Below are 55395 nucleotides of genomic sequence, written 5' to 3' on the forward strand. Positions count from 1 at the left end.
CCTGTACCCATTCCGAACACAGAAGTTAAGCTCTCCAGCGCCGATGGTAGTTGGGGTTCTTCCCCTGCGAGAGTAGGACGCTGCTGGGCAAAAAACACTGCATTTCATTATGCAGTGTTTTTTGTTTTTTAAAAAAGCTGTTTTCCCAAATACATACAAATGAAACAATATTCACGAAAATAGCCTTATCAAAAAAGAAAACCCTTTTTGTTTATAATAATAGAAAACTAATAATGCAAGTTATACATATGATAAATGAAAAGTTTAATTTTCTAAATGTATTACTAAACTATTAAGTATACATAAAAATTTTAGTAAACTAATATTTCTATGTATATATTTATTAGATTAGGAGATGCTAGAAAATGGAGGTGGGGATAATGAATAATCAATCATTAAATACTAAAACTTGTATAGTCTGTGATCAGGAGAAGTCGGAAGGAATTATGTTATATATAGCTTTCGTTTGTTCAGAATGTGAAAAGGAAATTGTCCAAACGGAGCCAGAAGAAGAAAAATACAAATATTATATAGATAAGTTAAAAGTATTAAATCAACTGACTCATAGTTAGTGTCGAACTTTTGTGTTCGACGCTTTTTTTATTTTAAATGTAAATTTACAGTGTTAGTTTTTTAATATAATTGACCAAACTCTATTGTGTGGGATTCTTATATTCGATACGATAAGATAGCCACAACTTTATTGAAGGGGTATCCTAATGAAGAGAATTCAAAACAAAACACCTCTATTTACTGCATTAAAAAATCATATAGATTTACATCCGATTTCCTTTCATGTACCGGGACATAAAAATGGGTCTATCTTCCCTAATAAAGGAAAAGAATTTTTTCAAAACTTATTGAAGCTTGACCAAACAGAAATATCAGGTTTAGATGACTTGCACCAGCCAGAAGAAGCAATAAAAGAAGCACAACAATTAACGGCAGATTTATATGATGCTGACCATAGTTTTTTCTTAGTTGGAGGTAGTACTTTAGGTAACTTATCAATGGTAATGGCAGTCTGTAACGTAGGGGATAAGATTATTGTTCAACGTAATAGTCATAAATCTATTATAAATGCTCTTGAATTAGCTGGTGCGTTACCAATTTTTTTAACTCCTCAGTATGAGGAAAGTACAAATAGGCACAGTTACATATCGTTGGATCTAGTTCATAAAGCCCTGAATGAGCATCCAGATGTAAAAGCAATAGTTTTAACTTATCCTGATTATTTCGGTCATACGTATCCTCTAGAATCGATTATAAAGATAGCTCATCAACACAAAATTCCTGTTTTAGTAGATGAGGCTCATGGTTCACATTTTATGTTAGGCGATCCATTCCCGCCATCTGCGCTAGACTTAGGCGCTGACATTGTGGTCCAATCTGCACATAAAATGTTGCCAGCAATGACAATGGGCTCTATATTACATCTGAAAGGTTCGATAGTTAGTAAGGATAAAGTGGAATATTACTTACAAATGCTGCAATCCAGTAGTCCGTCCTATCCGATAATGGCCTCCTTGGATTTAGCTAGATATTATATTTCTCAATTAACTAAAAAAAATATAGATGAAGTTTTGACTAGTGTATATGAACTAAGGGATATTTTTAAAGAAAGTAAAATTTGGGAAACTTTAGATGTAAAAGCTAAAATTGATGATCCCTTAAAAATCACACTACACATTAACAAAGGTTTATTGACAAGAGATATAGTGAAATTGTTTGAAGAACAAGCGATTTATCCAGAACTATCAACGACAAACCAGATTTTATTTATACATGGGCTATCTCCTTTTCCCGAGGGCGAAAAATTTAGACAAGTAATGGAATCTATTTCGAAAAGGGGTAAAGATTTAAATAACCATGATACAATAGATGTAGATTTATTTCGATTTGAACCTGTAAAAGCATTACCCTATTCGTATGGGGATCTTAATAAAATGGACAAGGAATGGGTGTCTTGGGATCAAGCTCAAGGAAGGCTTGCTGGACAGGCTGTTATTCCTTATCCACCAGGAATACCTTTGTTATTAAAAGGAGAAGAAATAAATTCCTATCATATTGATACTATTTTAAAACTAATAAAACTCGGTCAACATTTTCATTACCAAGGTGTCGCATTAGAAGAAGGCTTAACTGTTTTGAAATGAGTAACCGAAAAAGGGGAATCACCTAAGTGTACGGGACATTTATTACTTTAGAAGGAGTAGAAGGAGCCGGAAAAACAACAATCCTTCATGAGCTACATCAGTACTTATTAGAAAAAGAGCTAGAAACAGTAGTAACGAGAGAGCCAGGTGGAATAGAAATTGCTGAAAAAATACGCAATGTTATTTTAGATCGAAGTCATACAAATATGGATGCAAGAACAGAGGCTTTACTGTATGCTGCTGCAAGGCGTCAACATTTAGTAGAAAAAGTAATACCAAATTTAGAAGCAGGAAAAGTGATTCTTTGTGATCGATTTATTGATAGCAGTCTTGCTTATCAAGGTTTTGCAAGGGATTTGGGAATAGATGAGGTTTTTGAAATTAACAAGTTTGCTATAAAGGAATGTATGCCTCACATTACGTTGCTACTAAATTTAGATCCTAGAATTGGTATGGAGAGAATCTGGAGTAATACAGAGCGAGAACAAAATCGCCTAGATCTTGAAAGCTTATCTTTTCATGAAAAAGTTTATGAGGGCTATCAACTGCTAATAAGACAGTTCCCACAAAGAATTAAAGTAATTGATGCTGACCAGCCTTATGAAAAAGTGTTAAAAGAATGCATAGAAGCATTAGAAAATTATTTTAACACTAAAAATGCTTAAGGCGCATAAACTAGACTAAAGGCTTTTCGCTTTAAAGTGAAAGGCCTTTTTCAAACCTTCTTTACTATCCGGGATTAAAGGTATTTGCCCGATGTCTTTCCTCTTCCAATCCTTCATTCCAAAAGATGCAGATAAGCTTTACCTTTTTTAACGTTAAATGCGAAGATTTTCTAAAATAGAAGATAAGTTGTATAATATATATAGAAATAGCTAGATTGCTATGATAATTTGTTATACAAGCTTACCCTATTTTATAATATAAAATATAAGAATGACAAAGGAGGAAAATCATGAAATTAATACTTGCGGTCGTGCAGGACAAAGATGCAAACCGTTTAGTAGATGCATTGGCTGAGCAAAATTTTCAATCAACAAAACTATCTTCTACAGGCGGTTTCTTAAGAGAGGGAAATACAACCCTAATGATAGGTATTGACGATGACCATGTAGACAAAGCTTTGGATGTTATTAAAAATAATTGTAGTCAAAGAGAGCAGATGGTAGCGCCTATATCACCTATGGGTGGTAATGCAGATTCCTATATCCCAAAACCAGTTAAAATTGAGGTCGGTGGTGCTACAGTATTTGTTCTTCCGATTGATTCTTTTTTTCAGTTTTAATGTGGGGAAAGGCAGAGTGTGAATAGATGAAAATTGGTCAAGAATTACGCTCTCAAGTTGAATCAACTCCAAAAAGCTTCTCAAATCGGTCAAATGGAGTTCAGGAATTTCAATCAATTATGAATAAAGAAGCTGCACAGATGCGGGAATCCGAATTAAACCGCTTATTAGAACAACTAACCCGCCAAGGAGAAAAAGTAGCTCAGTTCCGCTCTTTTCGTGATTTATCCAAATATAAAAATTTAGTAAAAAACTTTATTCAAGAAGCTGTTCAATACGGCTTTGATTTAAAGCAGTCACGTAATTGGAATATGCAGGGACAAAATAGGAAACTTACAATAGTAGAGACAATAGATGAGAAATTAGTAGAACTGACAAATAGTGTTTTAAGCAAAGAAAAAAACTCGATAAATATTCTCGATAAAATTGGTGAAATTAAGGGATTATTAGTGAATCTGTATACGTAGAAGGTAGTGACATAAGGTGAAAACTTGGAGTGAACTGAATACTTTACAACCAATTGTAACCAAAATGCTAACAAATGGTATTGAGAAAGAACGAATTGCTCATGCTTATTTATTTCAAGGATCTCGTGGGACGGGAAAGAAAGAAGCAAGCATTTTGGTGGCGAAGAGTTTCTTTTGTCCGAATCAAACAGAAGTTGAACCGTGTCATGTTTGTCGTGAGTGTAAGAGGATTGATTCCGGAAATCATCCTGACCTCCATTGGGTTAAACCTGATGGAGCATCGATAAAAAAAGAACAGATTGCACATTTACAAAAAGAATTCACATATACGGGATTAGAATCAAATCAAAAGGTTTATATTATTGAACATGCTGATCGTATGACTACAAATGCCTCCAATCAGTTATTAAAATTTTTAGAAGAACCAAGCAAAAATACAGTAGCCATTTTACTTACAGAAAATAATCAATCTATTTTAAATACCATTAGGTCTAGATGTCAGATAATGTCGTTTAAGCCACTAAATCCTATTGCTCTACAGCAAAAACTAGTGGAAAATGGAGTTACAGAGGCAACTGCTAGACTTACCTCTTATTTAACAAATAATGTTAGTGAAGCAATAGAGCTTAGCCACGATGGATGGTTTGCTAAATCAAGGGAAATAGTGATAAAATTAATAGAAGTGCTTCACGAACAAAAAGATGAAGCATTTCTTTTTCTTCATAATCAATGGTTAAATCATTTTCAAGACCGTGAGCAAACTCAACTAGGTTTAGACTTACTTCTAATATGGTATAAGGATTTTATTTATTATCATATTGAAAGGCAAGAAGCAATTATATTTATGAATGAAATAGATAGATTTGAGAAATACACGTATACCCTTTCTCAAAAATTTGCAACGAAAGCAATAAAAAATATATTAGAAGCAAAAAGTAAACTCATGGCAAATGTTAATCCTACACTTGTTATCGAGGATTTAGTGCTTCATTTACAGAGGTGATTTTATGGTTGAAGTTGTTGGAGTTCGCTTTAAACAGGCAGGCAAAATATACTACTTCGACCCAGGAATGATTCAACTGACGACAGAGGACTATGTAATCGTTGAAACGGTACGTGGTGTTGAATTCGGGAAAGTTGTCATTGCTCATAAGCAGGTTGATGAAGAGGATATCGTGCTACCTCTTAAGAAAGTACTTCGGATTGCTGATGAAAAGGATAAAGTGACGATTACTGAAAATAAGGATAAGTCACAAGAGGCATTTGATGTATGCGAAGAAAAAATTTATAAGCATGAACTAGATATGAAACTAGTTGATGTAGAATATACATTTGATCGTAACAAAGTCATTTTTTATTTTACTGCAGATGGACGAGTTGATTTCCGCGATCTTGTAAAGGATCTGGCAGCAGTATTTAAAACGAGAATAGAGTTAAGACAAATTGGAGTTAGAGATGAAGCAAAAATGCTTGGCGGTATAGGCCCTTGTGGAAGAATGCTTTGTTGTTCAACATTCTTAGGTGATTTTGAACCAGTATCGATTAAAATGGCGAAGGATCAAAACCTATCCCTTAACCCAGCAAAAATATCTGGCTTATGTGGTCGCTTAATGTGTTGCTTGAAATATGAGAATGATGACTATGAGGAAGCAAAAAAAGTACTTCCTGATATTGGACAAAGTATTACTACATCTTACGGGCCTGGAAAAGTAGTCGGTTTAAACATTTTGGAACGTGTTGTACAAATTGAAATTCCAGATGGTGAACGTAAGGTAGAATATACTTTAGACGAACTGATTGAAGAGGGAGTCATATCACAGCAAGCCACAGAGTAATGAGGTGGAGATGAGCGTGAATAAAAAGGAACTGTTTGAAAGGTTTACTTATTTAGAAAAACAAATTGGTGAGTTATATGCACAATTTGGGGAATTGAAAGGGAATTTAGTCCAGCTAATAGAGGAAAACCATCATCTTTCAGTAGAAAATCATCACCTTCGTAAGCGACTTGACTCAGAGACAAAAGAGCAAGATGGTCAAGATAACGAATTATTACATCCAGAAGCTAAAGCTACAGCTGTTGGTGAAGGATATGACAACTTAGCACGGATTTATGAAGAGGGTTTCCACATTTGTAATGTCCATTTTGGTAGTCCTCGGGATGAAGAAGATTGTTTGTTTTGTTTGTTATTTTTAAATAAGCAACAAAAATAGAAAGTTAAAAACCCCTTGTCTCATTCATTTAGACAAGGGATTTTTATTTCAAAAGATTACCTAATAAAAAGAATAATTTTTGATGTAGTGAACACGATTAGTATAAGTTAACAAATAGAAAGGAAAAGAAGCTTATGGTTATGCTAAAAGAAGATGAACGGTTAGACTACCTTCTAGCTGAAAATATGAGAATAATTCAAAGTCCAACTGTATTTTCCTTTTCATTAGATGCAGTTCTACTAGCAAATTTTACGTATGTACCAATTAAAAAGGGGAAAATTTTAGATTTATGTTCTGGTAACGGCGTTATCCCACTTCTTTTATCAAAAAGGTCCCAGGCGCATATTACTGGGGTGGAAATACAGGAAAGACTATATGATATGGCCATAAGAAGTGTCTCTATTAACAATTTGGAAGATCAAATATCTATGGTACAAGATGATTTGAAAAACATGCCAAAATTTTTAACAAACAGGAATTTTGATGTGGTAACATGCAACCCACCGTATTTCCCGACACCAAATAAGGATGAAATAAATGAAAATGAACATTTAGCCATTGCTAGACATGAAATTTTTTGTACGTTAGAGGACGTCGTTTATACGTGTGCTAAACTAGTACGTCCAGGTGGAAAGGTATCTATGGTCCATAGACCTGGGCGATTAGTAGATATTCTCACCTTATTTCGTAAATATCGATTAGAACCGAAAAGAGTACAATTTGTGTATCCTAAGCAAGGAAGGGAAGCAAATACCTTATTAATTGAAGGTATTCGTGATGGGAAAGCAGATTTGAAAATTCTTCCACCCCTTTATGTTTATAAGGAAGATAATGAGTATACAAAAGAAGTAAGAGAAATTATATATGGCAAATAGAAATAGAAAGGCATGATATTTATGCAAATTCAAAAAAGCTTTGAAAATGAAGAAAAAGGAAAATTATATATTGTACCAACACCAATAGGCAACCTCGAAGACATTACGTTCCGAGCATTAAATATTTTAAAGGAAGTTGATGTTATTGCGGCTGAAGATACGAGGCAAACCAAGAAGCTGTTAAATCACTTTGAAATTACAACACCAACTATAAGCTACCATGAACATAATAAGAGTACAATGGGTGAAAAATTACTATCCCAATTAGAAGCTGGAAAGAAGTTGGCGTTAGTAAGTGATGCTGGGATGCCAGTCATTTCAGATCCAGGATTTGATTTAATTCAAAAAGCTTATGAAAAGGTTGATATTATTGTCCTGCCGGGTGCAAATGCAGCTTTATGTGCGTTAGTAGGTTCGGGATTACCAGCAGAACAGTTCTATTTCTATGGTTTTTTACCAAGAAAGAAGAAGGAATTAAAATTAACTCTACAAGAGCTACAGTACATAAAAGCAACATTGATATTTTATGAATCTCCCCATCGTATTAAGGAAACGATAAAGGGAATAGCAGATACACTAGGAGCGGAAAGAAGAATTGCTATTGGTCGGGAGCTAACGAAAAGATATGAAGAGTATATTCGTGGGTCTGCCAAAGAGGTGAGTGACTGGTTACAAACAGAGGAAGCAGAAATTAGAGGAGAATTTTGTATCATTTTAGAAGGAAGTAGCGTAGAGAAAGTGAATGAAGAAGAGTGGTTTGATGAAATGTCGATTTTGGAGCATATCGAATACTATGTAGAAGAAAAGGGATTATCAAACAAGGAAGCAATCAAACAGGTAGCATTAGACCGAAAATTACCGAAAAGAGAGGTTTATAATGTTTACCATAAATAAAATAAGGTTGTCCTCTAAGACAACCTTTTCCTCGAATAAAACTTGGTACTTCAAAGCATTGTATATATTATTCTATGCTGTTTTTGATTTCGTCTAGAAGCTGTTGTGCGCCTTCTTTACTTAACACAAGTTTACCATTCGCTAGTGTTAGGTTATCGTTAGACACTTCACCAGTAATATGACAGGTCATATTTGGTTTGTACTTCTTAAGGACTATGCGATCATCGTCTACATATATCTCTAATGCGTCCTTTTCTTTAATGTCTAACGTACGTCGTAATTCAATTGGTATTACGACACGCCCCAACTCGTCTACTTTGCGGACAATCCCTGTAGATTTCATATTCAATTTTTCCCCTCTCGATCATTTTTATCTTTGTCTATTTCGGCATGTTTCGACATAAATACTATCATTTGTTGCCAATGATTGTCAATTAGTTTGCACCATTTATGCCTGGAAAAAGCAACAATTTTATCAGTTTATTCCCCAAATAATCGTAGAGTAAACCCTTTATATAATACGATGGAAAATGAATAAATAGGGGGGTCCTTTATTTGTAAAAGGTAAAAAGTACTTGTGCACTTTTTATACATTTTTACAATTTGAAAGTTGGTTTGATTAGTATACTGGATTTGGAATCTATAATGCCTTGTTTTAAACTTTAAGCACTTTATTTCGACGAAGAATTGAGTAGTCAAAAGATAGAGGTTTTCCTGATGTGCTGGTATTTAGCAAAGATTTTCTATTATAAAGACGTTTTCCAACGAACATTTATGGAAATCATTTTAATAAATAGTTAAAATAGAAAGAGGATTTAAAAGCAGACAGATTAATTTATATTGCTGTTAGTATAATTAAGGAGGTTCATTATGCCCAACGAAAATAAAACTTTTTATATTACGACTCCTATTTATTATCCAAGTGGAAATTTACATATTGGTCACGCTTATACAACGGTTGCAGGTGATGCAATGGCACGTTACAAGCGTTTACGTGGATATGATGTCATGTATTTAACAGGAACGGATGAACATGGACAAAAGATTCAGCGAAAGGCAGAGGAACAAGGAGTAACACCAATACAATACGTAGATGAAATAGTGAGTGGGATTAAGAATTTGTGGGAAAAACTAGATATTTCGCATGATGACTTTATCCGAACGACTGAAGATCGTCATAAAGATGTTGTAGAGAAGATTTTTGCCCGTTTACTTGAAAAGGGCGATATTTATTTAGATGAGTATGAAGGTCACTATTGTACTCCTTGTGAATCCTTTTTTACCGAACGTCAGTTAGAAGAGGGAAATTGTCCTGACTGTGGACGTCCTGTGGAGAAGGTGAAAGAGGAGTCTTATTTCTTCAAAATGAGTAAATATGTAGATCGATTATTAGCTTATTATGAAGAGAACCCTAATTTTATTCAGCCTGAAAGTCGAAAAAATGAAATGGTTAATAACTTTATTAAACCAGGGTTAGAAGACCTTGCAGTATCTAGAACGACATTTAATTGGGGAGTCAGAGTGCCAGGTGATCCCAAACACGTTATATATGTTTGGATTGATGCATTAAGTAATTATATAACTGCTTTAGGGTACAATTCCTCTGATGATAGTCTGTACAAAAAGTATTGGCCAGCAGACGTACACCTTGTTGGGAAAGAGATTGTTCGATTTCATACGATTTATTGGCCCATTATGTTAATGGCATTGGATTTGCCTTTACCTAAAAAGGTGTTTGCACATGGTTGGCTTTTGATGAAAGATGGAAAGATGTCAAAGTCAAAGGGGAATGTGGTAGATCCTGTTGATTTAATTAATCGTTATGGATTGGATGCTTTACGTTATTATCTATTACGAGAAGTTCCTTTTGGTTCTGATGGTGTCTTTACTCCTGAAGGGTTTGTAGAGCGTTCTAATTATGATTTGGCAAACGATTTAGGTAACTTGTTAAATCGAACTGTGGCGATGGCTGATAAGTATTTTGACGGTAAAATTCCGCCTCTTCGTCAAGGTGAAGACCAATTTGATCAGCAGTTACAACAACTTGCAAATGAAACCCGTCATAAGGTAGAAGAATCAATGGAAAATATGCAATTTTCAGTTGCATTGACGAGTCTATGGCAGTTTGTTAGTCGTACAAATAAATACATTGATGAAACGAAGCCTTGGGTGTTGGCAAAAGAGGAAAGTAATAGAGATCGATTAGGTAATGTAATGGCTCATTTGGCAGAATCTTTACGACACATATCCATTATGCTTCAACCATTTTTAACAAGTACGCCAGAGAAGGTTTTTACACAGCTTGGAATTCAAGAAGAAAACTTGAAAAACTGGGATAGCTTAAATGAATTTGGACTCATGAAGGAAGGAACACTTGTTCAAAAAGGAAATCCAATTTTCCCTCGTCTAGATGTAGACGACGAGGTTAAGGCGATTAAAGATATGATGAGTAAACCAGGGGAAAAGGAAGAGGAACAAAAAGAAGAAGAACAGTCGGATGAAATAACCATAGATGACTTTATGAAGCTTGACCTTAAAGTCGCAGAGGTTATTCATGCTGAAAAAATGAAAAAAGCAGATAAATTACTGCGTATTCAATTGGACTTAGGTACGGAGAAAAGACAGGTTGTATCTGGAATAGCAAAACATTATTCGCCTGAAGAACTAGTTGGTAAAAAGGTTATTTGTGTAACGAATTTAAAACCTGTGAAGTTAAGAGGAGAATTGTCTCAAGGAATGATCTTAGCTGGGGAAGATGAAAACGGTAAGCTTGCATTAGCTACAGTTGAGCAGGATTTACCGAATGGAACAAAAGTTAAATAAAATAAATACAGTGCCAGGACTCCCGAATAATTTATTTTTAAGGGGACCTGGCCTTTATTCTATTTGTTGAAAGGATGAATTAGGTGTTATTTGATACACATGTCCATTTAAATGCAGATCAATTTATGGAAGACCGTGATGAGGTTATTAAACGTGCACAAGAAGCTGGTGTAACGTATATGGTTGTAGTAGGTTTTGATCGTAAAACAATCCCATTAGCGATTGAAATTGCGGAGTCATATGATTTTATCTATGCTGCTGTTGGGTGGCATCCAGTTGATGCAATTGATATGAAAGAGGAAGATTTATTATGGATAGAAGAATTGTCTTCACACCCTAAGGTTGTAGCAATTGGGGAAATGGGATTAGATTATCATTGGGATAAATCACCTCAAGATATTCAAAAAGAAGTTTTTAGAAAGCAGATAGCTTTAGCGAAAAAGGTTAATCTACCAATTATTATACATAATCGGGAAGCGGCAGAAGACATCGTGACTATTTTACAAGAGGAAAACGCAAGTGAAGTCGGTGGAATTTTACATTGCTTCAGTAGTACTCCGGAGATTGCAAAAAAATGCTTAGATATGAATTTTCATATTTCCTTAGGAGGGCCAGTTACTTTTAAAAATGCGAAAGAGCCGAAAGAAGTAGCGAAGATAGTCCCGATGAACAGACTACTTATAGAAACGGATTGTCCCTTCCTTGCACCACATCCTTATAGAGGAAAAAGAAATGAACCTGCATTTGTAAAGCTAGTAGCAGACCAAATTGCAGAATTGAAAGACGTATCAGTAGAAGAAATCAGCAAAAAAACAACGGAAAATGCATTGGAATTATTTAGGATAAAACGCTAATTTTTTGTAACAAAACATCAGTTAATATTACAATTGGATTAAAAAAAGCCCAAAAGGGTTTAAAAAAATACAAAAAACCAATAATATGAGATAGAGTCAAGCAGTTTGTAGGCTTGTTCAAAACTAGCTTCATGTCAATAGAGTTGACATGATTGCGCGTAGTCTATATAATACACTGCGTGCAAAGGAGGCAAAGACAAATGAATAAACATCCATTTTCTAACTTAGCTTTACGTGTAAAAAACACCAAAAAGCTATTAGTTTTGGTAATGAGCACCATTGTGTTTTTTGCCTCACTTGGGATTCTAATCTATGAAACAACGAAAGCAGATGTCGTTCTAGTCAATAATGGCGTAGAGCAGTCTGTTCGCACCCATGCTAATACTGTTGACGAACTCCTAAGTGAACTGGATGTAGAAGCAGAGGATTACGACGAAGTTCTACCTAATAGAACGGATGCTATTACATCAGGAATGACAATCACTTATACATCAGCGCAAAAAATAAAAGTTACAGTTGAAAACGAATCTACTGAATATTATACAACAGCAAAAACAATCGGTGACTTTTTAAAAGAAAAAAATATTGAAGTCCATGCAGAAGATATGCTAACACCAACCGTAACAACAGAAATTAGTGAAGGTTTGGAAATTTCAGTAAATAAAGCCTACGAAGTTACGGTTAATGATGGTGGCGAGGAACAAAAGGTTTGGACGACAGCAGATACCATTGACGAATTTCTTTCAAGTCAAAATATTGAACTAAATGAACTAGATAAACTTGAACCAAGCCTAGATGAGGTAATTGCACAAGGTACTTCGGTTACGATTACAAGAATTGAAAAAGTAGAAGATGTCATTAAAGAATCCGTTGATTATGCTACTGTTACAAAAAACGATAGTTCCTTACCGAGTGGACAGAAAAAAGTAGTTCAAGCAGGTAAAGAAGGTACTGTAGTAAAAAGATACGAAGTAACGTTAGAAAACGGAAAAGAAGTCGATAGAAAACTTATTGAGGAAAAAGTGGAGCAAGAAAGCCAAAATCAAATTGTTGCACTAGGAACAAAGCCAGCACAACCAGCACCTACTGTTTCCAGAAGCGGTGATGGTGAGGTAGTAAAAGAGCTTTACATGAGTGCAACGGCTTACACAGCATACTGTACAGGGTGCTCAGGCATCACGAGTACGGGTATTAATTTAAAAGCTAATCCTAATGCTAAAGTAATAGCAGTAGATCCAAGTGTTATCCCGTTAGGATCTAAGGTGTGGGTAGAAGGTTACGGATATGCAATTGCCGGAGATACTGGTGGGAAAATAGTCGGAAATCGTATAGACGTTTTTTATCCAACTAAGGCTCAAGCATATAGCTTTGGGAGAAAGCAAGTACGAGTTAAAGTTTATAAATAACCTTAAGCAGAGGGAAACCCTCTGCTTTTTTGCTGCTTAGGAAATTATAAAATTGTGGACTTTTGGATAAGTTGGCTGCACGGGGGAGCCACGTCTAGCTCCAGCACCTACACCCTCGGGACATAAGTCAATCCCTTCTGTGGCATAAACCTCCACGGCAGGTCTTGTCTTATGCCTGTCGGGTGTGAACAAGGCGCTTGCGCTTTTGTTCCTGTTATGGAATGAAAAGTTTAATGGAAGAGGATGTTTGAATTACTTTATATAAGGAAACAAATCGTAAATAATAGAAGTAAAAACAAGTAGCATTTTCATATGGGGGAAATCATATTGTACATAAAAGAAATTATTGTAGTGGAAGGTAAAGATGATACGGTAGCTGTCAAAAATGCAGTTCTTGCGGATACGATTGAAACAAATGGATCAGCTATTAATAAATCAACCCTCAAACAAATTAGGCATGCTCAACAAAAAAGAGGAGTTATTATCTTTACTGATCCTGATTATCCAGGACAACGTATTCGTAGTATTATTGATCAGGAAGTACCGGGATGCAAGCATGCATTTTTATCAAAAAAGGAAGCTATAGGAAAAAAGGGACTTGGTATTGAACATGCTTCCCCAGAAGCGATAAAAACAGCTTTGCAAAAAGTGTACGAGTTAACGGTAGAGCCCGATCCTATATTTACGAAAAGTGATTTAATTCAGTTTGGATTAGTCGGCAATAATAAAGCAAAAGACAGACGCAAAAAACTAGGGGACAAGCTGAACATTGGGTTTGCTAATGCAAAACAACTTGAAAAAAGGTTAAATATGTTCCAAGTGCCAAAAGAGGTTTTTGTAGCGACGATGAAAGAGATTTTTCAGGAGGAACAATAAATGGATAGAGAAAAAGCAATAGCGACACCAATCAAAACGAAAGAAATTTTACAGAAATATGGCTTTTCATTTAAAAAAAGTTTAGGACAAAATTTCATTATTGATGCAAATATTTTAAAGAATATTGTAAATAAGGCTGGAGTAGAAGCATCTAATGGAGTCATAGAAATTGGCCCAGGAATTGGTGCCTTAACGGAACATTTGGCCCAGCATGCAGAGAAAGTAGTAGCATTTGAAATAGATCAACGTTTACTTCCGGTATTAGGAGATACACTTGGTTCGTATCAAAATATAGAAATTATCCACCAAGATATATTAAAAGCGAATTTACCTGAAGTAATTGAGAAATATTTTGCAAATGGTCAACCCATTAAAGTAGTTGCAAATCTGCCCTATTATATTACAACCCCAATCTTAATGAAGTTATTAATGGATAGAATACCTGTTGAAAATATAACTGTCATGATTCAAAAGGAAGTAGCCGAACGGATGGCTGCCAAACCGAATACAAAGGAGTATGGATCACTATCTATTGCCGTACAATATTACACAGAGCCAAGTATTGTGATGAGTGTTCCAAAGACTGTTTTTATGCCACAACCAAATGTAGATTCTTCTGTTTTACAACTGAAAATGCGAGAAAATCCGCAGGTTTTTGTCGAAAATGAAGAATTCTTTTTTGAGCTTGTACAAGCATGCTTTGGGCAAAGACGAAAAACGTTGAATAATAATCTGAGTAGGCACTTTAAAGAAAAGTTAACAAAGGAACAGATAACATCCACTTTAGATAAAATAAATATAGAAGGAATGCGAAGAGGTGAATCGCTATCCATCGAAGAATTTGCTAGTATGGCAAACGAATTTTATCAAGGATTAAACAAACCTTGCATTTAACAATTTTAAATGGTTATTTGTGTAACATATTTCCTCTCCTTGCAATACGCTATTGTAGTAGTGTGTATTGAGGAGGAAATTAGATGGAATGGCAAAAAGGGGACATTGTGTCTAGAATTTCTCATAATCATGATTTATTATTTCGGATTCAATCCGTGAAAGATGATTATGCCATTTTATTTGGAGAAGACTATCGTTTAGAAGCAGATGCATATACAGATGATTTAGTAAGAGTAGAAAAAAATGAAATTCAAGAACGAAAACAAGTTGAAAAGAAAAAAGAAGACTATTCTTTTCGTTTATTTAGGCAAGATTATCAGCTGATGAGAAAGAAGAGAAATTACGAAGCTTCCTCAGGTTATAACAGTGATGTTAAACATTTTCAAATACCACCAAGGGTGCTCCATGTGGATGGCGACCCAATGTTTTTAAAGAAGTGCATTAATTTATATAATCGCTTAGGTTTACAAGTTCATGGTCTTCATTTAAATGAAAAAGAAATGCCAGAAAAAATATACGGTCTCTTAGAAAAGATTAAACCCGATATTTTAGTTATTACTGGTCATGATTCTTTCTCAAAAAATAAAGGGAGAAAAGGTGACATAAGAGCCTACCGACATTCAAAATATTTTGCGGAAACTGTCAGAGAAGCACGTAGATATGCGCCTAGTCTTGATCAATTAGTTATTTTTGCAGGTGCCTGCCAATCACATTTTGAATCATTGATCCGTGCAGGAGCTAATTTTGCTAGCTCCCCTTCTAGAATTAATATACATGCTTTAGACCCTGTATATATTGCTGCTAAAGTAGGTTATACCTCTTTTATGGATAATATAAAGCTGTGGGATGTATTAAGGAATACGCTAACAGGTGAAAAAGGTATAGGAGGAGTAGAAACTAGAGGATTATTCCGCACGGGCATGCCTTTCCCTGATGAGGACGATCAAGAAATGAATGAAGCTAGTTTCCGTCCATGGTAAAATGGGCGGAATTTAATTTTTATGAATTTTTTTCAAGAATTAAGGAAAAATAAGATGGATTAAAATATTATGCGTTGACATACTTAACAATTAGCTGATATAATGTTTAGTTTTATTTGACTTTTTTAGCTACTTGTGATATCTTATTACTAGTGAGGTGGAGTGAAGTGCCAAAAACATTAGCAGAAATTAAGCAAGCCTTAGATGGACGTATAGGTAAACGGTTAACGTTGAAAGCTAACGGAGGCCGAAGAAAAACAATTAAGAGAAGCGGTATACTTGCTGAAACGTATCCTGCTGTATTCATCGTAGAACTCGACCAAGACGAACATTCGTTTGAGCGAGTATCATACAGCTATGCTGATGTATTAACTGAAACTGTTGAATTAACCTTTTTTGAAGACATGAGCAAAATGGCCTGAGGAAGCAGTAAACATTGTTTACTGCTTTTTTTTATGTCTAATTCCATTTTTTATATAGTGTATTTAATGTGTAGTTGGCAAATAATAAGCATGTCGTAAAAACATCTCGAAAGGGGCGGTTGTCTTTGAGTAGACGAAGAGGCATAATGTCGGAAGAGTTTAAAGAAGAGCTTGCGAAAGAGTTAGGTTTTTACGACACCGTTCAAAAAGAAGGATGGGGCGGTATAAGAGCGAGAGATGCAGGAAACATGGTAAAGAGAGCTATAGAAATAGCCGAGAGCCAGCTAGCTAATAATAAGGGCAGATCTTAATGATCTGCTCTTTTTTATGTCTTCATAATTGGATTTTTAACAGTTGTAGGATTGCTTAATATTGTTATTAGTTGTGCACAGTCGATAGAAACTGCGACGTAACTAAAGCAGGCATTCCTATTTGAAGCTACTGCTATCAGACCGCTTCGGCAGTATACTTCGCTTTCCGCGGGCACGGCCTCAGCCTCCTCGCGGAATACCGTCGCTGCGGGGTCTTCAGACACGTGCTGGCCCGCAGGAGTCTTCGTATTCTGCCTACGCTGATGGATACTTTTGATTCAAAAATAGTGAAAGCCGATAAAGCCAATAAAGCCAATGTATAAGAATTTCTAATCATTTAGGTTACCCCTAGAAATATAGCGTGGGTATTTTACAACACCGCTCTAACCAACTAGTACTTGAATGGAGATAAGTAAGAGAGCACACGTTTAGCGAAGGAAATACACGTAGACTCCTGCGGGACAGCGAAGACGTTGAGACCCCACAGCGAGCGTTTTTTGCGAGTGAGGAGGCTCAGCGCGAGCCCGCGGAAAGCGTAGTGTATTTCCGTAGCGGCAGGAATTCACACACATGTAGTTACGTCGCAGTTTAAGGAAAAGGTAATATGTTCGAAAATAGCCATTATGAAAAAACTTTTTACTTTTGTGCTCTTTATATGCTTAAGATGTTTTTCTTCGTGTAAAACTAGGATTAGTAAGTCCTTGAAAACCTCGCCAATTTTTCATCACTTATGTTACAATTTGTAAGACAATCGGGAAAGTGAAGGTGAGAGGATGCTTTTAGAAAAGGCTCCGGCAAAGATAAATTTAACACTAGATGTTTTACATAAACGTGATGATGGATATCACGAGGTTGAAATGATTATGACAACTGTTGATTTATATGACCAAATACAGTTAACGGAATTAGAGCAGGATGAAATTGTTATTAAATCGGAAAAGCGATTTGTACCTGATGACCGTAGGAATTTAGCTTTTCAAGCAGCAGAAAAGTTAAAAGAAAAATTCCAAATTAAAAAAGGAGTTTTGATTACGATAAGAAAGCAGATTCCTGTTGCAGCGGGCCTAGCAGGAGGAAGTAGTGATGCTGCAGCTGTTTTGCGCGGTTTGAATAAACTTTGGGGTTTGCATCTTTCCTTTGAACAATTAGCGGAAATAGGGACAGAAATTGGATCTGATGTAGCTTTTTGTATATATGGTGGTACAGCACTTGCAACTGGACGGGGAGAACGAATTGAAAAGCTTCCTGCGCCGCCTACCTGTTGGGTTATTTTAGCGAAACCATCTATCGGTGTGTCAACCAAAGCTGTATATGGAAAGTTAAATACTGCCAATATTGTGCATCCTCATACTAGTGATATGGTTTCTGCCATTAAGGAAGGTAATTACGAGAAGATGTGTAAAAATCTTGGTAATGCTTTAGAGCAAGTGACATTAGAAATGCACACGGAAGTAAGGCAGATCAAAAATCAAATGTTAAGTGCTGGTGCAGATAATGTACTAATGAGCGGAAGTGGCCCCACTGTATTTGGTTTAACACAAAAGCAGTCAAGGGCAGATCGAATTTATAATAGTTTACGGGGATTTTGTGAAGAAGTATATGTCGTAAGAATGTTAGGAAAACAAATATCAGTTGATTAAATCCGTATAAAAATGTTATATTATCTTATAATATTCGGATTTAGAGGTGGACTATGAAAAGAAGCGAAAGAATTGTCGCCATAACAAACTATTTTTTGGAACATCCATTTGAATTAATATCTTTACCTTATTTCTCTGAAACATATGTTGCTGCAAAATCTTCTATTAGTGAGGATTTAGATATTATTGATCATATGTTCCAACAAGAAGGTATAGGCAAGCTGCAAACAGTAGCAGGTGCAGCTGGAGGAGTTCAATATTTACCTTTTTACTCAAAAGAGAATAGTGATGTTTTTATTAATCAATTATGTGAAAAGTTAAATGATCCAGAAAGAATTCTCCCGGGTGGTTACTTGTATATGAGTGATTTACTTGGTGATCCCGAAACCATTCGTAATATAGGGAAAATATTTGCTACAGCATTTGCGGATAAGGGAATAGAGTATATTGTAACCGTTGCAACAAAAGGCATTCCTCTTGCTTACGCTACAGCTAATATTTTAAATGTACCAGTTGTTATTGTGCGAAGAGACCCTAAAGTTACAGAAGGCTCCACTGTTAGTATCAATTATGTTTCCGGTTCTTCTAAGAAAATCCAAACAATGGTCCTTGCTAAACGAAGCCTACCGGAGGGATCTACTGTTTGTATTATTGATGACTTTATGAAAGCTGGTGGCACAATAAATGGGATGAAAAGCCTTCTGAAGGAATTTCAAGCTCATGTCGCAGGGATTGGTGTTTTAGCTGAAGCAGAGGATGAAGATGAAGAAAGAATGATTGACGAATACGTTTCCCTCATCAAAATTCATGAGGTTAACCTAAGCGAAAGAAAAATAGATGCAAAGAAAGGTAACTACTTTCAATAATTTATTAAACTAAATTTTTTTTAAAAAGCGTATTCGTATGAAAACGCTTTTTTATTTTTAGCTATATTTTTTATTTTGCTACTTTTTCCCACTTATTTTTAAAAGTTTTTTAAAAATTTAGAAGGATTTTTTGTCTATATGTGGAATTATGGTAAATAAGTTCTAAGGGGAAAAGGTGGTGAGACATAATGGAAGTGACTGACGTGAGATTACGCCGCGTAAATACAGATGGAAGAATGCGTGCAATTGCATCAATTACCTTGGACCAAGAGTTCGTAGTTCATGACATCCGTGTTATTGACGGGAATAATGGTTTGTTTGTTGCGATGCCTAGCAAGCGTACTCCTGATGGTGAATTCCGTGATATTGCACACCCTATTAATTCGAACACTCGTGCAAAAATTCAGGAAGCAGTTTTAGCTGAATACCATCGTGCAGGCGAAGAGGAAGTTGAATATGAAGAAGCTGGAGCTTCTTAAATAGTAAGAAAACAAACCGGAGTCTAATCATTATTTTGATTAGGCTTCTTTTTTATGTTTACACAATTCTCTGCTATAATATGACGAGGTAGGATAAAATGAGTATAGGAAAAATGATATAAAATGAACGTACGGACGGAGGGTTTAGGAAATGGCAAATCGTTTTGCAATTGTGTTAGCTGCTGGGCAGGGAACGAGAATGAAATCATCACTATATAAAGTGCTTCACCCTGTATGCGGTAAACCAATGGTTCAGCACGTTGTGGACCAACTTAATGATTTACATTTAAGTAAAGTAATTACTGTAGTAGGTCATGGTGCTGAAAAGGTCAAGGACCATTTAGGTGAGCGTTCTGAATTTGTTTTGCAAGAAGAGCAATTAGGAACAGGCCATGCTGTTATGAAGGCAGAACCGTTATTACGTAATTTAGAGGGAACAACACTTGTAGTCTGCGGTGATACCCCATTGTTAACAGCTAAAACATTGGAATCTTTAGTGTTAAAACATGAGGAGGAAAATGCTAAAGTTAGTGTATTAACAGCACAATTAGAAGACCCAACCGGGTACGGCCGTGTAGTGCGGAACAGTTCTGATGAAGTTGAAAAAATTGTGGAACATAAGGATGCAAATCCTGAAGAGTTAACAATTGGAGAAATTAACACAGGTACATACTGTTTTGATAATAGAGCTCTATTTGAAGCACTTCAACATGTATCAAATGATAACTCACAGGGAGAATATTACTTACCTGATGTTATAGAAATTTTAAAGGTGAAAAACGAAAAAATAGTTGCTTATAAAACTAATGATTTTGAAGAAACCATTGGTGTGAACGATAGAGTCGCCTTAGCGCAAGCAGAAAAAAGTATGAGAGAAAGGGTCAATTTTCAGCATATGAAAAATGGCGTGACGTTAATTGATCCAGATAACACATATATCGGCATGGACGTCCAAATTGAACAGGATGTAGTGATCTATCCAGGTTGTAACCTTTATGGTGAAACAATAATAAAGAGTCATGCGGTTATTGGTCCAAATACCGAAATCAAAGACTGTGAAATTGGAGAAGGAACAACAGTAAGACAAAGTGTAGCACATGAAAGTAAAATAGGCGCAAATGTACAGGTAGGACCTTATGCGCATATTAGACCGGCTTCTGATATCGGCAACGATGTGAAAGTAGGAAACTTTGTAGAAATTAAGAAATCTACTTTTGGTGATGGAAGCAAAGCATCTCATCTAAGTTATATTGGAGATGCAGACGTAGGTAAAGATGTGAACATTGGCTGTGGGACAATTACCGTCAATTATGATGGTTTGAACAAGTATAAAACAATTATAGAAGATGATTCATTTATAGGGTGTAATTCTAACTTAGTAGCACCAGTTACGATTAAAAAAGGTGCATATGTAGCAGCTGGTTCAACCATTACGAAAGATGTTCCCGAAAAATCTTTATCTATTGCTCGTTCTCGTCAAACAAATAAAGAAGGTTACGTAGACCGACTGAAAAATATGAAGAAAAAATAATGGAGGTTTAGGAAAAATGCCTAATCAATACAAGGACCGATTACTAAAAGTATTTACGTTGAATTCAAACAGAACATTAGCAAAAGAGATTGCTGAACAAATCGGAACAGATCTAGGGAAGTGTTCGGTAACAACTTTTAGTGATGGAGAGCTTCAAATAAACATAGAAGAAAGTGTGCGTGGTTGTGATGTATATGTTATTCAGTCTACTTGCCAACCAGTTAACGAACATTTAATGGAACTCCTTATTATGATAGATGCTTTAAAGAGAGCGTCTGCCCGTAGCATTAATATTGTTATCCCTTATTATGGTTATGCTCGTCAGGATCGTAAGGCAAGAGCAAGGGAACCAATCACTGCTAAGCTTGTAGCTGATCTACTACAAACAGCAGGTGCATCTAGAGTCATATCTCTAGATCTGCATGCTCCACAAATTCAAGGGTTCTTTGATATCCCAATTGATAATCTTATGGGTGTACCGATTCTCTCTGATTATTTCAATGGAAAAGCTATGGACGATATTGTTGTAGTGTCTCCTGATCATGGGGGAGTTACTCGAGCACGTAAAATGGCAGATTACCTCAAAGCTCCTATTGCTATTATTGATAAACGTCGACCTCGTCCGAACGTTGCTGAGGTGATGAATATTGTAGGGAACATTGAGGGGAAAACAGCGATTATTATTGATGATATTATTGATACAGCAGGAACGATAACTCTAGCTGCAAATGCATTAATTGAAAATGGTGCCAATGAAGTTTATGCATGTTGTACACATCCTGTACTTTCAGGTCCAGCAATTGAAAGAATTGAAAACTCAAAAATTAAAGAACTAGTTATTACTAACACGATTCCTTTATTAGACAATAAAAAAATAGATAAAATTACACAGCTTTCTGTAGGACCATTAATTGGTGAAGCAATTAAACGTGTTCACGAACTTAAGTCTGTAAGTGTTTTATTTGATTAATTTTCAAAAAAAGGTTTAATAACACTGCATTAAGGGGAATAAATAGGTGTGTCTTATAATTTTTGGAGGGTGATTGTTCTATGGCAGCAACAATTAAAGCAAATGGAAGAGATGATTTACGTCGATCTGCAACAAGAGAATTACGTATTGAAGGCTCTATACCAGCTGTAGTTTATGGTAATGGCAAAACGCCAATAACAATAGCAGTTGACAGCATGGAACTACTCAAAATGGTCAGGGACCATGGTAAGAACGCTGTTTTTTCCCTTGATATTGAAGGTCAGGGCACAGTAAATGCTATGCTTTACGACTATCAGGCAGATCCTTTAAAAGGCGAGCTTGTTCATGCTGATTTCTATCAAGTGGACATGTCTTCTAATGTAGATGTGGAAGTAGCCATTCATCTAGAAGGAGATGCTACTGAAAAAGGCAGTGTTGTACAACAAACACTTCATCAATTAAATGTTCGTGCAAAACCGAATGCTATTCCTGAAAACATTAGTGTAAATATAGAAGAATTAGGAATCGGTGATAGTGTAACAGTAGGTGATTTAAAGGGAAGTAGCAATTATGAAATTTTAGATGACGATGATACAACCATTGTTACGATACTTCCTCCTCAAAATGAAAAAGCTGACGAGGAAGAAGAAGCTACTGAATCTGAAGAAACACCAACAGAAACAACAGACGACGAAGAGAAAGAATAAAAATAACGTAGCCGCTTGATGGCTACGTTTTTTCTTGCGTATAAAGAAAGTCTAGCACTTCACTCCAACCGATAAGCTGAAAAATACTTCCTTTATATTTGTAATTAGTCCTATTTTGTTTTTTGGACTAAATTCGATACAATAGTACCAGTAAAGAAATGCAGGATGAAAGTGGGAAACAAATAATGAAATGTATAGTAGGATTGGGCAACCCAGGTCCAAAGTATGAACACACTAGGCATAACATTGGATTTATGGTTATTGATTATTTATTAAAAAGAAATAATTGGAGCTTAAATAAAGAAAAATTCAATGCTCAATATACAATTGAACATATTAATGGTGAAAAAGTAATTCTAGTAAAACCAATGACTTATATGAATTTATCTGGAGAGGCTGTTCGCTCCTTTGCGGAATTTTATGATATACCTGTTGAAGATATTGCTGTTATTTACGATGATTTAGATTTACCTCCTGGGAAAATCCGTCTTCGTCAAAAAGGTGGACATGGTGGCCATAATGGTATTAGAAATATCATCGACCAACTTCAAGAAAAAAACTTCAACCGCATTCGTATAGGTATTGGTCGTGCTGAGCCGGTTGTTAACTATGTTCTAGGTTCCTTTACAAGTGAAGAAAAGCCTAGTATAGAAGAGAGTATACACTCAGCTGCGGAAGCGTGTGAAATGTGGCTGGATAAACCTTTTTTAGAAGTCATGAATAAATATAATTCCTAATAGATTGTATAGTATAAGAAATATCCTCCTCGGAAAAACTAGTAAGGAAGTTTTTTATGGAGGAGGCTTGCTAATGTCCATCAAATACAGTTGTCGTCATTGTGGTAATAAAATTGGACAGATTGAACACAAAGAAATTGAAGAAGAAAAATTAGGTTTAAATGAATTGTCTAACGAAGAGCGCTATGAAATGATTAATTATCAAAATAATGGTGATGTCGAAGTGAAAACTATATGTGAACATTGTGAAGAGACGCTTAATCAAAATCCTTCATATCATGAGCTAGATACATTTATACAGTAGGATAGCTTAGTATAAGCTTTGGTGTATGACCACCAAAGCATTTTTGCACTTATTTTTATTTTTTATGGTAGTTAAGGGGGGAGTAATAAATTGCAAGGGTTAAAGAACTATATAAAAGAGCAAGACGACGTACAAACAATTTTAACAGGTTTTAATTCCGGGATGAAAGAACAGTTGGCTGCGGGATTATCTGGCTCTGCCAGAAGTGTTCTCATCTCTATTTTAGAAGAGTCCTTGGAAAGACCATTGCTCCTAATAACACATCATCTTAGTCAAGCGCAAAAACTCTATGATGATTTAGTTGATCTTAGTTCTTCAGAAAACGTCTATTTATATCCGGTTAATGAATTAATGGCTTCAGAAATAGCTATAGCTAGTCCGGAGCTGTTAAGTCAACGAATTGAGGCTTTAAGTCAATGGCGTAAAAAGAAAAAAGGAGTCTTTATTGCTCCCGTTGCTGCCTGCAAAAGAATGCTACCCTCTGTAGAGCAATGGGAAAAAGCACAGTTATTCTTTCGGGTAGGAGAATCCATTCCACTAGAGGACTATACACAATCATTAATTCAGTTAGGTTATAGACGGGAAGATATGATAACGTCTCCTGGAGAATTTAGCATACGCGGTGGAATTATTGATATTTACCCATTAACATCAGAGCATCCAATTCGAATAGAATTATTTGATAACGAAGTAGATTCCATTAGACATTTTGATTCTGATACCCAAAGATCCTTTTCGGAAAAGTTTGAGGAGATAACGATAGGGCCCGCTAATGAAATGATTTTAACCGATGAGGATTTCACAAGAGGGCACCAAAGGCTAGAACAAGTATTAAAACACTCCTTAAAAAAAATGAAGAACGGGAGTGCGAAAGAGGAGTTAATCGAAAATATTGAGTACGACCTTGAACGGTTAAGAAATGGTGAGCGCTATAAAGAAATGTATAAATACATATCTTTATTTTATGAAAAGCCTGCTAGTTTAGTAGATTATTTACCGAGTAATGGTTTAGTTGTTATCGATGAAATGAGTAGGGTTGAAGAAACGGCAGGTAAGTTAGACCATGAGGAAGCGGAATGGTATAGAAGTCTTCTTGAACAAAATAGAGTAGTACGAGATTTACCTATGTCGTTTGACTGGCATGCTTTACAAAATAAGCTACAGCATACACAACGACTTTATTTATCCGTTTTCCTACGTCATATTCCCAATACCCATCCAGAAAATTTAGTGAATTTTTCTTGTAGACAAATGCAACAGTTTCATGGACAGATGAATTTGCTTAAAAATGAGCTTCAACGTTGGGAAAAGGGTAACTTTTCTGTGATTATTGTTGCACCTAACCAGAAAAGAGTGGAAAAAGTTCAATCCGTGTTAGAAGACTATGAAATGAATGCTATCGAGGCTAGTCCTGATCGTGCTTTACCGATATCTACTCCTATTATTATAGAAGGTCAAATAAGTGGTGGTTTTGAGCTACCGCTCTTTCGTGTTGCTGTCATTACAGAACAGGAATTATTTAAAAAACAAAGCACGAGACCAAAAAGAAAACAAAAGGTATCAAATGCAGAAAGAATAAAAAGCTATCAAGAATTAAAAGTGGGTGACTATGTCGTCCATACAAACCACGGGATAGGTAAATATATCGGTATTGAAACACTGGAACTTAACGGTATTCATAAAGATTATATGCTCATTAAATATTCTGGTGATGACAAGCTCTTTGTTCCGATTGACCAAATTGATCTAGTACAGAAGTATGTCGGGTCAGAAGGTAAGGAACCAAAGTTATATAAACTTGGGGGCACAGAATGGAAAAAAGTGAAAAAACGGGTTCAGGCATCTGTAGAGGATATTGCGGATGATTTAATTAAATTATATGCAGAAAGAGAAGCTGCAAAAGGTTATGCGTTTTCTCCAGATTCAGATTTGCAAAGAGAATTTGAAGCAGCCTTTTCTTATCAGGAAACGGAAGATCAACTCCGTTGCATTGAAGAAATTAAAAACGATATGGTAAGAGAACGTCCAATGGACCGTTTATTATGTGGGGATGTCGGGTATGGAAAAACAGAGGTTGCTATTCGTGCAGCATTTAAAGCTGTTTTAGACAATAAGCAGGTAGCGCTTCTTGTCCCAACAACCATTTTAGCCCAACAGCATTTTGAAACGTTTCAAGAAAGGTTTCAAGATTTTGGTTTGAATATCGGTTTATTAAGTCGATTCCGATCACGTAAACAACAAAATAAAACGCTAGAAGATTTAGAAAAAGGGTTAGTTGATATTGTTATTGGGACACACCGTATATTATCCAAGGATGTAAAGTATAAAGACTTAGGCCTGCTAATTATTGATGAAGAACAACGATTTGGTGTGAAGCATAAAGAAAAAATTAAGCAGCTTAAAACAAATGTTGACGTCTTAACATTAACGGCAACGCCAATACCTAGAACGCTTCACATGTCTATGCTAGGTGTAAGGGATCTTTCGGTTATTGAGACACCACCTGAAAACCGATTCCCAATTCAAACATACGTTATCGAATATAATCCTAGCTTTATTCGTGAGGCAATTGAGCGGGAAATGTCTAGGGGAGGACAAGTGTTTTTCCTTTATAACCGTGTTGATAATATTGAAAGAATAGCTGATGAAATTGACTCCTTAGTAGAAGATGCAAGGGTCACGTATGCCCATGGGCAGATGAATGAATCCCAGTTAGAAAATGTTATGCTTGATTTTTTAGAAGGTCACTATGATGTGTTAGTTAGTACGACAATTATTGAAACAGGTGTTGATATTCCAAATGTGAACACGTTAATCGTATATGATGCGGATAAAATGGGCTTAAGCCAACTTTATCAATTAAGAGGACGTGTTGGGAGGTCAAATCGTGTTGCTTATGCCTATTTCACCCATCAACAAGATAAAGTGCTAACAGAGGTGGCAGAAAAAAGATTACAAGCAATTAAGGAATTTACGGAGTTAGGTTCTGGGTTTAAAATTGCTATGCGAGATTTATCGATAAGAGGAACAGGAAATTTATTAGGAGCAGAACAGCATGGCTTTATTGATTCTGTTGGATTTGATATGTATTCCCAAATGCTAAGTGAAACAATTGAAGCGAAAAAACAAGGGAAAACATATGAAGAAATTAAACCGTTTGAAGTGGAAATAAGTTTAGATATGGATGCCTATATCCCATCAGCTTATATTTCGGATGAAAAACAAAAAATTGATATGTATAAACGTTTTCAAACAATCGATAAATTGGAAGATGTTTTTGATTTGCAGGATGAATTAATGGATCGTTTTGGAGAGTTCCCGGAAGAAGTGGAAAACTTGATTCAAATTTCCAAAATCAAACTCTATGCAAAAAAAGAACGTATTGAATCCATTTTTGAGCAAAAAATGAAAATAGAACTATTAATGGAGGGAGAAGAAAGTTTAAGGGTAGATGGAGCCAAGCTATTTGAAATGGCGAATGAATATGGTCATCTAATTCAATTGGGAACAGAGAAAACGCAACTAAAAATTGTATTTGCATTTGATCGTTCAAACCATCCAAGGAGATATGAAATTGTAGAAGAGTTTGTATCAAAGTTGCATAATGCGAAATAATAATAATATCCCGTTGACCCTTAAATTCCTTTCAAAGTAGTATTTTTCCTATACCAGGAAATATATTACCGTAAAAGTTAAGCATTTCTTCAAACTGAAAAATAATACTTAAATGTATAGTTTGAGTAAGTTGTTGGATACTAACTTTACTAGATGGTGGCAAAACAAAAAAGAAATAAGTCACCTGGCGTAATTACATCAAAGAAAGTGAGGATTTTTAGCTATGAAAGCAACAGGCATTGTTCGTCGCATCGATGATTTGGGCAGAGTTGTGGTACCAAAAGAGATAAGAAGAACGTTGCGTATTCGCGAAGGCGATCCTCTAGAAATTTTTGTTGATCGTGAAGGAGAGGTAATCCTTAAAAAGTACTCACCTATTAATGAATTAGGTGACTTTGCAAAAGAGTATGCAGAAGCACTATTTGACACATTAGGACATACTGTACTAATTTCAGACCGTGATGAGTTTATTGCAGTTGCAGGCGGTTCTAAAAAAGAATACTTAAATAAAAAAATTGGTACACCTATAGAAAAAAATATGGAAGATCGAAGTGTAACAATAGAAAAAACAGAACAAAATATTGAGTTTGTTGAAGGACAAGAAGAAACAGCTGCATCTTATGTTTTTGCTCCAATTATAGCAAATGGCGATCCGGTAGGTTGTGTTGTGATGTTCTCAAAAGAACAACCATTAGGTGACACAGAGCAAAAAGCAGCAGAAACAGCTGCAGGATTTTTAGCAAGACAAATGGACTAAGTAAGTATACAAAGGCTACCTCATTGTTGAGGTAGCCTTTTTCATCGCTTAGGAAATTTTGAACTTGTGATAAGTTTGTTACAAGGGGTAGCCACGTCTAGATCCAGCACCTACCCCCTTGGGACTATATCAATCCTCTTTTGTGGCAAAATACGCTACGGTAGTCTTGGCTTATGCCTGTCGGGGGTGAGCAAGGCCCTTGCGCTTTTGTTCTTTTCCTGTCCAGTCCATACATCACTGAAACAGGCACTTCGGCTTTTCAATATGCTATAATGTTCGATATTGGTTGTAAAGGACGGACTATATGAGTGATAAAGTGCTATGGAAAGGTGCATTACTTTTAACGGCAGCTGGAGTTTTTGGCAAAATATTAAGTGCGGGTTATCGTGTACCGTTTCAGAATATGGTTGGGGATGAAGGTTTTTATATTTATCAACAAATTTACCCTTTTATAACTATTGCTTGGTTATTGTCCATATACGGTTTTCCAGCAGCTATTTCCAAGCTAGTTATAGAATTAGAAGGACAAAAAAGTCAGCAACAACAAATCACCTTTCATTTACCTATATTTGTTTTTTTATTCATGATAAATTTTCTATTGTTTGTATGTTTATATGTTGGAGCGGAACAAATTGCCAGAGGGATGGGTGATGTAAAGCTACAAGAGCCAATCCAATATGCTTCTTTTCTTTTTTTAATTATTCCTTTTACTTCTTTTATAAGAGGTGGGTTCCAAAGCACAGGAAATATGCGGCCTACAGCTTTTTCACAAACAGCGGAGCAATTGGTACGTGTTTTTTTTATTCTTTTATTTACTTATTTATTTGTGAAACAAGGAAAGAATTTATATGAGATAGGAAGTGGCGCTGCTTTTGCCTCTTCTATTGGTGTGTTCGTTGGGATTATCATTCTGGTTATATATATTTTTTATTTTACAAAACGTAAGCAAGCTATTCGTTTCAGTTATCACTTAATATCCTATAGAAAAATGGCGAAAGTTTTGTTACAAACAACAGTAATTATGAGTTTGAATTATATGTTGTTAGTTTTTTTACAGTTAGTAGATAATTTCACGATGATTTCCACGTTACAGCAATACGGTTTATCACTTGAGGATGCTAAGGTGGAAAAAGGTATCTTTGATAGAGGTCAGCCACTTGTCCAGTTAGGGGTAGTATTTGGTTCTTCCCTAGCATTAGCTTTAGTGCCATCTGTAGCAAAAATGAATAGCGCTAACTATCAACAAACAATTTACCGTGTCCTGAAGTTAACGATATTATTTTCTTTAGGTGCAACTGTTGGATTAATAGCTATTTTTCCATCTGTTAATATTGTGTTATTTGAAACGTCATTAGGTAACGAAGCTTTACGTATTTTCTCCGTACTAATTGTGATTGTTTCTTTAACGTTAACGTTGTCTACATACTTACAAGGATTAGGATTTGTAAAAAGACAAGCGCTTTTGTTCGGTATAACTCTTATGGTCAAGTGGATTTTAAATCAGTTACTCATCCCTTACTTTGGTATTACTGGAAGTGCTATAGCATCGGTTATAAGTGTCGTCTTTTTAGTTGTTAGTTTTTTTGTTGTTTTGAAAAAACAAATTCCTATTCCATTACGTCGTTTATTACCATGGAAATCAACTATACTTTCGATAATGATAATGCTCGCTGTTGTTACTATTCTACATTCCTTTTTTGACTATTGGTTTGTATTAAACGATCGATTAGATTATTGGATTGTCACGTTATTTTCTTGTTTATTTGGTGCATTAGCATTTTTTTATACACTGCTAGTAACAAAAGCATTTTCAGAAGAAGAATTAAAGCAAATACCATTTGGTGAGCAACTGTTGCGCATTTTATATAGGAGGAAAGATAAATGACAAATAAAAACATTACCGTCATAGGATTAGGAGCAGGAAACTTAGAGCAAATGTCTTTGGGGGTATATAATCAACTTACTCAGGAAAAGGGTAAAATTTTTGTCAGAACTCTAGACCACCCTGTTATGCCATCGTTAATAGAACGAGGTGTCACATTTTTTTCTTTTGATTCCGTTTATGAAAACCATGATGATTTTGAAGCGGTATATGAAGAAATAGTGGACGCTTTGTTAGTAGAGGCAACAAATAAGGATATTGTATACGCAGTTCCGGGCCATCCGATGTTAGCAGAACGGACAGTTAAATTATTGTTAGAAAAAGAGAAGGAAGACGCCAACCTGCATATTACATTAAAAGGCGGTCAAAGCTATCTTGATAGTATGTTTTCGGCATTGAAAATTGATCCAATAGAGGGATTTCAGTTTATAGATGCAACTTCATTTGATCGTTTTCATTTACAATATGGAAATCATCTCATCTTTTCACAGGTTTATGACCAGATGATTGCTTCTGAGGTTAAATTAGCCTTATTAGAAGATTTACCTCACGATTTTCTCGTTTATATCGTAAATGCTGCAGGTACGGAAGAGGAATGGGTTAAGGAAGTACCTTTATTTGAACTAGATCGTACAATTTCAATAAGTAATTTGATGAGTATTTATGTTCCTCCGGTTGATAAAAAATATCGAACCCATCAGTTCACCTCATTAAGAGAAGTTATTGCGGAATTAAGAGGACCTAACGGATGCCCATGGGATCAAAAACAGACTCATGATTCTTTAAGGCCTTATTTAATTGAAGAAGCTTATGAGGTTATAGAAGCAATCAATGAAAAAGATGATACTCAATTAGCAGATGAGCTAGGGGATGTACTTTTACAAATTATGCTTCACAGCCAGATAGGTGAAGAAGCTGGTTATTTCACAGTAGATGATGTAATTCGAAATATTACAGAAAAAATGATAAGAAGACATCCACATGTTTTTCAGAAAACATCTGTTACAGGGGAAGAAGACGTACTGACGAATTGGGAGGAAATAAAGAAAAAGGAAAAGGGAAACAAAGGGAATAAACAATCCCTATTAGAGGGGATTGAAAAATCATTACCTGCTTTATTATATGCAAAAGAGCTGCAAGCAAAAGCGGCAAAGGTTGGTTTTGATTGGAATAATCCCGAGCCGATGTGGGAAAAAGTGACCGAGGAAATAAAGGAATTTAAAGAAGTAATCGAGAATAGTAACTTACAAGCGCAGGAGGAAGAATTTGGAGATATTTTATTTTCCCTTATCAACATAGCCAGATTCTATCGTATAGATCCTGAATTAGCCCTTTTTCGAACTAATAAGAAGTTTCAGTCTCGCTTTCAATATATGGAGCATAAAATCAAAGCTAATGGGAATGAATTATTAAATATGACGCTAAAAGAAATGGATCATTATTGGGAACTAGCAAAGAAAGCGGAAAAAGAGAGGGAGCAATGATGAGATTAGATAAATTTTTGAAAATATCACGCTTAATCAAAAGAAGAACCCTTGCAAAAGAAGTAGCAGATCAAGGGAGAATTTTAGTCAATGGTAATCCTGCAAAAGCATCTAGCAAAATTTCAGCGGGTGATGAACTTGCTATAAGGTTTGGGCAAAAATTGCTGACCGTAAAGGTTAATGATTTAAGAGAAACGGTAAAAAAAGACGAAGCTTCTATGCTTTATACTATTATAAAAGAGGAATCTATTCAGCAAAACTAGTAAATCTATTGTAAGATGTTTCGTTTTTTTAAAATTCTAGGTTCTAGTCTTGTCCTTTTTATCATAAATTTTTAATGATAAAGGAGGGGCGATTCTATGAATTATGAACCAAATTTGTATCAGTCAGGGCGTACTCAGCAGGAACATCAAGTTAAGGTTGTTAACCGAAGAGAATTGGAAATTACAGGTGTAAAAGACGTTGATAGTTTTGATAATGAAGAATTTTTGCTTCAAACTTCTATGGGTTATCTCGTTGTTCGTGGTGAAAACTTGCACATGAAAAACCTTGATGTAGGAGAAGGATTGGTGTCTATTAAGGGGCGTGTTTATGAACTATCTTATATAGATGATCATCAAGGAGAAAAAGCTAAAGGATTCTTTAGCAAGCTGTTTAAATGAGTCTAACACTTCAATTTATTACGATGACAGCTATGGTAGGCAGCGGCATCTATTTAGGAATGGCTATAGATACCTTTAACAGATTTTATCGCAAAAAGAAGCGCAATGGTTTCATTCGTTATACAAATGAAATTTTATTCTGGATATTACAGGGGCTTATCCTTTTCTATATTTTATATTTAGTCAACCAAGGTGAATTACGTTTATATGTTTGGCTAGCTGTAATATTTGGTTTTGCGTTTTATCAATCTGTTTTTAGGGTATGGTATTTAAAATCATTGGAGCATATTATCCAGTGGGCCGTTGCTACCATCCGGTTTTGCCGGAACTTGTTTGAAAGGCTAATCATCGCCCCGATTAAATGGCTGTTAAAACTTGTGACTTATCTCCTTACCTTGTTTTGGGCATTTATTATCTGGTTAATTTTAATTCCGTGGAAAATTTTTCAGAAACCACTATTGTACTTTTGGTCCTTAATAAAAAAGTTAATTCCTAAAAACACGAAAAAATACTTACTTTCTTTCCACCATTTTTGTAGTAAAATATATAATACTATTAATAATTGGACAAGATCACTTTTTTCAAAAAGGAGGTAATTCGACGATGAATCCAGATCGCAATAGAGTAACGAAATTAGATTCTAATTATGTAAGAAAATATGATGCATTTCTGGAAAGACAGAAGAAGCGAAAGAAACGTGTCTATCGTCGATTAACGCTTTTTGTAATTATTGTTTTAAGTGTTTTTGGCTATTTAGTTACATACCATATTAAGCAAAGAGCACTATACGAAGAAAAAAAGGATCATTATGAACAGTTAAAAGTAGATATGAGTAACTTAAAGGAAGAAGAACAAGATTTAAGGGAAGAGATTAGTTTATTAAAAGATACGGATTATGTCCTGCAAATTGCTCGAAAAGATTACTTTCTTTCAAAAGAAGGAGAAATTATTTTCAAATTACCAGATGATAGGTCGTCTTATTGACACGTTTTTTCATGCTTTTATATAATATATAGAAAGAACACTTTTAAAAATTCTAAGGAGGAGCATTTTTTTTATGTCAGTTGAAGTAGGCAGCAAGTTGCAAGGCAAGGTAACGGGCATCACAAATTTTGGTGCTTTTGTAGAATTACCAGAAGGTTCTACAGGGCTTGTTCATATTAGTGAGGTCGCAGATAAATATGTCAAGGACATTAACGAACATTTAAAGGTTGGAGACGAAGTAGAAGTGAAAGTCATTAATGTTAATGACGGAAAGATAGGTCTCTCCATTAAAAAGGCTAAAGAAAATGTTACTAGCCAAAGCCAAAGTCATAATAAAAAACGCAACAGCAACCCGAAGAGACGCAGTGAATCATTTGAAGCGAAAATGAACCGCTTCCTTAAAGATAGTGAAGATCGCTTAGCTTCTTTAAGGAAAAATACTGAATCCAAGCGTGGCGGTCGTGGTGCTAAGAAAGGATAACTTGCTGTCTATTTTACGTAAGTAAAAATGTAAAATCTAAAGAATCGATATAAACGGTAACCCCCTGGCAATATTTTTTGCTGGGGGTTCTTTATTTGCTTGATTGAAAGTCACTTTGCAGAAAAAGTTATCGGAATAGTTTTTTGGGGTACTAAATCCAGTCGTTTAGTTATCGCGACCCGTGTTAATAGAATACCGAATAGAACAAATAGTAAATAGAGTATTGCCATCCCATATCCACCTATTCCTTGACCAATAATGATTCCTAGTGCTCCAAACATTTTTCCAATTTGGAATACGAATCCATTAAATGCCATGTATGCTCCCCGACGAGAATCATCTACAATATCTGCTAAAATGGATTGTCTAGTTGGAACATATAGTAATTCCCCGATAGAAAGTATTAAGGTTGCAATCACCAAATGGGTAATACTATTAGAAAAAGCTAGTATAGCAAAACCAATACCAAATAGAATAAAACCAGCATACATAATTGGTTGCTCCGGTTTGTTTCTGATCCATTTTGAAACAAGAGCAGTGAAAAATACGATTATAATCGTATTTTCAACTGTGAGTAAACTTAATAATTTAACACCATCAATAGTCATGTCTATATTCCAAATAGAGAGCATTTTTGGAACCATTTCCTCTTCTAATCGTACAGCAATAAAATTATTACGTTGAAATTCAAGGGATAGTATCGCAATTCCACCTAGTGTAAATAACATAAATGGAATATCTTTTATAACGGTTTGATAGCTTTTCATTAACGGTTTTACACCGTATTCCTTTTTTGTTTTCGAACTAGATGTATATGTTTCCTGTATTAAAGTAGCTGTCATCCAAAGCGTAATAATAGACATAATGAAAAGACCAATTAACAATTCAAATAAATGAGACTTATAGAACCATCCACCAACTATTAAGCCAATCATGATGGATAGGTTGACTGCCCAATAGTTAATAGAATACATGAAAGCACGGGTTTCTTTTGTACTCACATCAATTAGCATTGCTTCAGCAGCTGGGTTCACAAACCCCGACGATATACCAATGATGATCATTGTTAAAAACGTAATCCAAGGAGAGGTTAATAGAGGTGAATTTGCTAAAACCATTGCAGCAAAAGCAAATAGCTTCATCCATTCTCCTAGTACCATCATTCTTTTTCTGCCTAAAATATCCGCTAGGTATCCCCCGTATAAACTTGCAATAAACTGAACAATTACATTTACCATTAATAATATACCGGCGAGAGTAGCATTCAAGTGATAGGTAAAATAAATAGCCATAAAGGGAAAAATCATCGAGCCAATTACCCTACTCAAAAAGGATGTATAAATACGGATTCTTATATTGGGGTGTAAGCTTTTTAACATTTTTCTATCTCCTTTCCCATCACTTATTTTGCATTATTCTAAAAGGGGTAAAAAGGGTATAATTAAATAAAAAATGTCCCCTTTTAGGAGAAGTGATATGAGAGAAGATTTATCTTATTTTGAGATGCGAGCACAATTTTTTTCGAAAGAACAAAATCAACGTGTGGCGTTTAAAATGGCAGACTTAGAAAAAATATGGTTCTGTACGAAAAAGAACGTGAAAAGAAAGCTGAAAAAATATGAATTGGCTGGAAAGCTTTCATATGAACCAGGACAAGGTCGAGGAGTCCATTCTGTGTTAAAATTTGTTCATCCATTTCAAGAAGAAGTGGAGGAGTTTATTAAATCTTCCGTTGAAAGAGAACACTTGGAACAAATAGTGCACTTGTTACAGCTGCCGATACCAAAGCAGTGGATTACTAGTTTTTCGGAAGAGGTAAAAAGCTTATTTGGCTTTCAATCCCCTCACGAAAATAAGGATGTACTAAGAACACTTATTGCTAGAAACCTGACAACCTTAGATCCCTTATACAGTTCCGTTACTTTTGAATGCCATATTATTAACCAATTAGGGGATACGCTTGTAACGTATAATCAAAAGGAAGATAGAATAGAGCCGCACTTAGCCCATCACTGGCGGGAAGATAATGACTATAAGATATGGACATTCTATTTGAGGAAGGGCATTAAATTCCATCACCAAAAGCATTTGACTAGTAAGGATGTTAAATATACCTTCGATCGTTTTAATGAAAAATATTCACCCCATAAATGGCTAACAGCTGATGTAATGGAAGTAGAAATAATGTCTCCGTTTAGTGTTCGATTTCATTTGAAGGAAAGTAATCCATTTTTCCTAAGATATATAAGCTCGGTAAACTTAGTTATATTACCTTGTGATATGATATTTGACGAACACAAATGGATTGGAACTGGTCCATTTAAATTAAAAGAAAGAACAGATAATAAGCTAATTATTGAGGCAAATAATGATTACTTTTTGGAAAGACCATTATTAGATGAAATACAATTTTGGAGAGTTCCTATTGAATCTGCAGGAAAGAGTACGTTCGAAATACTTACGGAAACCAATCCCATTAAACCTATTAAAAAACAAGATATAGAGGTGGGATTCCGGTTTTTAGCTTTTAATTTCAATAGATCTTCTGTGGTGGATAACCTCCTGTTTCGAAAGGCAATTTATCATTTGCTAGATATGGAAAAAATGTGGGGTGATCTAAATCGAAAAAATTTAGTTCCATCAACGAGTTATTTTCCTTGGAAATCAACAACACCTGTTAAAGATAACGATAAAGTGGAAGAATATCTAAAAGGTTCCGATTATAAGGGGGAAATATTAAGCTTATATGCCTTAAACTATCCTGCTGCTATAGAAGAAGCAAGATGGTTCAGTCAGGTGGCGAAAGAAAAAGGAATTAACTTGGAAATTAAGTTGTTCGACTTAGAAGGGTTATTTGCTAAGTCGATTGAAGAAGATGCACATATGATTTTATTAGGAGATGTGTCTTCAATCGATTACCAACTCTCCTTTTTAGGTGCATTTTATAACGAATCCTTACTTTTTCGACGCTTCTTTAATGAAGAACAATGGAGTTTAATTGATAAAAAATTAAAGTTAATTAAAAAAGCATCAACAAATGAGGACAGAGAAAGGATTATGGAATTAGTTGAACAGTTTCTTTATGAACAAAGAATGATAGTTTTCCTCCATCATCCTATTCGAACGAGGCTCTTCAATCCAATGATTAAAGATATTGAAGTGGCGTCATTTGCCCAAATTAATTTTCAAAAACTATGGGTAGAACCAGAAGAAAAAGACTCTTAACAGGGTCTTTTTTGATTGCTCGGGACATAAGTAACTCCCTTCTGTGGTAAAAAACCACCCCGGCAGGCCTTGTCTTATGCCTACCGGGGATGAGCAAGGCCTTGCGCTTTTGTTATGCAGCAAAAAACCCACACCTATATTGGTGTGGGTTTTGTATGACCCGTACGGGATTCGAACCCGTGTTACCGCCGTGAAAGGGCGGTGTCTTAACCGCTTGACCAACGGGCCACAGTAAATATGGTAGCGGCGGAGGGGATCGAACCCACGACCTCACGGGTATGAACCGTACGCTCTCGCCAGCTGAGCTACGCCGCCAAATATTCTTAAGACACAAGAAATATAGTACAACACGAACAATTTAGTGTCAACACTTTTTTGTTTTACTGCCCACAGTGTGAGAGCCGTTTTGGTTGATTCGGTAAAGGATACTATTTGTTCCATATAAAAAACCCTCTATTCAATAAAAAAACGAGGGATTGTGACAGGCTATTTTTAATTCTAACTAAATTATTTTTTTTATTGTAGAAATGCCTATTGATTTTCAGAAATCCGTCGAAGGTTTTTTTGAGGTTGTCCTCCTGTTTTGACAAAAAATCCAGATTATATATGGTTGAATATGTTACATAGAAGGAGTGATCGTATGATTGAATCCGTTACAAGGACCCAATCAAGAACTTCATATAAAAAAGCACTATACTCTCTATCAAAATGGAGGAAGAAGACTGGAGATACGGTTAAGAAAAAGTTTATTGACCAAGGGTGGACCCTTTTTATTGCGGGGTTCTTATTAGGCAGAGCTGTTATCCTTACATCAGTTTCCCCTTTTGCAGTTGCCTTTTTTGCCTCTATTTGGATGCTGCGTCGGAATATTTCTTTTAAGACAGCTTTAGCCGTTTTATTAGGTGGATTAACAGTTAGCATCAGTCATTCTTTATTTTTAACAGGTACCATATTAGTTTTTTGTTTGTTAGCAGCATTATTTAAAAAAGTTTCTGCTCAACAAAAAATGGTTCCTTTATATGTGTTTTTAGCTTGTATTATTGCAAGAATCACTGGTTTTTTTATTCAAGGTAGCATAGAAACGTATCAATGGGTCTTTACAATTGTAGAAGCAGGGTTAAGTGTTGTCCTTGTTCTTATCTTTATTCAAAGTGTTCCAATAATATCACCAAGAAAATTTAAAAAAGACTTAAAAAATGAAGAAATTGTTTGCATGATGATTCTCTTGGCGTCTATTTTAACTGGAACAATCGGTTGGATAGTTATGGATGCTTCTATGGAACAAATTTTTTCAAGATATCTTGTTTTAATTCTTGCTTATATTGCTGGAGCAGCAATTGGTTCTACAGTAGGTGTCGTAACAGGCCTTGTTTTAAGCTTGGCTGATGTAGCTAGCTTATATCAAATGAGTCTACTTGCATTTGCTGGTTTGCTAGGGGGCTTATTAAAAGACGGTAAAAAAGTAGGTGTTGGTTTAGGACTTTTTGTCGCTACATTATTAATAGGCATTTATGGGGAATCGAACGGTAATCAATTTGCTCCCACATTAATTGAAACTGGGTTCGCTATTATCTTGTTTTTTCTAACGCCAGAAAATTGGATTCGCAAAATGGCCCGATACATACCTGGTACGAACGAACACAAATCTGAACAAGAGCAGTATTTGCAAAAGGTTAGGGATGTTACAGCAAATCGTGTTGAACAATTTTCCGATATGTTTCAGGCACTATCGAAGAGCTTTTCAAAAATTGATAGTGCAACACTTGATAAAAAGGAAACGAAAGAAACAGATTATTTTTTAAGTAATGTTACGGAGAAGACCTGCCAATCCTGTTTTAAAAAGGAAAGCTGCTGGGTCAACCAATTCGACAAAACATATAATTATATGACGGAAATGATGAGTGAAATGGAGGAGGGCACATTAAACAATAGAAGAAAACTAGTGAGGGATTTCGAAAATCATTGTGTGAAATCAAATAAAGTAATGGATACGATGAAGGATGAGTTATCGTTTTTCCAAGCTAATCAACGCCTGAAAAGACAAGTGCAAGAGAGTCGGAAATTTGTTGCTGAACAGTTAAAGGGTGTTTCCGATGTAATGGAGAACTTTGCAAAAGAAATAATGAAAGAACGACAAATTCATGAGCAGCAAGAAGGGGAAATTGTTCATGCCTTAAACGAAATGGGCTTTGAAATAGAAAAATTAGATATTTATAGCTTAGAAGCAGGTAGTGTAGATATTGAAATGAATTTAACCTTTTATGATTATCATGGCGAAGCGGCGAAAGTCATTGCACCAGTTCTATCGGAAATACTCCAAGAAACGGTTATTGTTGATCATGAAGAGGTATCCCCATTTCCGAACGGATATGGATATTTCTCCTTTAAGTCAGCCCGTCAATACAATATAGAAACGGGTGTTTCTCATGCTGCGAAGGGTGGGGGTTTTGTTTCTGGAGATAGTTATTTAACGATGGAACTAGGAAGCGGCAGGTACGCATTAGCTATTAGTGATGGAATGGGTAATGGGGAAAGAGCTTATTTGGAAAGTATGGAGACGTTGAGGTTATTACAACAAATACTTCAATCCGGTATTGATGAGAAGGTAGCGATTAAATCTATTAATTCTATTTTATCATTGCGAACAACAGATGAAATTTTCTCAACATTAGATCTAGCTGTAATAGATTTGCATCATGCTGGAGTTAAATTTTTGAAAATTGGATCGACCCCAAGCTTTATTAAAAGGTCCTCCGATATTGTAAAGGTGGAAGCTAGTAATTTGCCAATGGGCATTATTCAAGAGTTCGATGTAGACGTAGTGAGTGAGCAACTAAAAACCGGTGATATTCTCATTATGATGAGTGATGGCATTTTTGAAGGACCTAAACATATTGAAAATGTAGATATGTGGTTAAAACGAAAAATTAAAGAGATGGAAACAACTGACCCTCAAGAAATAGCTGATCTAATTCTAGAAGAGGTTGTCCGCACGAAGTCTGGTGAGATAGATGATGATATGACAGTGTTAGTTGCGAAAATAGAAGATAATATACCGGAATGGGCATCTTTTCCGATCCATAAGGCGCAATAATCTATTATTGTGCCATCTTTTTTACTAGGGACTTATAATACGTTTCTATCTTCAAACTTTTCAGAAATAAAAAAGTATAAGTTTAGTTAATTGAGGCAATGATGGTACTAGTAAAAAAGAGGAGGGGTACTCTTGAAAAAAGGTACACTTAAACAAATTCTATTAATTACGGATGGTTGCTCTAACCAAGGGGAAGATCCTGCAGCTGTAAGTGCTTTAGCAATGCAACAGGGAATAAGTGTTAATGTTATTGGGGTTTTAGATGATGATCAGTCTGAACAGCCAGAAGGTTTGCAAGAGGTGGAGGAAATTGCATCTGCAGGTGGAGGAGTTAGTAGAATCGTTTATGCGAAAGCACTTTCTCAGACGGTTCAAATGGTTACTAGACAAGCAATGACTCAAACGCTGCAAGGTGTTGTCAATAAAGAACTACAAGAAATATTAGGTTCCGAGAAATCAATGGAAGATTTGCCTCCTGAAAAAAGAGGCGAGGTAATGGAAGTGGTGGAGGATTTAGGGGAAACAAGTAATCTAGAGGTTCTTGTATTAGTAGATACGAGTGCTAGTATGAGTAACAAATTACCGACAGTAAAGGAGTCACTAGAAGATTTATCCCTTAGCCTAAATGCTAGAACAGGCAATAATACCTTTTCTATCTATACATTTCCTGGGAAAAAGCAGCACGTAAAAGAAGTAATGTCTTGGAATCCAGACTTAAGTAATATATCCTCTGTGTTTCCTAAATTAACTAGTGGAGGTATTACACCAACAGGTCCAGCGCTTCGTGAAGTTATATATAAATTCAATTCTACACCTCGTATAGAAGGATGGGGTTCTACTGATGAGGCCATCTACGAAGAGTCTAATTACTAATTTAAAGCCTGGCACAAAAATAAAAGGTAAATGGCACCAACATACGTATCAAATTGTAAAGAAACTTGGTAACGGAGCAATTGGCGAGGTTTATTTAGCTTTATGTAACCAAAAGTATGTGGCGCTAAAAATAAGTGATATGCCATCATCGATTACAACCGAAGTTAATGTATTAAAGGCATTCGGAAAGGTCCAAGGAACACGCCTTGGGCCTTCTTTGTTAGATGTGGATGATTGGGTTCCTTTTCGAAGCCATTCCTATTCATTTTATGTCATGGAATATATGAGAGGCCATGAGTTGAATACCTTTTTAAGACATAAAGGCCCTGAATGGTTAGGTATATTAATGATACAACTATTAGATGATCTAGATCATTTGCATCGAGAGGGTTGGGTTTTTGGTGATTTAAAGCCCGAGAATTTAATCGTAACGAACTCACCGCCCCGCTTAAGGTGGATAGACGTAGGTGGTACGACAAAAATTGGTAGGGCAGTCAAAGAGTATACCGAATTTTATGATCGCGGGTATTGGGGGCTAGGAAGTAGAAAAGCGGATCCTAAATATGATTTATTTGCTGTTGCCATGGTAATGATTCAAGTTTATTATCCACAACGATTTGAAAAAGGGCAGCACCCTACTAAAACACTTAAATATAAAATAATCCAACAACCTGCACTTAAAAAGTATGCTACTTGTTTGGATAAAGCTTTATTAGGGAAATATACCTCCAGTAAGGAAATGAAAGCAGATATTTCAAAAATATTACTTGCTAGAGTGCAAAGTCCAGCTACTAAAATGAAACATAGTGGAGATGTAAAACGTAGTAAGCAACACGCTAGTGGAAACGGTTCTCCAACTAGATGGTTAGAATCACTTGGTATAGCTATGGTTACTGTCATGTTATTTGTTATTTTTCTTATATTAAATATGTTTTAGTATGTAGCGAGATTCTTTGCAGTTCTACAAATAGAAGTGGTAGGATAAATGATAAAGATATTTCCTAGAACGGAGTGACAAGTGTGATCGGGGATAGGGTTCTCACCTTTAGTAAAAAAAATAAGTTGTTTGCTCAAGGAGATGTTGTTCTAATAGCTGTTTCTGGAGGACCAGATTCATCCGCCCTTCTCCGTTTTTTTGCAAATATTAGAGATCGTTTTCAATTAAAGCTAGTTGCTTTATCTGTTGATCATCTATTGAGAGGGGAGGATTCAAAGCAGGATGTAGAGTACGTAAAAAAATTATGTGAAGAGTGGGATATTGATTTTTTTAGTGCAGCTGTCGATGTCCCTAAGTATAAGAAGGAAAAGAACATGGGAACGCAGCTAGCAGCTAGGGAACTTAGGTACTCCTTTTTTGCAGAAAAAATGAAAGAGTATGATACACCCCTTTTGGCAATGGGTCATCATGGTGATGATCAAGTAGAGACGATGTTTATGCAGCTGATGCGAGGATCAAAACCTAAAGGTATTCCCGTTAAAAGAGAGTTTTCAAACGGAAACATTATTCGACCCTTTTTGTGTTTAACGAAAGAAGAAATAAAAGCCTATTGTGATACATATCATATAAAACCGCGGTATGATGCCTCTAATGAGGAATCGGTATATACACGGAACGCTTTTCGTTTAAAGGTAATACCATTCCTAAAAAGCTATAATCCGATTATTCATGAAAATTTGCAATTAATTAGCCAAACAGTACAAGAAGAGGAAGCCTTTCTATTTGAACAGGCTGAAAATGTTAGAAAAGAAGTTGTTACATACATAAACAATCCTATAGAGGCTCACGTTAATATTAGCCAATTACGCTTGTACCCTCGTCCTTTACAAAGGAGAACCTTTCATCTAATATTGAATTATCTGTACAAAAATCAAAAAACCGATATAACTTCTCGGCATATAGAAAGTATCCTTTCCTTACTTTTATCTGAAAAACCAAACGCTTCGGTTCATTTGCCGAATCAATTAGTAGCTTTTCGATCGTATGAAACATTGTCGTTCACTTTTGAGAAGGACAAACCTCCATTTGATTTTTGTTCCATCAATCCGGGGGAAACGATCAAGTTACCAGATGGAAAATTGTTAAAGGTCGAAATAATAAATCAATCAACAAAACCAGATGAAAATAGCCTTAAAGAATTTGTTTGCAGTGCAACAAACATTTCTTTACCGCTAATTATTCGACCTAGAAGTAAAGGTGATAAGCTTAGTGTACGAGGGTTAGGTGGCCATAAAAAAGTAAAAGACATATTTATTGACCAAAAAATTCCGAAACATATGCGTGAACAGTGGCCAATTGTTACAGACTATGAAGGTCGGATTTTGTGGGTAATTGGTTTAAAAAAAGGTGAGGTTCAACCCTTTCCTTCTTCTAATAAATGGCTTCGGTTAATTGTAGAAGAAAATTGAGTACATATAGGAGGAGCATTCATGCATAACGACATTAAAGAGGTTTTAATCACAGAAGAAGAAATTCAAAAGCAGGTTAAGAAGATTGCCGAAAAGCTAACAGAAGAATATAAGGATAGCTTTCCTCTTGCTATTGGTGTATTAAAAGGTGCACTACCGTTTATGGCTGATTTGCTAAAAAGAGTTGAAATTTATTTGGAAATGGACTTTATGGATGTCTCTAGCTATGAAGGTGGTATGAAGTCAACAGGGGAAGTCAAAATAATTAAAGATTTAAACACAAAAGTGGAAGGAAGAGACGTACTAATTATTGAAGATATTATAGATAGTGGGCTAACGTTAAGTTATTTAGTGGACCTATTTAAATATCGTAAAGCTAAGTCGATTAAGATTGTCACGCTATTAGACAAACCAACTGGAAGACAAGCTGACGTCCAAGCAGATATTGTAGGATTTGAAGTTCCGGATGAATTTGTTGTCGGTTATGGGCTTGATTATCAAGAAAAATATCGCAATTTACCTTACATTGGCGTGTTAAAACCTGAAGTTTATTCTTAAAAACAATGCAATTTGTATGCATTATTTTTAATTTGTTTGTTTAAACATTTTAGTAAGGGTAATTATTTGAGTAACCCCTTTTTAATATGGTACTATTTACTATAGTTTTTTCGCTTGGGAGGAGGTAGGAAATGAACCGGGTATTTCGCAACACGATATTTTATCTAATTATATTTCTAGTCGTTATTGGTATTGTTGGTGTATTCAAAGGACCAAACACAGAAACACAAGATCTTACGTATAAGCAGTTTAGAGAGGCTTTAGATAATGGTCAAATTACGGAGTTGACTATTCAATATACAAACCAAGCCTATGCGTTAACAGGTGAAATGACTGCCGATGATGGTACTACACCATTTGCGTCGGAGGCTCCAAACAATGAGCAAAGTATAAGTGAAATTGAGAGTATTGCAAGAGGACAAAATATCCAGTTTGATGTTACGGCAGCTGAAGAGCCGAGTGGATGGGTTCGATTCTTTACTTCGATCATACCCTTTATTATCTTATTTATCTTGTTCTTCTTCCTGTTAAACCAAATGCAGGGTGGCGGCAGCCGAGTTATGAACTTTGGTAAAAGTAAAGCCAAACTTTATAGCGAAGAAAAGAAGAATGTACGATTTAAAGATGTGGCTGGTGCTGATGAAGAGAAACAAGAACTTGTGGAGGTTGTTGATTTCTTAAAAGATCCCCGCAAATTTTCTCAATTGGGGGCACGAATTCCTAAGGGTGTTTTACTTGTTGGGCCTCCAGGTACTGGTAAAACATTACTAGCAAGAGCTGTTGCCGGTGAAGCGGGAGTTCCTTTCTTCTCCATCAGTGGTTCTGATTTCGTTGAAATGTTTGTTGGTGTCGGTGCATCACGTGTTCGTGACTTGTTCGAAAACGCTAAGAAAAACTCACCATGTATTATTTTCATTGATGAAATTGATGCGGTAGGTCGTCAGCGTGGAGCGGGTCTTGGTGGTGGACATGATGAACGTGAACAAACACTAAACCAATTACTTGTTGAAATGGATGGATTTGGAGCAAATGAAGGAATAATCATTATTGCTGCAACCAACCGACCAGATATTCTAGATCCAGCATTATTACGCCCTGGTCGTTTTGACCGTCAAATCACGGTAAATCGTCCAGATGTTAAAGGACGTGAAGAAGTATTAGCTGTTCATGCCAAGAACAAGCCACTTGCTGATTCTGTTGATTTGAAAACAATTGCAATGAGAACACCTGGCTTTTCAGGTGCTGACCTTGAAAACCTTTTAAATGAGGCTGCATTAGTTGCTGCTCGTTCTGATAAAACGAAGGTCACGATGGAAGATGTTGATGAAGCCATTGACCGTGTTATTGCAGGTCCTGCCAAAAAGAGTAGGGTAATTTCGAAAAAAGAAAGAAATATTGTTGCTTTCCATGAAAGTGGTCATACCGTTATTGGAATGGTCTTGGATGAAGCAGATATGGTGCATAAAGTAACAATAGTTCCTCGTGGTCAAGCTGGTGGTTACGCTGTTATGCTTCCGAAAGAGGACCGTTATTTCATGACTGCTCCAGAATTGCTTGATAAGATTACCGGTCTATTAGGTGGGCGCGTGGCCGAGGAAGTAACTTTCGGTGAAGTAAGTACTGGCGCACACAATGACTTCCAACGTGCAACTGCTATTGCTAGAAGCATGGTTACAGAGTACGGAATGAGTGAAAAGCTTGGACCGTTACAATTTGGAAGCAGTTCAGGTGGTCAAGTATTTTTAGGTCGTGACATTCAGAAAGAACAAAACTATAGTGATCGAATCGCTTATGAAATTGACCAAGAGATTCAACGTATAATCAAAGAATGTTACCAACGTGCTAAGACAATTTTAACGGAAAACAAAGATAAGCTTGAATTAATAGCAAATACATTGCTTGATGTTGAAACACTTGATGCAGCACAAATTAAGTCTCTATTTGAAAAAGGTGTCTTACCAGAACCTAAAGAAGTTCCTGCAGAGGAACCTAAAGGTATAGAAGAAGTAAAAGAAGATACCAAGAAAGAAGAAACTTCTGACTTGAAGGTAAACATCAAATCGAGAAAAGAAGAGCAAGAACCAGAAGAGAACACGAAAGATTCTAATGATGATTCCGAAGATAAAAAATAAGGTTATTAAAAGAGCTTCGTCTATTGTGACGAAGCTCTTTCTTTTCCTATTATTTATCAAATGACAAAACGACGCGTCCGTTAATTTCTCCGTTTATCATACGATCAAATACCGTATTTATATTTTCTAAAGGTTGTACCTCGATTATTGTTTTTACTTTACCTTCAGATGCAAATTGCAGTGCTTCCACTAAATCTAGTCTCGTTCCAACAATAGAGCCAATAATTTTAATACCATTTAAAACCGTATCAAAAATTGGAACAGGCATTTCTTCAGGAGGCAAGCCCACTAATACACAAGTTCCTCCCCTTCTGATAGCGCTATATGCAGATTGAAACGCGGGCTTAGATACAGCTGTAACAACTGTTGCATGTACCCCTCCTACTTTTTCTTTTATAAATTCTGCAGCATCTTCTTTGAGTGGGTTAACCGTTAAATCAGCACCTAGTTCTTTAGCTAGTGTAAGTTTATCATCGCCTAAATCTACAGCTACTACGTGTAGCCCCATTGCTTTTGCATATTGCACAGCAACATGCCCTAAACCACCAACACCATAAATGGCAACCCATTCACCAGGTTTTGCGTTTGACACCTTTAACGCTTTATATGTTGTTACACCTGCACAAAAGATAGGTGCAGCTTCTTCAAAAGTTAAATTGTCGGGAACTTTGACAACATAGTTAGCTGCAGCTTTACAATATTCTGCATATCCCCCATCAACAGAGTATCCAGCATTTTGTTGACTTTCACATAGTGTTTCTTGACCGCTCAAACAATAGTCACAATGTCCACAAGCTGAATATAACCAAGGGATACCTACTCGATCACCAACTTTTAAATGAGTAACTCCTGGACCAACTTCATCAATAATGCCTACTCCTTCATGACCAGGTATTAGTGGAAGCTTTGGCTTTACTGGCCAGTCACCGTGGGCAGCGTGTAAATCTGTATGACATACACCACATGCCTTAATATGAACGAGAACTTCTCCGTGGGAAAGAATAGGTTTTTCCACTTCTTGAATACGTAAAGATTCTTTAAAGTTATGAACTACTGCAGCTTTCATGTTGCAAACCTCCTTAGGGTTTTGGTGTTTTTACACTTAAATAGTAATATAAAAAGAAGAGTGTCAGATTATGAACTCATGAATTTTATGTGACATGTATATACAAATAGGAGAGGAAGTTTTTTACTGTGATTACATTTCCATTTCGCGAAATAGGAATGAATTATGGTATGATATTGTTCGTTACATAAGAGTAGATTTCATAGGCTAAACGTGATATTTGTTATAGTTGTAGGGAATACAAATATAAGGAAGTTAAATACGACAACTATATTGGACAGCCTTTATTTTAGGTGTTTCTAATTCAATGTAGGTATAAAGATAGATGTGACGATGAAGGGATGGATAAAATGAAAGATTATTTAATAAGAGGTACAGCATTTGACGGAACTGTCCGTGGATTTGCAGTTCAATCTACGGAAACGGTAAATGAGGCTTGTAAAAGACAAGATACTTGGGCAACTGCATCTGCTGCTTTAGGAAGAACAGTTACAATTTCAGCAATGATGGGTGCGATGTTAAAAGGTGATGATAAATTAACGGTAAAGGTAGAAGGTAATGGGCCGATAGGTGCAATCGTTGCGGATAGTAATGCCAAAGGTGAAGTGAGAGGATACGTTAAAAATCCCCATGTAGACTTTGATTTAAATGATAAAGGGAAGTTGGATGTTAGGCGTGCTGTTGGAACGGAAGGGTTTATAAGTGTTGTGAAAGACCTTGGCTTAAGAGAACCCTTTACTGGACAAGTCCCGATTATTTCAGGGGAAATTAGTGAAGACTTTACGTACTACTTTGTTAATTCAGAGCAGGTGCCTTCAGCAGTAGGAGCAGGGGTACTAGTAAATCCTGACTTATCAATACTTGCTGCAGGTGGATTCATCCTTCAAGTTATGCCAGGTGCAACGGATGAAACGGTATCTCTATTAGAGGAGCGTATTCAAAAAATACCTTCTATATCAAGTATGATTAGAGATGGGATGTCGCCGGAAGAAATACTTGGCACTATTTTAGAGGGTGGAAACATGAAGGTTTTAGGAAAGTTACCAATTGTTTTTTCCTGCCAATGCTCAAGAGAAAGAATAGAGAATGCCATTTCAGGTTTAGGAAACGAGGAAATTCAGAGTATGATTGACGAGGATGAAGGTGCTACCGCATCTTGTCACTTTTGTAATGAAACGTATACATTTAGTGCTGAAGACTTAGAGCAACTAAAAGGGAAATAGATAAAGAGGTGGAGAAATTGTCAAAAAGGCTTTTGTGGGGAATGATTACTTTATTACTTGTAACAAATATTGCTTCCATTATTTTACTTACAAACAAATCCGACAGTTCTATCGGTGAACTAGATGGTGAAAAACTACCAAAAGAGGTTGCTGTTATTGGTGATAAAACGATTACCGCTGAAATGTGGATGGAGCAACTACAGAAAGAGCAAGGGAAAGACTTTTTAAAAAACCTAATTAATCACGAAGTAGTCTTTCAATTAGCTGATCAGCATAACATAACAGTAGGAGAGAAGTGGATGGAAAGAGAGCTTTCCATTATGGAGACAACAGCTGGTGTAATGAGTGCAGAAGAAAGACAAGCAAACAGAGATAAATGGAAAAAGACGTTGCAATATCAAATCTTTCTTGATGAGTTACTAACAAGAGACGTCGTACTTGATGAGTCAGAAATGCAAAAACAATTTAATGAAGACACGGAACAATATAATTTTGCAAAGTCCTATCAACTTTCTCACATTGTCGTCTCGGATGCGGCAACAGCTGATAAAGTAGTAAACGAACTAGAAGGTGGGGCATCTTTTTCTATTTTGGCGAGGGAATACTCCATTGACCACTACACAAAGGCGCAAGGTGGTTATCTAGGGTATTTTTCTGAGGATAACTCATACCTACAAAATGTTTACTTTGATATGGCGAAGGAGTTAGAGCCGGGCACATACAGCATTCCTTTCCAGACCGGGGATGGAACAGTAATCTTATACCTTCATCATATATTGCCAGAATTATCGCTTCAGTATGAGGATGTAAAAAATCATTTAAAAAGGGAAGCTGCAAAGGATTATATTACTTATGAACAATCCCCTGAATTATTATGGGATGAAATTGGGGTAGAGTGGATTTACGATAAGTAAAAATCTAAAGAAAAAAATATATCCAATAGTGTGAAATGTTTGACAAATAGAATAAACTTTCATAAAGTAATATTAAAGTTTATAAAACCAATACAATTACTCGGATATAAAATGAAGGGGTGTTGAAAAAATGACAGTTTTTAATAATATTGTTGACGCAATTGGAAACACACCAATTGTAAAACTAAACAATTCAGCAGATGAAAACAGTGCTGATATTTATCTGAAACTTGAGTATATGAACCCGGGAAGTTCTGTGAAAGACCGTATTGCAAAAGCAATGGTAGAAGATGCCGAAGAAAAAGGCCTAATCAAACCAGGTGACACAATTGTTGAACCAACTAGTGGGAATACAGGAATCGGGCTTGCAATGGTTGCAGCTGCTAAAGGGTATAAAGCACTATTAGTTATGCCAGATACAATGAGCCAAGAGCGCAGAAACCTTCTTCGTGCTTATGGCGCTGAGTTGGTCCTTACTCCAGGGGCAGACGGGATGAAAGGTGCCATCAGCAAGGCGGAAGAGTTACAAAAGGAAAACGGATATTTTATGCCTCAACAATTTAATAATGAAGCAAATCCAATTGTACATGAAAAAACTACTGGTCCAGAAATTGTGAAGCAAATGGGTGATCAACTAGATGCCTTTATTTCAGGTATTGGTACTGGCGGAACAATTACTGGTGCAGGAAAGGTACTAAAAAACCATTACGATAACATAACTATTTATGCTGTTGAGCCTGAGAACTCTCCAGTTCTATCGGGTGGAAAACCAGGACCTCATAAAATTCAAGGTATTGGGGCAGGGTTTGTGCCATCTATCTTAAATACAGAAGTTTATGATGAAGTTATTACCGTATCAAATGAAAATGCGTTTGAGACGGCTAGAGAAGTTGCAAAATCGGAGGGTGTTCTTGGAGGAATTTCATCGGGTGCGGCAATTTATGCGGCTAGGCAGGTAGCGAAGAAGCTTGGAAAAGGTAAAAAAGTACTTGCTATTATTCCGAGTAACGGTGAACGTTATCTAACAACTGCTCTTTATAATTTTGAAGATTAATCTAGATTTCAAAGGCTAAACATAGAAGGGTTGGACCTATAACAGTTTAAATATAAAGCAAAATGCTTTATATTTGTTACTGAGGGTCCAGCCCTTTATTATTTGGCGGATTATTAAGAATGAGAAGAGGATTCAATATGGCTGAGTTTATCAATATGGGAAAATATAGATATGATTTAAGCAAACATACATTAATTATGGGGATTTTAAATGTGACACCAGACTCCTTTTCGGATGGCGGTAAGTTTAATGAACTCGATCATGCTCTCATCCGCGCAACTAGAATGCAAGAGCAAGGTGCTCATATTATTGATGTAGGTGGAGAGTCAACAAGGCCTGGCCATGAGCCTGTAACAGCTGAGGAAGAATTGGCCCGTGTTGTTCCAATTATTCGTGCGCTACAAGGGGAATTAAATGTACCTATATCAGTTGATACGTATAAAGCAGAGGTTGCGGAACAGGCTGTTAATGCTGGTGCTTCTTTAATTAATGATGTATGGGGTGCGAAAAAGGATCCTCAGATTGCTGACGTTGCTGCTCAACATAATGTTCCTCTTATCCTTATGCATAATAGGGACAATAAAGATTATCATGATTTAATTACGGATATGAAAAAGGATTTAGAGTCGAGTATAGAAATAGCAATAAAGGCAGGCGTAAAAAGCGAAAATATCATTCTAGACCCAGGCATAGGCTTTGCTAAAAGTATGGAAGATAACTTAGTTGTTATGCGCCATTTAGATGAATTAACTTCTTTGGGTTTTCCTATCTTACTTGGGACGTCACGTAAGTCATTTATTGAATACGTATTGAATCTGCCAGTAAACGAAAGAATGGAAGGAACTGGTGCGACTGTATGCCTGGGTATTGAACGGGGTGCAAATATAGTCAGAGTACATGATGTAAAAGAAATGGCACGGATGGCGAAGATGATGGATGCCATGCTCGGCAAAGGAGTGAGATAATGGACAAAATACATATAAACGAAATGAGTTTTTATGGATATCACGGATTATTTCCGGAAGAAAACAAATTGGGACAACGCTTTATTGTCGATGTTACTCTCTATTTAAATCTACAAAAAGCAGGAACATCTGATGACATGAACGATAGCGTTAATTATGGTGATGTTTATGAATTAACGAAAGAAATTGTGGAAGGCAAGGCAAAAAAACTGATTGAAGCAGTCGGGGAAAAAGTCGCCCAAGCATTATTAAATCGATTTTCTATATTAGAGGCAGTAAAAGTAAAAGTAACAAAACCAGGTGCGCCGATTCCTGGTTACTACAAAGATGTAGCAATAGATATTTTCCGGGAGAAGAAAGATGAATAAAGCTTATATCGCTTTAGGATCAAACATAGAGCCTAGAGAACAATATTTGGGTGATGCGATAAAAAAATTAAATGAACACCATTTAATTAACGTAACAGAAAAATCAAGTATTTATGAAACTGAGCCAGTAGGCTATGAAGATCAACAATCTTTTTTAAACATGGTTGTTCAATTAGAAACGAGTTTAGAACCTTTTGAGCTACTATATTATTGTCAACAAATAGAAAGCAATTTAGGTAGGAAGCGAGTTGTGAGGTGGGGACCGAGAACGGTAGACCTTGACATAATAGTGTATAATCAAGAGAATATTGACACAGAGAAACTCAAAATTCCGCATCCTAGAATGTTAGAGCGGGCTTTTGTTCTTGTTCCTCTTGAAGAATTGGCTAGCAGCTTGAAAGTGAATGGATTACCCGTTCACATTCATTTAAGTAGATTGAACAATAAAGATCGCAAAGGGGTAACAAAATGGAATCAGCTAACTGGGGAGTGAGAATCCGCGCATTCCGAAAATTAAAAGGGTATACACAAGTTGAATTTGCAAAGTCCATTGGTTATTCTGTATCAGTGTTAGGAGAAGTAGAGAGAGGTGCTCGGAAACCAGATAAAACATTTTTATCTAGAGTTTCTACGGTGCTTGATATATCATTAGATGAGTTATCGCCACCCAAGTAAAATCACAGGAGGTACAACTATGTTTAAAATAGGTAACATCGAAATCCCAAACCGTGTTGTACTTGCTCCGATGGCAGGTGTTTGCAACTCGGCCTTTCGACTTACCGTTAAAGAATTCGGTGCAGGATTAGTTTGTGCTGAAATGGTCAGTGATAAAGGGATTGTAAGTAAAAACGAAAGAACATTGAACATGTTATATATAGATGAAGAAGAAAAACCAATGAGCCTACAAATATTTGGTGGAGAGAAAGAAACCTTAATAGAAGCAGCTCGGTTTGTAGATAAAAATACGAATGCCGATATTATTGATATTAATATGGGTTGCCCGGTACCAAAAATCACAAAATGTGATGCTGGATCCAAATGGCTTTTAGATCCAAATAAAATACACGAAATGGTATCTGCTGTTGTTCATGCAGTTGATAAACCGGTAACCGTTAAAATGCGAACAGGCTGGGACGAGCACCATATATATGCGGTTGAAAACGCGAAGGCGATTGAGGCGGCTGGGGCAAAAGCACTTGCGATTCATGGGCGTACAAGAGCTCAAATGTACGAAGGAGTCGCTGATTGGGAAATTGTAAAACGAGTAAAAGAGGCAATCAAAATACCTGTCATAGGTAATGGTGACATAGAAACGCCACAAGATGCAAAGCGTCGTCTTGAAGAAACCGGTGTAGATGCAGTTATGATTGGGCGAGCTGCCCTAGGAAATCCTTGGATCATCTATCGTACAGTTAAATACTTGGAATCAGGGATATTAATTGATGAGCCAGGTCCAAAAGAAAAAATTGAAGTGTGTAAACTTCATATGGAACGCTTAATTAAATTAAAAGGTGAATATACAGCTATTATGGAAATGCGTAAGCATGCAGCATGGTACTTGAAAGGCATAAAGGGTAATGGTAAAGTAAGAAAACGTATAAATGAGTGTGAAACAAAAGAAAGTTTACTTATGATCTTAGAAGACTATACTAATGAATTAGAAGCATTGGTTAAAGTTTCGTAATATCTGGCACCTATATTAACGGCCTAATTTTTTTATATTTGAAGTCGTACTGCCAGTTAATAGCTGGCAGTTTCTTATTTCATTTTAGGTGTATAACGGAGTTTAAGTTATGAGAACTAAGTAATTAGGTAAATGCTTTTGGGCACTAATCAGGTTTTCTATATATTTAACTAGGTAGTAATAACACGGTCTTTCCATAAGGGGAGGACTTTACATACTAGGAGCAAGTGACAACTGTAGCGATATATAATGATGAAATGGAGTGAAGCATAGTGACCGAAGAATTAAATGATTTAATGCGCACTAGGTTGGAGAAATTGGAAAACTACCTTCAAAAGGGGATTAATCCATTCGGAGACAAATTTAAACGTACCCATTTGTCTAGTGAATTAGTGACTGAGTACGATCAATTTACGAAAGAGGAATTAGAGGAAAAGAAAATTCCTGCAACTATAGCTGGAAGAATTATGACAAAACGCGGAAAAGGGAAAGCTGGTTTCGCACATATTCAAGATTTAAAAGGGCAAGTACAAATCTATGTTCGTAAAGATGCTATAGGTGAAGATGCGTATGATATTTTTAATACTGCTGACCTTGGAGATATTGTAGGTGTATCAGGGACTGTTTTCAAAACAAATGTAGGAGAACTATCTGTAAAAGCTACCGAGTTTCATTTATTAACAAAATCATTAAGACCACTTCCTGAAAAGTTCCATGGTCTTAAAGACGTAGAACAACGATACCGTCAACGTTATCTAGACTTAATTATGAGTCCTGAAAGCCGAGACACATTCGTGATGCGAAGTAAAATTATTCAGTCTATGCGTCGTTATTTAGATGATCAAGGATACTTAGAGGTAGAAACTCCAATGATGCATTCTATCGCTGGCGGTGCCTCTGCTCGTCCGTTTGTTACCCACCATAATGCATTAGATATGGAATTATATATGCGAATTGCAATTGAATTACACTTAAAAAGATTGATTGTGGGTGGATTAGAAAAAGTATATGAAATTGGTCGAGTTTTCCGCAATGAGGGTGTATCTACACGTCATAACCCTGAGTTTACTATGATTGAACTTTATGAAGCTTATGCTGATTACCATGACATCATGGAATTAACGGAAAACTTAATTGCCCATATATCAAAAGAAGTATTAGGTTCTACAACTATTCAATATGGTGATGTAGAAGTAAATCTAGAGCCTCAATGGCGACGTCTTCATATGGTTGATGCTATTAAGGAACAAACAGGTGTAGATTTTTGGGTACAAATGAATGATGATGAAGCTAAGCAATTGGCTAATGAGCATGGGGTTGAAATACAAAATAATATGAAGTTTGGCCATATTGTGAATGAATTCTTCGAGCAAAAAGTAGAAGAACATTTAATTCAGCCTACTTTTATCTATGGTCACCCAGTAGAAATATCACCATTGGCTAAGAAAAATGTAGATGATGAACGTTTCACTGATCGTTTTGAGTTATTTATAGTAGGAAGAGAACATGCTAATGCATTTTCTGAGTTAAACGATCCAATTGATCAACGTCAACGCTTTGAAGAACAATTGAAAGAAAGAAAAGAAGGAAACGATGAAGCTCATATGATGGATGAAGATTTTGTTGAATCCCTTGAATATGGAATGCCTCCTACAGGTGGTTTAGGTATTGGAGTAGATCGTTTAGTAATGCTCTTAACTAATTCTCCGTCTATAAGAGATGTATTATTATTCCCGCAAATGCGTAACAAGTAAATGATAGGAACAATAACGGCAACTTCGTTATTGTTCCTTTTTATTTTATAAAAGGTAAGGAAGGTAGTTAATTTTATATGAAGCCTCAGCAATAGCTGTTTATTAACGAATAGCTTCTAAAGAAGATATAAAGGTATTTAAATGTTGGTAAGGGTAAGTGTGATGAGAATATAGGAAACAAATTTCAGAAAAAACTTACTTTATAAAAGTACTTGAAATAAGAATAGAATCATGATAAATTATTAAACGTTGCTGATACGCGACAAAACAAACGAAGAAAAAAATCACCAAAAATTGGAACTTGCAATAACGTGGTGATTCGTGTTACATTATTAGTCGTCGCCAAAACGACGGAAAACGTTTTGAAAAAAGATGTTGACACAATATCAACAATTTGTTATATTAATAAGGTCGCCATTTTGGGAGGCGCTAACTTTCGAACTTTGAAAACTGAACAAAATAACCAGTACGTCAATTCGCTATTTTTAAATAGCAAAGCAACAAAACGAGTTACAAGGATGTCAGC

At 35.9% G+C, this 55395-nt stretch carries 55 protein-coding genes, 2 tRNA genes and 1 rRNA gene; 52 read left to right on the forward strand and 6 right to left on the reverse strand.

The features are described from left to right. The 11 genes from rrf to rsmI form a co-directional block, all read left to right on the forward strand. Positions 1 to 89: ribosomal RNA gene (gene rrf, locus HNQ94_RS18295) — 5S ribosomal RNA — on the forward strand; the annotation flags it as partial. Positions 90 to 365: 276 nt separating this feature from the next. Then, on the forward strand, positions 366 to 572 hold the full coding sequence (locus HNQ94_RS18300) for a sigma factor G inhibitor Gin (RefSeq protein WP_246200076.1): 207 nt from the start codon (positions 366 to 368) through the stop codon (positions 570 to 572). A gap of 147 nt (positions 573 to 719) precedes the next feature. Beyond that, complete coding sequence (locus tag HNQ94_RS18305; RefSeq protein ID WP_174497694.1) at positions 720 to 2156, forward strand: aminotransferase class I/II-fold pyridoxal phosphate-dependent enzyme; 1437 nt, start codon at positions 720 to 722, stop codon at positions 2154 to 2156. A gap of 26 nt (positions 2157 to 2182) precedes the next feature. Continuing rightward, entirely contained in the window at positions 2183 to 2821 is a 639-nt protein-coding gene (gene tmk / locus HNQ94_RS18310) for a dTMP kinase (RefSeq protein ID WP_174497695.1), read from the forward strand. Between the two features lie 290 nt (positions 2822 to 3111). Further along, positions 3112 to 3441 carry a cyclic di-AMP receptor DarA gene (darA, locus tag HNQ94_RS18315; RefSeq protein ID WP_174497696.1) on the forward strand — a complete coding sequence of 110 codons (330 nt, stop codon included), beginning with the start codon at positions 3112 to 3114 and terminating at the stop codon, positions 3439 to 3441. A 26-nt stretch (positions 3442 to 3467) separates the two neighbouring features. Then, positions 3468 to 3908 (forward strand): YaaR family protein, encoded by a 441-nt coding sequence (locus HNQ94_RS18320; RefSeq protein ID WP_174497697.1) that lies wholly within the window; start codon positions 3468 to 3470, stop codon positions 3906 to 3908. A gap of 16 nt (positions 3909 to 3924) precedes the next feature. Then, positions 3925 to 4911, forward strand: a complete 987-nt coding sequence (holB, locus tag HNQ94_RS18325) for a DNA polymerase III subunit delta' (RefSeq protein WP_174497698.1) — start codon at positions 3925 to 3927, stop codon at positions 4909 to 4911. A gap of 4 nt (positions 4912 to 4915) precedes the next feature. After that, on the forward strand, positions 4916 to 5743 hold the full coding sequence (locus HNQ94_RS18330) for a PSP1 domain-containing protein (protein WP_174497699.1): 828 nt from the start codon (positions 4916 to 4918) through the stop codon (positions 5741 to 5743). A gap of 16 nt (positions 5744 to 5759) precedes the next feature. Further along, positions 5760 to 6119, forward strand: coding sequence for a DNA replication initiation control protein YabA (gene yabA, locus HNQ94_RS18335; RefSeq protein WP_174497700.1), 360 nt, complete (start codon positions 5760 to 5762; stop codon positions 6117 to 6119). Positions 6120 to 6253: 134 nt separating this feature from the next. After that, positions 6254 to 6994 (forward strand): tRNA1(Val) (adenine(37)-N6)-methyltransferase, encoded by a 741-nt coding sequence (locus HNQ94_RS18340; RefSeq protein ID WP_174497701.1) that lies wholly within the window; start codon positions 6254 to 6256, stop codon positions 6992 to 6994. 21 nt (positions 6995 to 7015) lie between these two features. Continuing rightward, on the forward strand, positions 7016 to 7888 hold the full coding sequence (gene rsmI / locus HNQ94_RS18345; RefSeq protein WP_174497702.1) for a 16S rRNA (cytidine(1402)-2'-O)-methyltransferase: 873 nt from the start codon (positions 7016 to 7018) through the stop codon (positions 7886 to 7888). A 67-nt stretch (positions 7889 to 7955) separates the two neighbouring features. Here rsmI and abrB read toward each other — a convergent pair whose 3' ends face one another. Further along, positions 7956 to 8231 (reverse strand): transition state genes transcriptional regulator AbrB, encoded by a 276-nt coding sequence (gene abrB, locus HNQ94_RS18350; RefSeq protein ID WP_512700772.1) that lies wholly within the window; start codon positions 8229 to 8231, stop codon positions 7956 to 7958. A gap of 527 nt (positions 8232 to 8758) precedes the next feature. Here abrB and metG point away from each other — a divergent pair. The 8 genes from metG to HNQ94_RS18390 all read left to right on the forward strand — a co-directional run bounded on the left by metG (position 8759) and on the right by HNQ94_RS18390 (position 16454). After that, positions 8759 to 10711 (forward strand): methionine--tRNA ligase, encoded by a 1953-nt coding sequence (gene metG, locus HNQ94_RS18355; RefSeq protein ID WP_174497704.1) that lies wholly within the window; start codon positions 8759 to 8761, stop codon positions 10709 to 10711. A gap of 83 nt (positions 10712 to 10794) precedes the next feature. Then, positions 10795 to 11565: a TatD family hydrolase gene (locus tag HNQ94_RS18360; protein WP_174497705.1), complete on the forward strand. Its 771-nt coding sequence runs from the start codon at positions 10795 to 10797 to the stop codon at positions 11563 to 11565. A 200-nt stretch (positions 11566 to 11765) separates the two neighbouring features. Beyond that, entirely contained in the window at positions 11766 to 12971 is a 1206-nt protein-coding gene (locus HNQ94_RS18365; protein WP_174497706.1) for a resuscitation-promoting factor, read from the forward strand. Positions 12972 to 13283: 312 nt separating this feature from the next. Continuing rightward, positions 13284 to 13847, forward strand: coding sequence for a ribonuclease M5 (gene rnmV / locus HNQ94_RS18370; RefSeq protein ID WP_174497707.1), 564 nt, complete (start codon positions 13284 to 13286; stop codon positions 13845 to 13847). Beyond that, entirely contained in the window at positions 13848 to 14741 is an 894-nt protein-coding gene (gene rsmA, locus HNQ94_RS18375) for a 16S rRNA (adenine(1518)-N(6)/adenine(1519)-N(6))-dimethyltransferase RsmA (protein WP_174497708.1), read from the forward strand. It abuts the gene before it with no gap. Positions 14742 to 14824: 83 nt separating this feature from the next. Continuing rightward, positions 14825 to 15721, forward strand: coding sequence for a sporulation peptidase YabG (gene yabG / locus HNQ94_RS18380; RefSeq protein WP_174497709.1), 897 nt, complete (start codon positions 14825 to 14827; stop codon positions 15719 to 15721). A 167-nt stretch (positions 15722 to 15888) separates the two neighbouring features. Further along, on the forward strand, positions 15889 to 16143 hold the full coding sequence (gene veg / locus HNQ94_RS18385) for a biofilm formation stimulator Veg (RefSeq protein ID WP_174497710.1): 255 nt from the start codon (positions 15889 to 15891) through the stop codon (positions 16141 to 16143). 125 nt (positions 16144 to 16268) lie between these two features. After that, on the forward strand, positions 16269 to 16454 hold the full coding sequence (locus HNQ94_RS18390; RefSeq protein WP_174497711.1) for a small, acid-soluble spore protein, alpha/beta type: 186 nt from the start codon (positions 16269 to 16271) through the stop codon (positions 16452 to 16454). 14 nt (positions 16455 to 16468) lie between these two features. On the opposite strand, the gene HNQ94_RS18395 is transcribed toward HNQ94_RS18390, so the two are convergent. Further along, positions 16469 to 16630 (reverse strand): hypothetical protein, encoded by a 162-nt coding sequence (locus HNQ94_RS18395; protein WP_174497712.1) that lies wholly within the window; start codon positions 16628 to 16630, stop codon positions 16469 to 16471. 597 nt (positions 16631 to 17227) lie between these two features. On the opposite strand from HNQ94_RS18395, the gene ispE reads away from it, so the two are divergent. From ispE to HNQ94_RS18480, 17 genes are all read left to right on the forward strand, one after another. Next, positions 17228 to 18094 carry a 4-(cytidine 5'-diphospho)-2-C-methyl-D-erythritol kinase gene (gene ispE / locus HNQ94_RS18400; RefSeq protein WP_174497713.1) on the forward strand — a complete coding sequence of 289 codons (867 nt, stop codon included), beginning with the start codon at positions 17228 to 17230 and terminating at the stop codon, positions 18092 to 18094. 53 nt (positions 18095 to 18147) lie between these two features. Next, entirely contained in the window at positions 18148 to 18960 is an 813-nt protein-coding gene (purR, locus tag HNQ94_RS18405; protein WP_174497714.1) for a pur operon repressor, read from the forward strand. 188 nt (positions 18961 to 19148) lie between these two features. Then, positions 19149 to 19439 carry a septation regulator SpoVG gene (gene spoVG / locus HNQ94_RS18410; RefSeq protein WP_174497715.1) on the forward strand — a complete coding sequence of 97 codons (291 nt, stop codon included), beginning with the start codon at positions 19149 to 19151 and terminating at the stop codon, positions 19437 to 19439. 151 nt (positions 19440 to 19590) lie between these two features. Then, entirely contained in the window at positions 19591 to 20970 is a 1380-nt protein-coding gene (gene glmU / locus HNQ94_RS18415) for a bifunctional UDP-N-acetylglucosamine diphosphorylase/glucosamine-1-phosphate N-acetyltransferase GlmU (protein WP_174497716.1), read from the forward strand. Between the two features lie 16 nt (positions 20971 to 20986). Next, entirely contained in the window at positions 20987 to 21940 is a 954-nt protein-coding gene (locus tag HNQ94_RS18420; RefSeq protein WP_174497717.1) for a ribose-phosphate diphosphokinase, read from the forward strand. A gap of 80 nt (positions 21941 to 22020) precedes the next feature. Then, on the forward strand, positions 22021 to 22647 hold the full coding sequence (locus tag HNQ94_RS18425; protein ID WP_174497718.1) for a 50S ribosomal protein L25/general stress protein Ctc: 627 nt from the start codon (positions 22021 to 22023) through the stop codon (positions 22645 to 22647). Positions 22648 to 22832: 185 nt separating this feature from the next. Next, the gene (gene pth, locus HNQ94_RS18430; RefSeq protein WP_174497719.1) at positions 22833 to 23384 is read left to right on the forward strand and encodes an aminoacyl-tRNA hydrolase; all 552 of its coding nucleotides are present in this window, start codon (positions 22833 to 22835) and stop codon (positions 23382 to 23384) included. Positions 23385 to 23457: 73 nt separating this feature from the next. Beyond that, entirely contained in the window at positions 23458 to 23688 is a 231-nt protein-coding gene (gene fin, locus HNQ94_RS18435) for an anti-sigma-F factor Fin (protein WP_174497720.1), read from the forward strand. 90 nt (positions 23689 to 23778) lie between these two features. Then, positions 23779 to 27303 carry a transcription-repair coupling factor gene (mfd, locus tag HNQ94_RS18440; protein WP_174497721.1) on the forward strand — a complete coding sequence of 1175 codons (3525 nt, stop codon included), beginning with the start codon at positions 23779 to 23781 and terminating at the stop codon, positions 27301 to 27303. A gap of 223 nt (positions 27304 to 27526) precedes the next feature. Then, complete coding sequence (spoVT, locus tag HNQ94_RS18445; protein ID WP_174497722.1) at positions 27527 to 28060, forward strand: stage V sporulation protein T; 534 nt, start codon at positions 27527 to 27529, stop codon at positions 28058 to 28060. Between the two features lie 304 nt (positions 28061 to 28364). After that, positions 28365 to 29945, forward strand: coding sequence for a putative polysaccharide biosynthesis protein (locus tag HNQ94_RS18450; RefSeq protein ID WP_174497723.1), 1581 nt, complete (start codon positions 28365 to 28367; stop codon positions 29943 to 29945). Further along, positions 29942 to 31426, forward strand: a complete 1485-nt coding sequence (gene yabN, locus HNQ94_RS18455) for a bifunctional methyltransferase/pyrophosphohydrolase YabN (RefSeq protein ID WP_174497724.1) — start codon at positions 29942 to 29944, stop codon at positions 31424 to 31426. The genes HNQ94_RS18450 and yabN overlap by 4 nt, the downstream gene beginning before the upstream one ends. Continuing rightward, positions 31426 to 31689 carry an RNA-binding S4 domain-containing protein gene (locus HNQ94_RS18460; RefSeq protein ID WP_174497748.1) on the forward strand — a complete coding sequence of 88 codons (264 nt, stop codon included), beginning with the start codon at positions 31426 to 31428 and terminating at the stop codon, positions 31687 to 31689. The genes yabN and HNQ94_RS18460 overlap by 1 nt, the downstream gene beginning before the upstream one ends. Before the next feature lie 96 nt (positions 31690 to 31785). Next, on the forward strand, positions 31786 to 32088 hold the full coding sequence (gene yabP / locus HNQ94_RS18465; protein WP_174497725.1) for a sporulation protein YabP: 303 nt from the start codon (positions 31786 to 31788) through the stop codon (positions 32086 to 32088). Further along, positions 32085 to 32684 (forward strand): spore cortex biosynthesis protein YabQ, encoded by a 600-nt coding sequence (yabQ, locus tag HNQ94_RS19855; protein WP_174497726.1) that lies wholly within the window; start codon positions 32085 to 32087, stop codon positions 32682 to 32684. Before yabP ends, yabQ begins: the two co-directional genes overlap by 4 nt. A 7-nt stretch (positions 32685 to 32691) precedes the next feature. Next, the gene (locus HNQ94_RS18475; protein ID WP_174497727.1) at positions 32692 to 33072 is read left to right on the forward strand and encodes an FtsB family cell division protein; all 381 of its coding nucleotides are present in this window, start codon (positions 32692 to 32694) and stop codon (positions 33070 to 33072) included. A gap of 73 nt (positions 33073 to 33145) precedes the next feature. Continuing rightward, positions 33146 to 33553 carry a S1 domain-containing RNA-binding protein gene (locus tag HNQ94_RS18480; RefSeq protein ID WP_174497728.1) on the forward strand — a complete coding sequence of 136 codons (408 nt, stop codon included), beginning with the start codon at positions 33146 to 33148 and terminating at the stop codon, positions 33551 to 33553. A 110-nt stretch (positions 33554 to 33663) separates the two neighbouring features. Here the strand turns inward: HNQ94_RS18480 and HNQ94_RS18485 are convergent, their stop codons facing one another. After that, entirely contained in the window at positions 33664 to 34932 is a 1269-nt protein-coding gene (locus tag HNQ94_RS18485; protein WP_174497729.1) for an MDR family MFS transporter, read from the reverse strand. Positions 34933 to 35029: 97 nt separating this feature from the next. On the opposite strand from HNQ94_RS18485, the gene HNQ94_RS18490 reads away from it, so the two are divergent. Beyond that, on the forward strand, positions 35030 to 36778 hold the full coding sequence (locus tag HNQ94_RS18490; RefSeq protein ID WP_174497730.1) for an ABC transporter substrate-binding protein: 1749 nt from the start codon (positions 35030 to 35032) through the stop codon (positions 36776 to 36778). A gap of 156 nt (positions 36779 to 36934) precedes the next feature. On the opposite strand, the gene HNQ94_RS18495 is transcribed toward HNQ94_RS18490, so the two are convergent. Both HNQ94_RS18495 and HNQ94_RS18500 read right to left on the reverse strand, forming a co-directional pair. Next, a tRNA-Glu gene (locus tag HNQ94_RS18495) sits at positions 36935 to 37006 on the reverse strand. A gap of 10 nt (positions 37007 to 37016) precedes the next feature. Then, a tRNA-Met gene (locus tag HNQ94_RS18500) sits at positions 37017 to 37093 on the reverse strand. Positions 37094 to 37418: 325 nt separating this feature from the next. Here HNQ94_RS18500 and spoIIE point away from each other — a divergent pair. The 6 genes from spoIIE to ftsH all read left to right on the forward strand — a co-directional run bounded on the left by spoIIE (position 37419) and on the right by ftsH (position 45841). Next, on the forward strand, positions 37419 to 39872 hold the full coding sequence (gene spoIIE / locus HNQ94_RS18505) for a stage II sporulation protein E (RefSeq protein WP_174497731.1): 2454 nt from the start codon (positions 37419 to 37421) through the stop codon (positions 39870 to 39872). 132 nt (positions 39873 to 40004) lie between these two features. Further along, on the forward strand, positions 40005 to 40745 hold the full coding sequence (locus tag HNQ94_RS18510; RefSeq protein WP_174497732.1) for a vWA domain-containing protein: 741 nt from the start codon (positions 40005 to 40007) through the stop codon (positions 40743 to 40745). Next, on the forward strand, positions 40714 to 41682 hold the full coding sequence (gene prkT / locus HNQ94_RS18515; protein WP_174497733.1) for a serine/threonine protein kinase PrkT: 969 nt from the start codon (positions 40714 to 40716) through the stop codon (positions 41680 to 41682). The genes HNQ94_RS18510 and prkT overlap by 32 nt, the downstream gene beginning before the upstream one ends. 83 nt (positions 41683 to 41765) lie before the next feature. Continuing rightward, a complete protein-coding gene (gene tilS / locus HNQ94_RS18520; RefSeq protein ID WP_174497734.1) occupies positions 41766 to 43151 on the forward strand; it encodes a tRNA lysidine(34) synthetase TilS in 1386 nt (461 codons plus the stop codon). Positions 43152 to 43172: 21 nt separating this feature from the next. Further along, positions 43173 to 43709 (forward strand): hypoxanthine phosphoribosyltransferase, encoded by a 537-nt coding sequence (gene hpt / locus HNQ94_RS18525; RefSeq protein ID WP_174497735.1) that lies wholly within the window; start codon positions 43173 to 43175, stop codon positions 43707 to 43709. Between the two features lie 131 nt (positions 43710 to 43840). Continuing rightward, positions 43841 to 45841, forward strand: a complete 2001-nt coding sequence (ftsH, locus tag HNQ94_RS18530) for an ATP-dependent zinc metalloprotease FtsH (RefSeq protein ID WP_174497736.1) — start codon at positions 43841 to 43843, stop codon at positions 45839 to 45841. A 49-nt stretch (positions 45842 to 45890) separates the two neighbouring features. On the opposite strand, the gene adhP is transcribed toward ftsH, so the two are convergent. Further along, on the reverse strand, positions 45891 to 46907 hold the full coding sequence (gene adhP / locus HNQ94_RS18535; RefSeq protein ID WP_174497737.1) for an alcohol dehydrogenase AdhP: 1017 nt from the start codon (positions 46905 to 46907) through the stop codon (positions 45891 to 45893). A 350-nt stretch (positions 46908 to 47257) separates the two neighbouring features. Here adhP and hslO point away from each other — a divergent pair, with 350 nt between their 5' ends. The 9 genes from hslO (at position 47258) to lysS (ending at position 54869) form a co-directional block, all read left to right on the forward strand. Next, positions 47258 to 48130: an Hsp33 family molecular chaperone HslO gene (gene hslO, locus HNQ94_RS18540; RefSeq protein ID WP_174497738.1), complete on the forward strand. Its 873-nt coding sequence runs from the start codon at positions 47258 to 47260 to the stop codon at positions 48128 to 48130. A gap of 17 nt (positions 48131 to 48147) precedes the next feature. Further along, complete coding sequence (locus HNQ94_RS18545) at positions 48148 to 49044, forward strand: peptidylprolyl isomerase (RefSeq protein ID WP_174497739.1); 897 nt, start codon at positions 48148 to 48150, stop codon at positions 49042 to 49044. Between the two features lie 130 nt (positions 49045 to 49174). Beyond that, positions 49175 to 50098, forward strand: a complete 924-nt coding sequence (gene cysK / locus HNQ94_RS18550) for a cysteine synthase A (protein ID WP_174497740.1) — start codon at positions 49175 to 49177, stop codon at positions 50096 to 50098. Between the two features lie 137 nt (positions 50099 to 50235). Beyond that, positions 50236 to 51063: a dihydropteroate synthase gene (gene folP / locus HNQ94_RS18555; RefSeq protein WP_174497741.1), complete on the forward strand. Its 828-nt coding sequence runs from the start codon at positions 50236 to 50238 to the stop codon at positions 51061 to 51063. After that, entirely contained in the window at positions 51063 to 51431 is a 369-nt protein-coding gene (folB, locus tag HNQ94_RS18560; RefSeq protein WP_174497742.1) for a dihydroneopterin aldolase, read from the forward strand. The genes folP and folB overlap by 1 nt, the downstream gene beginning before the upstream one ends. Beyond that, the gene (folK, locus tag HNQ94_RS18565) at positions 51424 to 51924 is read left to right on the forward strand and encodes a 2-amino-4-hydroxy-6-hydroxymethyldihydropteridine diphosphokinase (protein ID WP_174497743.1); all 501 of its coding nucleotides are present in this window, start codon (positions 51424 to 51426) and stop codon (positions 51922 to 51924) included. Before folB ends, folK begins: the two co-directional genes overlap by 8 nt. Then, entirely contained in the window at positions 51900 to 52106 is a 207-nt protein-coding gene (locus HNQ94_RS18570; RefSeq protein WP_174497744.1) for a helix-turn-helix domain-containing protein, read from the forward strand. Before folK ends, HNQ94_RS18570 begins: the two co-directional genes overlap by 25 nt. 19 nt (positions 52107 to 52125) lie before the next feature. Next, complete coding sequence (gene dusB, locus HNQ94_RS18575) at positions 52126 to 53115, forward strand: tRNA dihydrouridine synthase DusB (RefSeq protein WP_174497745.1); 990 nt, start codon at positions 52126 to 52128, stop codon at positions 53113 to 53115. A 272-nt stretch (positions 53116 to 53387) separates the two neighbouring features. Further along, positions 53388 to 54869 (forward strand): lysine--tRNA ligase, encoded by a 1482-nt coding sequence (gene lysS / locus HNQ94_RS18580; protein WP_174497746.1) that lies wholly within the window; start codon positions 53388 to 53390, stop codon positions 54867 to 54869. The last annotated feature ends 526 nt before the right edge of the window (positions 54870 to 55395 follow it).

The sequence above is a fragment of the Salirhabdus euzebyi genome, assembly GCF_014207435.1.
Lineage (GTDB): Bacteria > Bacillota > Bacilli > Bacillales > Alkalibacillaceae > Salirhabdus > Salirhabdus euzebyi.

What these genes read in the sequence shown, in the direction of transcription:
- HNQ94_RS18300 (WP_246200076.1), top strand. Translation starts at nt 366, where the DNA reads ATGGAGGTGGGGATAATGAATAATCAATCATTAAATACTAAAACTTGT.
- HNQ94_RS18305 (WP_174497694.1), top strand. Translation starts at nt 720, where the DNA reads ATGAAGAGAATTCAAAACAAAACACCTCTATTTACTGCATTAAAAAAT.
- darA (WP_174497696.1), top strand. Translation starts at nt 3,112, where the DNA reads ATGAAATTAATACTTGCGGTCGTGCAGGACAAAGATGCAAACCGTTTA.
- HNQ94_RS18320 (WP_174497697.1), top strand. Translation starts at nt 3,468, where the DNA reads ATGAAAATTGGTCAAGAATTACGCTCTCAAGTTGAATCAACTCCAAAA.
- HNQ94_RS18330 (WP_174497699.1), top strand. Translation starts at nt 4,916, where the DNA reads ATGGTTGAAGTTGTTGGAGTTCGCTTTAAACAGGCAGGCAAAATATAC.
- HNQ94_RS18340 (WP_174497701.1), top strand. Translation starts at nt 6,254, where the DNA reads ATGGTTATGCTAAAAGAAGATGAACGGTTAGACTACCTTCTAGCTGAA.
- rsmI (WP_174497702.1), top strand. Translation starts at nt 7,016, where the DNA reads ATGCAAATTCAAAAAAGCTTTGAAAATGAAGAAAAAGGAAAATTATAT.
- abrB (WP_512700772.1), bottom strand. Translation starts at nt 8,231, where the DNA reads ATGAAATCTACAGGGATTGTCCGCAAAGTAGACGAGTTGGGGCGTGTC.
- metG (WP_174497704.1), top strand. Translation starts at nt 8,759, where the DNA reads ATGCCCAACGAAAATAAAACTTTTTATATTACGACTCCTATTTATTAT.
- HNQ94_RS18365 (WP_174497706.1), top strand. Translation starts at nt 11,766, where the DNA reads ATGAATAAACATCCATTTTCTAACTTAGCTTTACGTGTAAAAAACACC.
- rnmV (WP_174497707.1), top strand. Translation starts at nt 13,284, where the DNA reads ATGGGGGAAATCATATTGTACATAAAAGAAATTATTGTAGTGGAAGGT.
- rsmA (WP_174497708.1), top strand. Translation starts at nt 13,848, where the DNA reads ATGGATAGAGAAAAAGCAATAGCGACACCAATCAAAACGAAAGAAATT.
- yabG (WP_174497709.1), top strand. Translation starts at nt 14,825, where the DNA reads ATGGAATGGCAAAAAGGGGACATTGTGTCTAGAATTTCTCATAATCAT.
- ispE (WP_174497713.1), top strand. Translation starts at nt 17,228, where the DNA reads ATGCTTTTAGAAAAGGCTCCGGCAAAGATAAATTTAACACTAGATGTT.
- purR (WP_174497714.1), top strand. Translation starts at nt 18,148, where the DNA reads ATGAAAAGAAGCGAAAGAATTGTCGCCATAACAAACTATTTTTTGGAA.
- spoVG (WP_174497715.1), top strand. Translation starts at nt 19,149, where the DNA reads ATGGAAGTGACTGACGTGAGATTACGCCGCGTAAATACAGATGGAAGA.
- glmU (WP_174497716.1), top strand. Translation starts at nt 19,591, where the DNA reads ATGGCAAATCGTTTTGCAATTGTGTTAGCTGCTGGGCAGGGAACGAGA.
- HNQ94_RS18420 (WP_174497717.1), top strand. Translation starts at nt 20,987, where the DNA reads ATGCCTAATCAATACAAGGACCGATTACTAAAAGTATTTACGTTGAAT.
- HNQ94_RS18425 (WP_174497718.1), top strand. Translation starts at nt 22,021, where the DNA reads ATGGCAGCAACAATTAAAGCAAATGGAAGAGATGATTTACGTCGATCT.
- pth (WP_174497719.1), top strand. Translation starts at nt 22,833, where the DNA reads ATGAAATGTATAGTAGGATTGGGCAACCCAGGTCCAAAGTATGAACAC.
- fin (WP_174497720.1), top strand. Translation starts at nt 23,458, where the DNA reads ATGTCCATCAAATACAGTTGTCGTCATTGTGGTAATAAAATTGGACAG.
- spoVT (WP_174497722.1), top strand. Translation starts at nt 27,527, where the DNA reads ATGAAAGCAACAGGCATTGTTCGTCGCATCGATGATTTGGGCAGAGTT.
- HNQ94_RS18450 (WP_174497723.1), top strand. Translation starts at nt 28,365, where the DNA reads ATGAGTGATAAAGTGCTATGGAAAGGTGCATTACTTTTAACGGCAGCT.
- yabN (WP_174497724.1), top strand. Translation starts at nt 29,942, where the DNA reads ATGACAAATAAAAACATTACCGTCATAGGATTAGGAGCAGGAAACTTA.
- HNQ94_RS18460 (WP_174497748.1), top strand. Translation starts at nt 31,426, where the DNA reads ATGAGATTAGATAAATTTTTGAAAATATCACGCTTAATCAAAAGAAGA.
- yabP (WP_174497725.1), top strand. Translation starts at nt 31,786, where the DNA reads ATGAATTATGAACCAAATTTGTATCAGTCAGGGCGTACTCAGCAGGAA.
- yabQ (WP_174497726.1), top strand. Translation starts at nt 32,085, where the DNA reads ATGAGTCTAACACTTCAATTTATTACGATGACAGCTATGGTAGGCAGC.
- HNQ94_RS18475 (WP_174497727.1), top strand. Translation starts at nt 32,692, where the DNA reads ATGAATCCAGATCGCAATAGAGTAACGAAATTAGATTCTAATTATGTA.
- HNQ94_RS18480 (WP_174497728.1), top strand. Translation starts at nt 33,146, where the DNA reads ATGTCAGTTGAAGTAGGCAGCAAGTTGCAAGGCAAGGTAACGGGCATC.
- HNQ94_RS18485 (WP_174497729.1), bottom strand. Translation starts at nt 34,932, where the DNA reads ATGTTAAAAAGCTTACACCCCAATATAAGAATCCGTATTTATACATCC.
- HNQ94_RS18490 (WP_174497730.1), top strand. Translation starts at nt 35,030, where the DNA reads ATGAGAGAAGATTTATCTTATTTTGAGATGCGAGCACAATTTTTTTCG.
- spoIIE (WP_174497731.1), top strand. Translation starts at nt 37,419, where the DNA reads ATGATTGAATCCGTTACAAGGACCCAATCAAGAACTTCATATAAAAAA.
- prkT (WP_174497733.1), top strand. Translation starts at nt 40,714, where the DNA reads ATGAGGCCATCTACGAAGAGTCTAATTACTAATTTAAAGCCTGGCACA.
- hpt (WP_174497735.1), top strand. Translation starts at nt 43,173, where the DNA reads ATGCATAACGACATTAAAGAGGTTTTAATCACAGAAGAAGAAATTCAA.
- ftsH (WP_174497736.1), top strand. Translation starts at nt 43,841, where the DNA reads ATGAACCGGGTATTTCGCAACACGATATTTTATCTAATTATATTTCTA.
- adhP (WP_174497737.1), bottom strand. Translation starts at nt 46,907, where the DNA reads ATGAAAGCTGCAGTAGTTCATAACTTTAAAGAATCTTTACGTATTCAA.
- hslO (WP_174497738.1), top strand. Translation starts at nt 47,258, where the DNA reads ATGAAAGATTATTTAATAAGAGGTACAGCATTTGACGGAACTGTCCGT.
- cysK (WP_174497740.1), top strand. Translation starts at nt 49,175, where the DNA reads ATGACAGTTTTTAATAATATTGTTGACGCAATTGGAAACACACCAATT.
- folP (WP_174497741.1), top strand. Translation starts at nt 50,236, where the DNA reads ATGGCTGAGTTTATCAATATGGGAAAATATAGATATGATTTAAGCAAA.
- folB (WP_174497742.1), top strand. Translation starts at nt 51,063, where the DNA reads ATGGACAAAATACATATAAACGAAATGAGTTTTTATGGATATCACGGA.
- folK (WP_174497743.1), top strand. Translation starts at nt 51,424, where the DNA reads ATGAATAAAGCTTATATCGCTTTAGGATCAAACATAGAGCCTAGAGAA.
- HNQ94_RS18570 (WP_174497744.1), top strand. Translation starts at nt 51,900, where the DNA reads ATGGAATCAGCTAACTGGGGAGTGAGAATCCGCGCATTCCGAAAATTA.
- dusB (WP_174497745.1), top strand. Translation starts at nt 52,126, where the DNA reads ATGTTTAAAATAGGTAACATCGAAATCCCAAACCGTGTTGTACTTGCT.